This window comes from Flavobacterium sp. TSSA_36, from assembly GCF_051547165.1.
Classification (GTDB): domain Bacteria; phylum Bacteroidota; class Bacteroidia; order Flavobacteriales; family Flavobacteriaceae; genus Flavobacterium.
Window position 1 is genome coordinate 288,356 of record NZ_JBPTTP010000003.1, and the last position, 57,671, is coordinate 346,026.

Here is a 57,671-nt window from a genome sequence, read left to right on the forward strand (position 1 = left end):
ATCAAATTCTTTTGATGATCATAGACAATTTTGAAATCATCTAAAACTTCCTTAAAAGGCTCTAATACTGTTGCGGTTAAAACGTAATAAGCATCATTTTCCGAATAAGAACGTATTAAGAAACTATATTTATCTTTTGTCTTAGGATTTAAAATTGGTGCCAAATATTTGAAAGAATAATAATTCTCCATGATATTATTCAAATTATACCCTAGTAAATCCATACTAACTTCTGCATCAATTGCTCCAAAAGATCTATTTTGCTCCACTAAAATGGTTGATTTTACCTTTTTTTGATCGTTAGTCAATTGAAAGTTAAGCAAACCATCTGTATAATAAGCATTTACATTATTCAACTTGAAAAATTCTCGACTATAGACTTTTAATCGGGCAGGGATATTAAAAGTTTTAATAGAATTGGCTACTAAATTTTTCAATATTTTCTGTGGATGCTGTCTGGTTACAATTAATTCATCTAATTTATTCAAATTACTTTTTAAATAAACTATGTTCTTATTAGGCTTCAAAGCCCCTGGTTTCATAGTCAATTCAACATAAGAAGGATGTGTAAATTGAATAGCTGTTCCTCCATTAATGATGTAACTCACCTGTCCCTCTTTGTTACTTAACAAAATTTGTTTTGTTTTCATAATCAAAACCGATACATCTTCAATAGGTAAATTAGTATCAACATCTTTAACAATTAGTGTCTTCTCAACTTTTTGAGCTAGCATAGAAATACTCAAAAGTAACAGACAAAGGAGTAGATTTTTTTTCATAAGCTTTCAATTAAAACGCAATACAATTTTGATAAAAATACAAAATAACACTAATGAATTGAAATTCATATAAAAATAAATCTGTTTTTATGTTAAAACCTAAAACACACCTAAAATTCATTATCAATACCAAACAAAAAGACCTGAGAAAATCTCAGGTCTTTTACCACTATGCTTTAAAAAACTATTCGTTATGTAAAAACGACTGTCTATTCAATAATGTTTCCTCTGATTCAACATGATTATCATCGGGAATACAACAATCCACAGGGCATACAGCTGCACATTGTGGTTCATCATGAAACCCTTTACACTCTGTACATTTGCCAGGAACTATATAATATACTTCATCTGAAATTGGAGTTTGAGCAGCATCTGCGTCTATAGAAGTGCCATCTGGCAAAATAATATTGCCTTTTAATTTAGTACCGTCTTTATATCGCCAATCGTCTGCGCCTTCATAAATTGCAGTATTAGGACATTCTGGTTCGCAAGCCCCACAGTTAATGCATTCGTCTGTAATAATAATTGCCATCTTTAACTAAATTTTAAAATTAAAATTTAAACGTAGTCGATTTTGTATTTGATTTTCATAATAAAAAAACAACTATTGTCTTTAGCTTCTAAAAAGCTTATTTTTGTGCAAAATTACAATCAAAAGATTTCATACACAAGCAATATGACATTAGAAACAAAAAAAAGTAAATTTATTGAATTAGGAAAATTCTTAAGTCAATTTTCTTCAGTAGAAAATCCTTCAAGATATGAAATTTTGGGTAATGATTTATTTTTTGACGAATGTCTTAATTTGATTGCTCTCTCTCAGTCGCATAATGGTTGGTACACACCAGAACAAGTATGTTTTGCTTTTCAATCTTGGTCTAAAGCGTTAACTCAAGAAAAGCTTGACCAATGGCTTTCTGCTTATGACTTCACAGACAGACAGCCTAAAACCGTAGCCTTGATTCTTGCTGGAAACATTCCTTTGGTAGGTTTTCATGATTTTTTATCGGTTTTGATTTCGGGCCATCGTGTCATGGTAAAAACCTCATCTAACGATCAACACTTACTCCCTTTTATAGCTAAATACCTAATTCATATTGCTCCTGAATTCAAAGACAAAATCACCTTTGTTGAAGGAAAACTAGAAGGTTTTGATGCAGTTATTGCAACCGGAAGCAACAATACCGCTCGTTATTTCGAATTTTACTTTAAAGACAAACCTTCGATAATTCGAAAAAACAGAAATTCTGTGGCTATACTATCCGGCAAAGAAACTGCACAACAATTAGAAGCCTTAGGAGAAGATATTTTTCGTTATTTCGGATTAGGCTGTCGCAATGTTTCTAAACTTTTTGTACCAAAAGACTACTCCTTTGTCCCCTTTTTTGAAGCAATATTCAAGTACAAAGAAGTAATTGAATACGAAAAATATGCCAACAATTATGACTATAATAAAGCGGTCTTCTTGATGAGCAATTTCAAGCTTTTGGACAATGGTTTTTTAACACTCAAGGAAGATTCAGGTTTTGGATCACCCATATCCAGTGTTTTCTATGAATATTATGAAAAAATTGAAGCGGTATTACAACGATTGGATGATGAAAATGAACATATTCAATGTATCGTTTCAAATTTTCCAAAGCACTACAGTATCCCATTTGGACATACTCAAAGTCCTGAATTATGGGATTATGCAGATAACGTAGATACAATTTCATTTTTACTAAATATAAACTAGAAAACGACTCAATTATTTCGAATAATTCACCATAATTTTAGAAATGAATGTCGAAATTTGCACTTTTAAATTTTAGGACACTACACAACCATGAAAAAACACAACTACAGCGCAGGACCAAGTATTTTAACCCCCGAAGTTTTTGAAAAATCAGCACAAGCGATTTTAAATTTCAACAACTCAGGATTATCCATTTTAGAAATTTCCCACCGCAGTAAAGACTTTGTTGCTGTAATGGAGGAAGCCAGAGCACTTGCATTAGACTTATTAGGTTTAACAGGCAAAGGTTACCAAGCTTTATTCTTGGCTGGAGGAGCTAGTTTAGAGTTTATTATGGCGCCTTATAACTTGATGAAAGAAGGTGGAAAAGCCGCCTATCTAGATTCCGGAACTTGGGCTAGTGCTGCCATTAAAGAAGCTAAAAATTTTGGAGAAACTGAAATTGTAGCTTCCTCTAAAGAACAAAATTACAATCATATTCCAAAAGGATATACAGTGCCTGAAGATGCCGATTATTTTCACTGTACGAGTAACAACACCATTTTTGGAACCCAAATGAAAGAATTTCCAAAATTGAATATTCCAGTTGTATGTGATATGAGTTCGGATATTTTTTCTCGTGTTTTAGATTTTACTCAATTTGATATTATCTATGCTGGGGCACAAAAAAATATGGGACCTGCAGGAACAACTTTGGTTATTATCAAAGAAGAAATTTTAGGCAAAAACGGTCGTGTGATTCCAAGCATGTTGGATTACGCTAAACATATCAAAGCAGAGAGTATGTACAATACTCCACCAGTTTTCCCAATATACACTTCCCTATTGACTTTACAATGGTTGAAAAACTTAGGAGGAGTGGCTGCCATCGAAAAAATCAATAACGAAAAAGCTGCTTTATTATACAATGAAATCGACAGAAATCCATTGTTTAGAGGAACTGCTGCTGTAGAAGACCGTTCGAATATGAACGTTACTTTCTTATTGAACGACGAAAATCACAGTGCAAAATTTGACGAAATGTGGAAAGCTGCTAACATTTCAGGGCTTCCAGGGCACCGTTCTGTTGGTGGTTATAGAGCGTCTATCTATAATGCGATGCCAATAGAAAGTGTTCAAGTTTTGGTGAATGTTATGAAAGCTTTGGAAGCAGCGGTTTAATCGCTTACACCAAATTTTCTTGAAAGCACAACTCCCCTAGCCCCGATAGTAGTGGATATCCTTTTCTATTTTTCTTTAAAAATAGAAAAGATTACTTCACTAAACTTTTATTTACATAGGAGTTCAGTGAATTTCATTTGCAACGGATAGCGGGATTAGCTCCTAAAAAAATAAAAATATAGTATATTGATTCTTTGGCACAAACAAGGAATTAGAGAAACAAAATGAAAACAAAATGAAAATATTAGCCAATGACGGAATTTCAAAAAGTGGAATTCTAGCTTTAGAAAAAGGTGGTTTTGAAGTAATCACTACAAAAGTGGCGCAAGAACAAGTGGCCAATTTTATTAATGAAAACAACGTGAGCGTTATCTTGGTAAGAAGCGCTACCAAAGTGCGCAAAGACATTATCGATGCTTGTCCTGGTATCAAAATTATTGGTCGTGGTGGTGTTGGTATGGACAATATTGATGTGGACTACGCTAAAAGCAAAGGGATTCACGTAATCAACACGCCTGCTTCTTCCTCAGAATCGGTAGCAGAATTAGTTTTTGGACATTTATTTACTGGGGTTCGTTTTTTACACGACTCGAACAGAAATATGCCTCTTGAAGGAGACTCAAATTTTGATGGTTTGAAAAAAGCCTACGCTAATGGTACGGAACTAAGAGGAAAAACTTTAGGAATTGTAGGTATTGGACGTATTGGTCAAGCTACAGCAAAAATGGCTTTGGGATTAGGTATGAAAGTTATCGCTGCCGATAGTTTTATTCCTCAAGTAGACATTAAAGTGGAGTTTTTTGATGGACAATCAATAACAACTACCATTGTTTCTCAATCTTTAGAATCGTTGTTTCAAGAAGCAGACTTTATTACTTTGCACGTACCAGCACAAGACGGCTACATTATTGGCGAGGAGCAATTGGCTACTATGAAAGACGGCGTAGGAATTGTAAACTGTGCGCGTGGTGGCGTAATTGACGAAGTTGCTTTAGTAAAAGCTTTAGACAGTGGAAAAGTAGCTTTTGCAGGTTTAGATGTTTTTGAAAGCGAGCCAAAACCAGAAATGGCGATTTTGATGCATTCTAAAATCTCGTTGACACCTCATATTGGTGCAGCGACAGGTGAAGCGCAAGACAGAATTGGTACAGAATTAGCTTCACAAATTATTGCTTTGTTAGGATAATTTAAAGCTTTCAAAATACTAAAAGGGTAATTTATAAACAAACGTTATAAATTACCCTTTTTTAATTAAATTTGAGAATACTTTAAATCTAAAATCCTATGTTTGAGCAATTAACACAATTAGTGCAGCAATTTGGAGAGGATACTGTTGTAAAAAACAGTGCTATTCCAAATGAGCATAACGAAGCCGTTATGCAGGAGACAGGCAACTCCATATTGTCAAGTTTACAACAAATGGCTTCTGGAGGAGGCATTGAACAATTAGCAGGTTTGCTTAAAGGCAATACTACACTTGATGGTTCGAATCCTGCAGTACAACAAATTACAGAACAAGTAACGGGTAATTTGAGTGAAAAATTTGGTTTAAGCAGCGAAACGGCTTCAAGTGTTGCTGGTGGAATGATTCCGCAAATTTTAGGCGGATTGATGGGTAAAGCCAATGATCCTAACGATAGTTTTCAAATTTCTGATATTATTGGAGCTATTTCGGGAAATAGTGAGCAAGCAAGCGGTATTATGGATACCATTTCTAAATACGGAACGCAATTTGGTTTAGATCAAAATGCTGATGGCAAAGTAGATATTAGTGACGCTATGAATCTAGCAAAAGGCAGTGGAGGAATTGGAGGAATATTAGGTAAATTATTTGGAAAATAAAAGAAAAAACAACCTATTCCTAACGTCATTTCAACAGTGAGATGACGTTTTTTTTTATGATAGAATTTAGAAATTTAATTGGCAAAATTTGTAAATTTCAATTTCATTTCTAAACCATGAAGAATATACTTATTAGTATTGTAATTATAGCAATTGTTAGTGCTTGTGCTACTCCAAAGACGAAAGTTGCACTGGTTCCAACGGTAAAATCTATAGAAAATGATACCGTAAGAATTGCCAATGATTCTCTGGAATACGAAGTAATCATTATTGACCCTGGTTTTACTAATTGGTTAAATTCTATGGCGTTACCGCGAGGGTATTATTCTCAAACCTATCTTGAGAACAAAAACAGATTCTATATTATAGAATGGAATAGTAGGGCGCAACAGCCCAACCGATTTAATCCTAATTTATACGAAATGATTATCAATTATGAACCACAAATTAATTATGGTTATGAAGTCAATTATTTAATTTACAATTACATGATTTACTTTCAAAATCGCTATCACCAACGATTATTTGGCAATGTTCCGCCACGATAGTTTAGTATATTTGTATTATTGACATTTTAGAATGAAAAAATTAAAAGAACGTTGGGGAATAGAAAGTAACTTTCAACTGACCATAATATTTATTGTTTTTGCCATTACCGGTTCAGCTTCTGCATGGCTTTCAAAACCATTTTGCCTTTGGTTATGCATTTCCAAAGAAGATTTTGGATTTTGGTTCACTCCACTCCGACTCCTACTTATTTTTCCAATTTATCAAGTGCTTTTGGTTTGCATAGGATTTTTATTTGGTCAATTTCGATTCTTTTGGACTTTCGAAAAGAAAATGCTCCGAAGTATGGGACTCGGTTTTCTATTTAAAACATAAAAAAAGCCTCATTACTGAAGCTTTTTTTGTTGGTATTAATTAAGAATTTTTCTGTTTCTTGATGAGATAAGTGTATATCCAAGTCAAAGTAAACGTAGGAATAACATCCGAGAAAGGAAAGGCTTCTTCTATAAATGTAATCGCTCCGGCTACTTTCCCAACACTTCCTTTGTACATCCAGGTCATCAAAAAACCCGCTAAAGGTGCCCAAATGACATCTGAGAATTCACCTATCATTGGTATGGAAAAAGAAAGCATTCCGATAGCATCAAACAAAATACTCAAGAATAAATGTCTTCTTTTTTGAGAAGCTTCGGTGCTAATTTCTGCTTGGTTTGTCATTTTTTAATTTTTGAAAAAGTCCAAACAAAAGTAGTGCCTTTTATTCTTGCTTGATCATATTGAAAAAATCATTTCTATTTTCTTTTTCATTAAAAATCCCTCCATATTGAATGGTAGAGGTAAAACTAGTTTCATCCTTAATTCCGCGACTCGATACACAAAGATGTTTGGCTTCCATGACAATGATGACATTATCGGTTTCCAAAACGGTTTTTAGTTCATTAAAAATCTGCATAATTAAACGTTCTTGCACTTGTGGTCGTCTTGAATAATAGTCAACGATTCGGTTCAATTTTGACAAACCAATCACTTTTCCGCTTGAGACATAACCAATGTGTGCTTTACCTACAATTGGCAAGAAATGATGTTCGCAAGTAGAGTTGAAATTGATATTTGCTTCAACCAACATTTTGTCATAATGATAACTGTTGTCAAAAACAGAAATTTTAGGTTTGTTTTTAGGATCTAAACCACTGAAAATTTCTTGGATGTACATTTTGGCCACACGAAATGGCGTTCCGCTTAAACTATCATCTGTCATATCCAACCCCATTTCTTCCATAATGGCATGAAAATAATGTTCAATGCGCTGCATCTTTTCGGCATCCGATTTTACAAATGCATCAGCTCTAAGAGGCGTGTCTGCGCTAGTGGCTTGGTGATTATCACCTAAAATTTCAATTAATTCTCTGTCTAATACTGTGTTCATCTTTAGGTGTTATTTATTTTAGTAATGTAGTAAACGATTCAGAAAGCTTGTTCATTTTTGGAGTAATTACGTAATGACAATACGATTGTTCCTTATTGCGTTGGTAATAGTTTTGATGGTATGTCTCGGCTGGATAAAACGTAGTCACAGGCGAAAGTCTTGTAACAATCGGCGCGTCATAGATTTTTGCTATCTCTAGTTGATGCATGTATGCTAACGCACTTTTTCTTTGTTCTTCAGAATGATAAAAAATTTCACTTCGGTATTGGGTTCCTTTATCAGCCCCTTGACGGTTTAAGGTGGTAGGATCATGTGTTGCAAAAAATACTTCAAGCAATGTGCTATAAGAAATTTGCTCAGCGTCAAAACTAATTTGTACGGCTTCAGCATGTCCAGTTGATCCGGTACAAATATCCTGATATGTAGGATTCAGGAGTGTCCCACCCAAATACCCTGACATTACACTTTTCACCCCTTTTAACTCCAAAAAAATAGCTTCTGTACACCAGAAACACCCACCAGCAAATGTTGCAAAATTGTCACTCATTCTTTGTAATTTATTTTTTGTTGAACAAAAGTACAAAAATATTAAACAAAATAACTTCTTTAACGTAAGATTAATAATTGTTTTTTCTAAAATAAGTGTAAATCCTGAACAGAAAAATTAAAATCTTTGTTTCTTTGTAAAAACAAATTGGAATGATACTAGCAAAAAACATATCTAAATCTTACGACCAACTAGCAGTATTAAAAGGTGTTGATTTACATATAGCCAAAGGAGAAATAATTTCAATTGTAGGGGCATCAGGGGCGGGAAAAACCACATTACTGCAGATTTTAGGCACATTGGACAGACCCGACAACAACGAAAATTCAAGTTTATACATCAATGGTGAAGATGTTTTACAAATGAACGATAAAGACTTATCTCGTTTTAGAAACTTAAACTTAGGATTCATTTTTCAATTTCATCAATTGTTGCCTGAGTTTTCGGCTTTAGAGAATGTATGCATTCCCGCATTTATTGCAAAAAAAACAAAAACAGCCACTGAAATTGAAGCCAAAAAAATATTAGAATATCTAGGCTTATCCCATAGAATTCATCACAAACCAAACGAGCTTTCTGGTGGAGAACAACAGCGAGTGGCCGTTGCAAGAGCGCTCATTAATAAACCCGACATTATTTTTGCGGATGAACCTTCCGGAAATTTAGACACCAATTCAGCCGAGAATCTACATCAATTATTTTTTAAACTTAGAGATGAATTTGGGCAAACCTTTGTGATTGTTACTCACAATGAAGATTTGGCAGCTATGGCCGATCGAAAATTAGTTATGGTAGATGGTCAGATAAAACTATAATGATACTTATATTACTAAGTTGGATTTACATTAGCTTTAGTACAATTACTATTGGTTTTTACACTAATAGAATAGTTCGATTAAAGAACAATAACTTAATAATCTACTCCATTTTAGGCCTATTTTCTACCACAATATTCACAACAATATGGGCTATATTTGGAAGAATACATTTTGAATTTCATATTGTATACTTTTTGATTAACCAATATCTATTTTTCAAATACAAAGAAAACATTCAATCAGATTTTTTGAACTTTCGAAATGAATTAACCTCACTTCAACTTCATTTAAAAATAATTGCAAGCGCCATTACTGTTCTAATTATTGCTCAATGTGCCTCGATTCCATATATCATTGATAACGAATCCTACTATATTCAAACCATCAAATGGATTAATGAATATGGACTTGTTAAAGGCTTAGGAAACTTACATTTTTTTTTAGCTCAAACTAGTGGCTGGCACATTCTTCAAAGTGCTTTTAATTTTTCATTTATTTATCAGAATTTCAATGATATCAGTGGTTATTGTTTATTACTAGGAAACATTTTTTCTATTTTAAAATTAAACGAATACAACAAAACCAATGATATAAACGCACTAATAATTGGACTTTTACCAATAGCTAACCTATTTTTTTTTCAATTTATTAGCTCACCTTCCCCTGACATTCCAATCTATGTAATCTCATTTCTAATTTTTCATTATTTTAATCAATATAATAGAAATCTAAAAATTGAGCATTTTAATTTAATACTAATATTGGTGCTTTTTTCAATATTTATAAAAACAACTGCTATTGTTTTAGTAGCATTCCCGATATTATTATTTTTCAAAAACTTTAAAGAATTAATGCCTAAATTACAAATCTCAATATTAATTTCCTCCCTTATTCTTTTCATTTTTATTTTAAAAAACAGTATCATTAGTGGTTACCCATTCTTTCCGATATTACATTTTGATTTCTTAAAAACAGATTATCAAGTACCAAAAATAATTGCTGATTTGTATTATCAAGAAACCAAACTTTGTGGCTATTTTATTACAATTGATGAATACCAAAATTTGTCATACTTTGAATTATTTTTAAGGTGGTTATCTTTACCCAAATTACATGGTATTTTCAACAAATGGAGTATAATTCTAGTAATTTCAACACCTTTATTGATTTACAAATTTTGCAATAAAAAAGAATTTTGGATTCTATATAGCATTATGTGTTTTCAATTGTTATTGTTATTGTTTACTTCCCCTCAATATAGATTCTTTTTCAATTTTTTATTATTGTTTACTTTTTATAAAATGGCTATTCTTATTCATAGAGTAAAACATCTCCCTTTCTTATTGTATTGCTCAACTTTGATTTGTGGCCTTGTACTACTTATGCCAATTAATTTAAGTGCTTTTAACCAAAACAAATTCACGTTATCATTAAGTAATTTTTCACTAAAAAACATCATATTTCCTTACAAAAATTCTAAATTCAATACCGAGTTTGAACCCATTCACGATGGAAACCTATTGTATTTTTCACCTATTGAAAATGACTTTTTTTGGGGATCAGGGGACGGAAAACTTCCATGTGTAAATAAAAATCAAGTCGAATATTTTTATCATTATTATAAAGTAAAACCTCAAATGCGGACTACAAAATTAAAAGATGGTTTCTACTCCAAAACATTTTCAAAATAGTAATCATGACACCATCCGAACTCAAAGACTTTCTAGACGAAAAAGTACTACAATACAACACTTTAGATTTCATCGAAAGTGATCCTGTTCAAATTCCGCATTTGTTTACACAAAAAGAAGACATTGAAATTGCAGGATTTTTGAGTGCTACTATCGCTTGGGGTAATCGAAAAATGATCATCAAAAACAGTTTTAAAATGATGGAATTGATGGGAAATTCACCCTATGATTTTGTACTCTCTCATCAAGAAATCGATTTGAATAGATTAGAAAATTTTGTACATCGCACGTTTAATAGTTACGATTTTCAAGCATTTATAAAGGGATTACAACACATTTACAGGCATCATGGCGGATTAGAATCTGTATTTGCAAAACATCAAGAAGCCACAAGTGTCCAGAAAAGCATTCATGAATTCAAAAAGGTTTTCTTTGAAACTACACCTCTATCTCGATCTCAAAAGCACATTTCGGATCCGTTGAATAATTCGGCGGCTAAAAGAATCAACATGTACTTGCGTTGGATGTGTCGTCAAGATAATAAAGGAGTCGATTTAGGTATTTGGAAAAGCATTTCTCCTTCAAAATTATCTTGCCCTTTGGATGTTCATTCCGGGAATGTGGCGCGTAAATTAGGTCTTTTGAGCAGAAAACAAAACGATGCCAAAGCCTTGAATGAATTAGATACAAAGCTAAGAGCATTAGACCCAGTTGATCCTGTAAAATATGATTTTGCGCTATTTGGACTAGGCGTTTTTGAAGGATTTTAAAAACATAATCCATTAAAAAACAAAAAGTTATTCCTATTTTTTTTACATTTGAATATCTAATTTTTTATTTATGGATACTTTTTTATTTTTTATAAAAAATTACGCTCTCCCTGTCTTATTCATTGCTATTTTATTAGTCAGTTTACTATTAATCATCAAAAGATTTTATAATCAATGGCGATACCATCTAAAAAAAAAATATCGTTCCATTATTCAACAATTCTTGATAGAAATTGTGATGAATGATTATGACAAAATAACCGTAAAATCGAAATTAAAAACATTTAGGAAAGCAATTCCCTTTTCACGAAATTGGTGCAAAATTATTGTTATCAATGAAATGATTCGCTTAAAAAAGAATGTCAAAGGCGACAAAACCATCATTATTTCGTTATTGTACAAAAGCTTAAAACTGAACGAACATTCCGCTAAACTCATCAATGATTTTAGGCCCTATAAAAAGTGTATCGGATTTTATCATTTCAAAATGATGAAATATGTTAAAGGGAAACATCAAATCATTCCTTACCTAAGTAATAAAAATGATTTAATAAGATCAAATGCAAACATCAGTTATTTTGCCCTGATAGATCTAAGCAGCGAAAAACTAGCATTTATCCCAGATAGAATTTCAAAACTCAATCAAATAAAAATAATGGATATTTTTTTTGAAATAAAAAAGGATTATCCTACCAACCTTGATTTTTTATTATATGGAGACAGGAGTTCCTTAATTGAATTGGGCTTAAAAATAGTGACCTATTTTAATAACCGTAATGAATCAGAAAGAATCATACAACTATTGAATTATCCTGTTGAATCGGCAAGAATTGAGGCGCTGATAGCAATTAGCAAACTATTTATACAAGAAGCAGAAATACCCGTTTTAGAAAAAATAGGGATGTATTCCAAAAAGGCCCAAATTAAATGTTACGAATGTTTGGCAGAGATTGGGTCTGAAATCACCACAAAACACATCAAATCATGCTTTCAAAATATTTCGGATACCGATATTCAATTAGCAGCAATGTTTTGTTTATTAAAAATCGCCCCCAATCTAGCAGAGGAATTAGCTACTAAAACTCCTGACTACTCAAAAATGTTACAACACGTAAAAACACTATGGATATAATTAAAAATATTGTTGATATTATTTTATCAATTTATGAGATTTTTATTGCAATATTCTCGTTTTCCTATGTTGTTTTCTACTTGGGTTTAGCTATTTTATCCTATGTAGCTATCGTAAGACATATCAATAACAAAAAATTTTTAGAAGACGACATCATTGCCCGTTCTAATTATATGCCTGGAGTTTCAGTAATTGCTCCTGCCTTTAATGAAGGAGTGAATATCGTATATAATGTAAAATCTTTATTATCACTAACCTATCCTAATTATGAAATTATTATCATAAATGATGGGAGTACTGACGATACCCTTGAAAAACTCATCAAAGAATTTGAATTAGAAAAAATTGACTTTTATTATCAAGAAAAAATAAAAACACAACCTGTAAAAGGGCACTACAAGTCGAAAAACCCAGTGTATTCAAAATTAGTAATTGTCGACAAAGAAAATGGCAAAAGCAAAGCTGACGCTTCCAATGCTGGGATCAACTCGGCACAACATCCTTTGTTTTTATGTACAGATGTTGATTGCATTTTAAAGAGAGATACGCTGCTAAAATTAACCAAGCCGTTTATTGAAAATGAAACCAGAGTAATAGCCACAGGAGCTGGCATTCGGATATCAAATTCTTGTGAGATTAAAGATGGCTTGTTGGTAAAAGTCCATTTTCCTAAAAAATGGTTTCCTAGATTTCAAGAATTAGAATATGTGCGTTCCTTTATTTTTGGAAGAATGGCTTGGAGTCAAATTAATGGTTTGTTATTAGTTTCCGGAGGATTAGGCATGTTTGATAAAGAAATTGTAATTGCCGCTGGTGGCTATTGGCATAAATCACTTGGAGAAGACATGGAATTAATCACCAGAATGAGAAAATACATGCATCATAAAAACGAACCCTTTCTGATTCAATATATTCCTGAGTCGTTATGCTGGACAGAGGTTCCAGAGACCAGAACCATATTCATCAGACAACGAGTGAGATGGGCAAGAGGTTTAGTCCAAACTTTGTATTTACATAGAAAAATGTTCTACAATAAACAATATGGCAGAACTGCCTTTGTAACTTTACCTTTCTTTTTTGCCTTTGAATTTTTAGTTCCTATCATAGAGTTTTTTGGAATTATTGTATTAATTTTTAGTTACGCATGGGGACTCATCAATTTTGATTTTCTAATCATAATGAGTGCTTTTGTATATTTAGTCTATTTATTCATTACTTTGGTTTGCATCTTAATTGACGAGACCCTTTATAGAAGTTATGCTAATTACAAAGAGTTACTCATCTTAATCAGCATGGCGATACTAGAACCATTTGCTTACCACCCCTTAACAATCTATACTTCACTCAAGGGATATTGGGATTTTTTCAATCAAAATGAACAAAAATGGGGTGTTATGGTTCGAAAAGGCTATGAACAACCCAAACAAACTTAAAAAAATGAGAGCATTCAACCATTATATTTTTAAATTCTTATCCCTCAGTATCTTTTTGGGAGTAGCCACGCTTCATGCTCAAAAAATTAATACCGATAGTTTGCTAGTATCCATTATTAAGGACATGAGAACTTCCAACAATTATTCACAAAATATAGAAAAATGCCTACTCGGAAAAAAAATAGCTCCTGAATACTTAGATTTTCAAGTACTGCTTGGCAAAAATTATGAATTTACAAATCAAAACGACAGCGCTAGATATTATTACCAAAAGGTTTTAGATGAAAATCCAAAATACGAAGAGGTTTTTTTATATTTAATCAACCTAAATATCAGTGAACAAAAATATGAAGAGGCACTTGTTACCACTGAAAAAGCCCTTGTTTTTTATCCCAAAAAAATAATCTATTTTCAAAAAAAATCCGAAATTTATGAGCTTCGTAAAGAATTAGAAAATCAAAAAAAAAGCTTACAAAAAACACTTGAAGTCTTTCCAAATGATTCTCAAACTAGAATACAACTTGAACAAATAAACGAAAATCAAAAAAACAACAGAATTGGAATTAATTACAATTATACCACAATAGGTCGAAAAGACGTTGGTCCCTGGCATATGGTTCATCTAGAATACATAAATTACCAAAAATGGGGCTCTTTAAACGGAAGAATTAGTTATGCTGAACGATTTGCAGCCAATAATTTTGTAGCTAAAGGCGTTCAATATGAAATAGAATCCTACTACAAAATCGGTAAAAGAAATTATACTTATTGGGATGTAACTCTTAGCAATGATATGGTGTTTCCCAAATACAAACTTGGGGGTTCCATTTACTTAAACTCAAAAAAAGGATGGGAAACCGATTTAGGATTTCGATACATACAAACCCAAAACCTTGACATTCTCACCTTAGTTACCGGTGTAAGTAAGCACACGGGAGACTATTGGTTATCGGTAAAAGCGTATCTTAATAATAACAAAAAAAATTATAATCCTGTATTATCCATTAACAATCGTTATTATTTTAATTCTAAATATGATTATTTGACCCTTAATTTAGGTTTTGGTACTTCTCCCGATGAGAGAAACACCATTTCACAGATACAAAACAGACTTAATCTAAATTCCTTTAGGATAGGGACTGGATACTATAAGTTTTTATACAAGAAATTCATAACTGGAATTCAAATGAATTATAATTTACAAGAATACATTCCCAATGAATTTCAAAATGAATACGAATTGTCATTACTTTGTCACTATAAATTTTAGCTATGAATTTGAAAGCACTACTTCTATTATTCATAATGAATGGATTTGCATTCCTTACTTCTTCTATGGCACAATCTAAAACTATCCAAATTGGGAACCAACCACATAAAGTTGCCCTTGTGTATACCTGCGACGAATCAAAAATTGCAGCAGAGATTCTTTATTCTTATTTAGAAAAATCACTGCCAAACACTTTTGAATTAAAAAACACAAAAAACGCTAGTAACGAACCGCAAATTATACTAGAAATACAAAAAAAGAACAAAGAATTAAAGGCGCAAGAATTTCTTTTAAAAAGCAATCAACACCATATTTATCTTATCGCTAAGCAATTGAAATCCCTTAAATATGCCGCGTATTCACTCTTAGAGCAATGGGAATTCAGAAAATTCACCAGTACTGTAGCATACATCCCAAAACCCGAATCTTTTTCATTTCCCCAAAATTTTTCTCAAAAATATTCACCTGATTTTGAATACAGATATTTACTCTACCCTGATTGTTATGATGCCTCCTTCAGAGAATGGCATAAACTTGATTGGCACGAAAATGATTTTGGCCTTTGGGGACATACTTTTGACCGATTAGTTCCTCCTAAGGATTTTTTCAAAAAAGACCCCAAACTTTTTGCATTGTACAATGGAAAAAGAAGAGCAGAATCGCTATGTATGACGAATGATACTGTTGTAAAATTAGTATCCGATTTCTTAAAAAAAGAAATTGCCCAAAAACCGGATAGTCGCTTTTTTTCTATAAGCCAAAACGATGATGTTATCTATTGCGAATGCCACCAATGTAAACAAATAGCCCAGAAATATGGAGGCCCCCAAGGCGCTTTATATTATTTTTTAAATGCAGTTGCACAACAATTCCCCAAAACACAAATTTGTACTTTAGCCTATTTACACACCTACAATCCTCCAACGAATCTAGTCATAGCACCTAATATTACAACGCTTTTTTGCCCCATCGAAATGAATCGCGGCATCCCAATATCCCTTGAAAACAGTAACAAATCCATTGCAAACAGCTTAAATCGATGGGAAAATACGAACAAAAATTTACTGGTATGGGATTATACAGTACAATTTTCTAATTATTTGTCACCCTTTCCTAATCTGAGCTATTTTGAAGATAATTATAAAACATTTAAAAAAAATAAGGTCAAAGGCGTGTTTGCACAAGGGTACGCAGATGTTCCTGGAGATTTTACCGAATTAAGACAATACTTATTAGCAAAACTACTTTGGAATACCCAGATTAACATAAAAGCCACTACAGCCGACTTTTTAAGAGGGTATTATGGTAAAGCGGCTTCGAGCATTCAACGTTATTTGACCCTTTTATCTGAAAATCAAAAAAAATCAAAAGCGTATCTAGATATTTATTCCGGACCTGTTCAAAATCGAAATTCATATTTAACTCCTGAAGCGATGGATCAATACGATAGCATTATTGAAGAAGCTCTGAATGCGGTTGCAGATGATGCTATACTTAAAGTAAGGGTTCAAAAATTGAGACTTTCTCTGGAATATGTCTATTTTGAACAATCAAAATTTTATGGAGCAGACACACATGGACTTTTTACTACTGATGAAAATGGCCAAAAAATAGTAAAGAAAGGACTAACTGAAAGAGTTTTAGAATTTAGCCAACAATGCAACAAAATGGGCATTTATGAACTTAGTGAAGGTGGAATTTCTCCCGATAATTATTATAAAGATTGGTTAGCCATCAGTAAAAATACTATCCAACATTTGGGCGAAAAAATGCAAATTAAAGTGCTCTCCCCTCCTTCCAAAGAATATTCTGCCAAGGGCGCAAAAGGATTAATTGATGGTATCAAAGGCTATCACGATTTTAACATCAACTGGATGGGATGGTATGGTAGTAATCCTGAAATAGAGATCAATACAAATGGAATAGCTTTCAATTCCCTAAAAATAAATTTCTTAGAAGATCAAAGACATTGGATTTTTCCTCCAGAAGCTTTGACGATTTATGGTTTACAAAACAACAAATGGAAAGTAATAACAACTAAAAATGGGGAAGATTTAACTGAAAATTTTGATATTACAACAAAAACTTGGGAGATAAACAATCCTAACTTTAGTAAATTTGAAAAAATTAAAATGATCATTAAAAATCAAGATACTGTGCCCTATTGGCGTTATCGCAAAAACAAAAAACCAATGATAATGCTGGATGAAATCGAATTTTTTTTCAATTAAACCTCTTTTATAATGAAAACAATTCCAAATCTATTAATTATAGAAAACGACTCCATGACCCTAGATATCTTGTCTATCATCATGGAGAAAGAAAATTATAAGATGACCATTGCTCATGATGGAAATGAAGCAATTACTAGAGTACAAGAAGCATCCTTTGATTTGATTATTATTGCCATACTTATTCCACCAAGATCAGGGTTAGAAATTATCAATTATTTAAACAAAAACTATCCTTCTATCCCTATTGTAGCGCTTTCTTCCTTAGCCGATGAAGAAAAAACAGTGGAAGAAGCCTTTCAATTAGGAGTCTCAGATTTTATTGCTAAACCCTTCAATCCAAATGAACTGCTACTTCGAATAAAACGTTTGTTAAAGAAATAATAGAAAATTAGCTAACCAAAATAGAAAGATCAAGTGTTTCATCAAGTTGTACTGAGAGGACTTCATTTACAACCACTTAATCAAACAATTGATTTTCAGGAAAATACAAGAGCAAAAAAAAGTGTACCTTTGCACAAAATTTAAGCAAATGAGTACTTTCGAACAATTCAATCTCCCTAAATCTGTACAAAAAGCAATAGACGATCTAGGTTTCACCTCACCTACTCCCATTCAGGAAAAAACCTTTTCGGTAATTATGTCAGGAAGAGATATGATGGGAATTGCCCAAACAGGTACAGGAAAAACATTTGCTTACCTTATCCCGTTATTAAAGCTATACAAATTTACCAACACCAATACTCCCAAAATTGTCATTCTTGTTCCTACCCGAGAATTGGTAGTTCAAGTGGTGGAAGAAGTTGAAAAGTTAACCCAATACATGTCGGTCAAAACACTAGGAATTTACGGAGGAGTCAACATCAATACCCAGAAAAAAGCCGTGTATGAAGGAGTTGACATTTTAGTTGGAACTCCAGGTAGAACCATGGATTTGGCGTTAGACGCTGTCGTTCGTTTCGATGAAACCCAAAAATTAGTCATTGACGAATTCGACGAAATGCTCAACTTAGGTTTCAGAACACAGTTAACCGCTCTACTAGCCATGATGAAAACCAAGCGTCAGAACATTCTATTCTCGGCCACCATGACCGATGAAGTAGATGCGGTACTCAATGACTATTTTGATTTTCCGGAAGAAGTAACGCTTGCCGCTTCGGGAACACCATTGGAAAACATTGAACAAATCACTTATAATGTGCCTAACTTCAATACCAAAATCAACCTTTTATCCCATCTCTTGAAAAAGAATGTGGACATGAGCCGAGTTTTAGTTTTTGTAAACAACAAAAAAATATCGGACATGCTATTTAATCGAATTGAGGAAGAATTTGAGGGACAATTTGGAATCATACATTCCAACAAATCTCAAAATTATCGATTAAGTACCATGGCAGAATTCCAAGCAGGAAACTTGAGAGGATTGATTACCACCGATATTATGGCCCGAGGATTAGACATTTCAAACATCACCCATGTTATCAACTTCGAAATGCCCGAAATGCCTGAATTGTATATGCATCGTATTGGTAGAACCGGTAGAGCGGATGCCACAGGAACGGCCCTTAGTTTTGTAACACCTCGTGAAGAAGAATACAAAATAGAAGTCGAAGTCTTAATGAATATGGAGTTACCAATAGCTGATTTTCCTGAAGAAGTCGAAATTTCAACCAAATTAATCGAACCCGAAAAAGACCGACAACCCATTAAATTTTTAATGAAAAAGGTGAAATTAGAAGGGGATGGCGCTTTTCATGAAAAAAGCAAAAAGAACAAAAAAATCAATCTAGGAGGACCCGGTGTAACCAAGAAAAAAACACACGGTTCTGTCAATCGAAACATGCTAAAAACTAGAAACAAAAAACGTAAAGATTCTAACAAATAAGAAAAAAAAATAAGCCACAAATTCACAAACTTTAAATTCGTGAATTTGTGGCTTTTGTAATTTAGCAACACTGACTACAAACGCTTTTCAAACAGCAAATGTACAGGCTCACATACCGAAATTCTTTTTTCAGAATCCGTCAAACTCCCCGTTTCTTTATCCCGTTTAAAAATCACCACTTCATTACTGGATTGATTCGCCACCAATAACAGATTGCCTGTTGGATCAATCACAAAACTTCTAGGACCTTTACCCAAAGTACTCACCGTTTCTCTAAATTCCAATTTCCCGTTTTTCAAGACTTTGAAAATCGAAATAGTATTCGCCTCTCCCCTATTAGTTGCATACAAAAACTTACCATCAGGAGATAATGCAATCGCGGCAGCCCTAAAATCACCCGTATAATCTCTCGGCATCACCGAAGTATCGGCAATCAATGTCATCACCCCTTTAGTAAAACTATAAGTCAATAGTCCGCCGTCTAATTCATTCAATACATACACATATTTGCCCTCCTTATCAAAAGTCAAATGACGAGGCCCTCCACCCGGCTTTACACTCACACTACTGTTATAAGTCAGCAAATCTTTACTCGCATCCGCATTATAATTGTAAACATAAATTTTGTCCGCACCTAAATCAACCGCCAAAACATATTTATGATCCCCAGAAAAAGCCACCATATGCAGGTGTGATGCTTCCTGACGCTCCACATTAGGTCCACTTCCAGAAAGTTGCACCACCTGTTTCGCCTCGGTCAAACTACCATCCGCATTTTTAAAAAAAACAGTAATACTTCCTCCTGAATAATTTGCCGTAATCACATTCTTATCATCCGTAATCAAATAACACGGATCCGCTCCCTTAGTAGCTTGCTTGTTCAATACAACCATTCTTCCCGCTAACCCGTCATAGTTAAAAGCAGTAACCGTACTATTCACACCCGACTCATTCACCACATAAAGATGCTTATTATCCGATGAAAGTGCTAAATAACTAGGATTCTCAATATTCACAGTAAATCCATGCAACAGCGAATTGCCTGAGTTCACCTCCAATTTGTAATTAAAAACCCCTTTCTTCTCACACCTATTAGTGTAAGTACCAATCAGTAAATGATATAAATTCTGTTGCGCTTGCAACGTGGTGAAAAACGACAAAAAAAGCAATAGCCCTAGTTTAACTTTCATAATAACGATATATTTTTAAAGAGCGAAAATAGGCATTATTTAATTCACTCAAAATAAATAATCCCAATTTGAAAAAACCCCATATCACTCCCCATTTATAGGTACAAATTCGTATTTTTGAAAGATTAATAAGAGTGTGCTTTTTATAAGGAGCGGCAAAGAAAACGCCTTTTTGCCAGCATCGTCCCGCTCTCCGTTATATCTTTTTTTTAGTGGCTAGGTAAAAAAACCTAGCCACTAAAAAAAAGGATGCCACTGCGATCGGGGCTAAAAGCAAGCAAAGAGCCCTCTTGGAAACATCCAAAAAACAACGTAAACCTAAAATAAACCCAACATAGAATGCACTTCAAAAACCCCGAAATTCTATACTTTTTATTTCTTTTAGTACTACCCATTTTGGTACATTTATTCCAACTCCGAAGATTTAAAACAGAATATTTCACCAATGTTCGCTTCTTAAAAAAATTAACCATTGAATCCCGAAAAAGTTCAAAAATAAAAAAACGGGTACTATTAGCCACCCGTTTATTATTACTATCAGCCCTAATTCTCGCCTTCGCACAACCCTTTTTTGAAGCCAAAGACCATAAAAATACCACCAACGAATTGTACCTCATTCTAGACAATTCCTTCAGCATGCAAGCCAAAGGACCTCGTGGCGAATTGCTCAAAAGAGCCGTTCAAGAACTACTAACCGAAACCCCTCAAAACACTACTTTTTCATTATTAACTAACGAACAAACCTTTTGGAACACTGATATCAAAACCCTACAAAGCGACTTACAAAACCTCAATTATTCCCCGCTCCCATTTGATCTAGAAGCACAATTAGCTAAAATCAACAGCCACAAATCCGCTTTCAAAAAAAACATCGTCATCATTTCTGATGCACTAGGAATCCCTAAAAAAAGTACCCAAAAAACACAGCCCGACGACCTAGCTTATCTCATTACACCCAAAGCACAACAAAAAAACAATGCTTCCATTGACAGCGTCTTCATCAAGCAAACCTTGGATAAGTTCTATGAAATAACCGTACTTATCAATGGTTTTGGAGAAGAACTAAAGCCCACACCCATAGCTTTATATCATCAAAATAAGCTGATTGCCAAAACCATGATCCCTTTTAAAACCAAAAAAGAAACAATAAACTTCACCATTCCAAAACAAGCGTTTGATGGTTTCGCCAAAATAGAAGACAATAGTCTAACCTACGACAATGACTACTATTTCAGCATCACCGAAAATGAAAAAACAGCCATTCTAAGCCTCGGAGATCCCCAAAAAAGCAATTTTTTATCCCGAATATTTACACCTGAAGAATTTAATTTCACCACTTCAGATTTGCGCACACTCGACTACAATCTTCTAGATAAACAAGCCACAATTATACTCAATGAAATCAACGAAATTCCGCAAGCCTTACAAACTACTTTGCAAAATTTCGTCATTAAAGGAGGCAATTTAATCCTAATTCCTTCGGAAGATTCAGATACAGAAACACTAAATTCATTGCTAAAAAACATTGGAAACCTTCAAATAATAGCTACAGAAAACACCCCAAAACAAATTACTAAAATCCATTTTGATCACCCCCTTTTTAGTGGCGTTTTTGAAAGCAAAATCACTAATTTTCAATATCCAAAAACCGAACAATCCTTCACTATTAAAAGTAATTCCCCCAACATACTTTCCTTCGAAGATCAAACGCCTTTTCTAACCGCAGTTGCAAAATCAGCAGGTACAGTTTTCCTTTTTACCGCCCCTTTAAACCTAAAAAACAGTAATTTCCAACAATCACCGTTGATAGTACCCGTGTTCTACAAAATGGGAATACACCACAAAAACACCTTATTACATGCTGCTACTATTGGAAATAACAGTCCGTTTTGGGTCAATACAACATTGACCAAAGAATCCATACTAACACTCAAAGGAAAGAACGAAGAATTCATCCCCATTCAACAAATCCAAGATAACAAAGTCAAATTAACCTTTGCTGATCTTCCAAAAAATTCAGGCAACTATACCATTTTTAACAAAGAAAAAGCACTCGGGACTATGGCGTTCAATTATCCCCGAACCGAAAGTGATTTAAGCCAAATCAACACCTATATGACTACTGATTTTGAAACCCTAGACAGTATCAAAAACGTATTCAACACTTTACAAACCAACCGAACAGACCATCAACTTTGGAAATGGTTTCTTATCTTTGCGCTGGCCTTTTTCCTAGCCGAAATGGCCATTATCCGATTTGTAAAATAATAAAGTTCAAAAAAACTTATCTCCTAAACCCATGAAAATTCTCCTTAGAGCTGCCACAATCATCGATGCTAAAAGCCCTTTTCACAACCAAACCATGGATGTTTTTATCCAAGATGGTGTCATACAAAAAATAGCATCCTCTCTTCAAAATGACGGCGCTCAAGAAATCCAGTGCCCACAATTGCACCTATCTTCAGGATGGTTCGATAGTAGCGTGTCATTGGGAGAACCTGGTTTTGAAGACAGAGAAACGATTAGCAATGGATTGAGCGTTGCCGCAAAAAGTGGCTTTACAGCGATTGCTTTACAACCTAATTCAAATCCTGTAATTGACAATCAAGCCCAAGTGAATTTTGTAGTTAACAAGGCTAAAACTTCCCTAACTGACCTTTACCCTATTGGTGCTCTAACCGTAGGGAGCGAAGGAAAAGACATGGCTGAACTCTTTGACATGAAAAAAGCAGGTGCCATTGCCTTTGGCGATTACAACAAAAGTTTAGACAACGCTAACTTGCTTAAAATCGCTTTACAATATACCCAAGATTTTGACGGACTCGTTATTACTTTTGCCCAAGACGAAAAAATTAAAGGGAATGGAGTAGCCAATGAAGGCGTAGCCTCTACCCGACTGGGTTTAAAAGGAATCCCCGCACTGGCAGAAGAGTTACATATTGCCAGAAACTTATTTTTATTAGAATATACAGGAGGCAAATTGCACATCCCAACACTATCTACCTCAAAATCAGTAGCCTTAATAAAAGAAGCAAAAAACAAAGGATTAGCCGTAAGCTGTAGCGTTAGTGTACATCATTTGGTGCTCAACGAAGACCAACTCGATAGTTTTGATACCCGCTACAAAGTGAGTCCGCCACTTAGAAGCGAAGTCGATAGAAAAGCTTTACTAGAAGGAATTCTCGACGGGACAATCGACATGATTACTTCTGACCATAATCCTATCGATATAGAGCATAAAAAAATGGAATTTGATGGTGCTAAAAACGGCACTATTGGATTAGAAAGTGCGTTTGGAGCTTTATCTACTGTTTTGCCAACAGCCGTAATTATTGAAAAATTAACCGCTGGAAAAACAACGTTTGGTATTCCATCTTACACCATTAACGAAGGGGAACCCGCTAATTTAACTCTTTTTACTCCCTTTGGAGAAAGTATTTTTACCAAAGAAAACATACTTTCAAAATCAAAAAACACTGCTTTTTTGGGTCAAAAACTACAAGGAAAAGTGTATGGTTGTATCAACCAGAACCAACTAATTTTAAATTAAAACCCTTCAAAAATGAATACAACTAACGAGGGAAAAAACACTGCCATAGTGAGCTACATTACAATCATTGGTGCAGTCATAGCGATTTTTATGAACTCCGAAAAGAAAGATGTTTTTGCAGCATTTCACATTCGTCAAGCATTAGGCATTTTCCTTTCTTTCTTTTTAATTGGCTATTTTATTGGCTATTTTGATAGTTGGATGATTTCGTCTGCCTTTTATGTTTTCTATTTTATCCTTTGGATTTTTGGTTTTACCGGAGCTTTACAAGGAGAAAAAAAACTAATTCCACTGTTAGGCGAACAGTTTCAAAAGATTTTTAAAAACATTGAATAATCACACTACATGAATGTATCTTTAGAATACCAAATAAGAGAACCAAAAATTATTTTAGATCAAAATCCCGTTTTGATTTTATTACACGGATACGGTAGCAATGAAGCTGATTTGTTTTCATTTGCGCCTGAATTACCGGATCATTACTATATTATTTCGGCTAGAGCGCCTTATGATTTGCAATACGGCAGTTATGCCTGGTACGCCATTAATTTTGATGCCGATCAAAACAAATTTTCTGATAATGATCAAGCACGAACATCTCGTGACCAGATTGCCCACTTTATCGATGAACTACTTCAAAAATATCCTATCAACAAAGAAGAAGTAAGTCTAATAGGTTTTAGCCAAGGTGCCATTTTGAGTTATGCTGTGGCTTTATCGTTTCCTGAAAAAATAAAACAAATCGTAGCAATGAGCGGCTACTTGAACCCTGAAATTTTAGCAGAAGACTACTTAAAAAACAACCTTAATTCCTTACGCATTTTTGCTTCTCATGGCACCGTAGATCAGGTAATCCCAGTAGAATGGGCTAGAAAAACGGCTCCTTTTATGGAAAAACTAGGGGTAGCCATAACCTATAAAGAATATCCTATCGGTCATGGTGTTTCGCCACAAAATTTTTATGATTTCAAAAATTGGTTGCAATAAATCCAATGTTGTAAAAGAAGGACTATTCTGAAGTATTTGGGTAAAAAATTACCACTTGGGTTTCACTAATTGTCACGAATTTAAAAAAAGCGGAAAAACTTTGACGGCAGCTTGCTAACTTTTTTTACCGCTGATTCGCTGATTTGCAAAGATTAAAAAAGTGTTAGATAGAATTCCACTCTATTTAAAAACAAAATAGCACCCATAACTTTGGTGCTCAAAGAATTGTAAAATCAAAAAGAGCCTGTTTTTCGTGCCAGTTAGTGCAATTTATAATTACTTATTTTATCAATTACAAAACCCACAGCCTTTTGGAATACCCTAAAAAAAGGCGCTCAATTTTCATCGGAAAGTTGCTTTTTCATAACGGTTTCCACAAAAGAGACTCCCAAATAATCAATTGCCAATGCTGATACTACCTGCCATCCATATTTTAGATAAAAATCTACCCCAACAGGAGATGAAGCCAAAAAAAGCACTGACAGTCGACTAGCTTTAGCTTCCTCTTCGATGTATCTTAGTAACTTTGAACCAATTCCCTTATTGGCAAAATCAACATGAGTATAAAATCCAACAATATAGTCGTGATCTAAAGCAATTGTCCCCACAATATTTCCATTTTGTTTGGCACAAAACACCTTCTGATTTTGGATTTTTTCTTGCAAAGTTTCAATTGAATAATACTGTTCAAAAACACCCCATTGCTGTTCAGAATAATGGGGTTTTAAAAAATACTTAGCATTGTTTAAAATCAATGCACTCAGTGCCACAGCATCAGTAATCTCTGCTTTATGAATAGAAAAAGGCACATTCATTTTAGTTGATTTTTTAAAATTAGACAATTACTTTTGATATAATAACGACTGATTGACCTCAAAAGTAATGCTTTCGTCAGGGTTAATAAAATACTTCAAAATTACCTCTCCCCAATATTCACCATCACTAAAATCTGCAATAATCCAACGATGATTTAAAATTTTGACTTTATTAATAACAAATTTATTAGGCCCAATGGGGTCTTGACCAGTATAGGGATTCCCCTTTGGATTCGAATTGTAATCCAGTAATTTTTCTGTAACAACAGGAATTAGTTTTTCAATTAAAATCGTTTTATTAGGATTAGTTAGTTCAAAATAATTTTGGGCATTCTCATTTTTTTCTAATGAAAAATAAGCAGCCTCGTCTAATTTCAACGTGACTTTTTTGATACTATCTCTAAGTTTGGTGGTTACTTTTGTAAATTTTTCTTGTTCGAATTTTACTTCTTTATTCAAAAAGACATAGGTATAAATATTGAAGAGTATCGCTAAAATAAAACCGTAAAGTAGGAGTGATTTTTTCATTTTTTAAAACAGAATTAAAGGGTAATCATTAAGTTATCATATGCCAAAAACACATTTTCAGGCAGTTGGTTTTGGACCTCTTCGTGAAAACCTAACAGGTGACTAATATGGGTTAAATAGGTTTTTTTGGGCTGTACCAAAGCAATAAAGTCGAGCGCTTCTTGCAAATTAAAATGAGTAGAATGCGGTTCAATACGCAAAGCATTTAGTACCAAAACCTCTAAATTTTTCAATTTTTCGGTTTCTTCAAACGCTACTGTTTTCACATCTGTCAGGTAGGCAAAATCATCGATTCGAAATCCAAAAACTTGCAAATCGCCGTGCAAAACATCTATCGGAATCACCTGCTTACCGCCTAATTCAAAAACTTTATTATTTTGGATTTCAAAAGTTTTTACTGAGGGGGCTCCAGGGTAACGATTTTCGGTTTCAAACACATAGTCAAATCGTTTTTTCAAATTTTGAATAACCCTTTGATGGGCATAAATAGGCATTTCACCTTGCTTAAAATTAAATGGTCGAATATCATCCAAACCCGCGGTGTGGTCAGCATGTTCATGAGTAAACAAAATTCCATCCACTTTTTGACAATCTGACGCTAGCATTTGTTGCCTAAAATCAGGTCCACAATCAATTACATAAGAATATTCTCCCCATGAAACCCAAAGAGACACCCGAAGTCGTTTATCCTTAGGGTCAGCACTTTTACAAACAGGATGGGTACTCCCGATGATAGGAATGCCTTGAGAGGTACCGGTACCTAAAAAATATATATTCAAAGCTTGTTAATTTTTTTACAAAAATAGAATTATTTATCATTCATTTCGAAATCGAATTAGTTAACTTTGTATCAAAATTCTACTTTTCTATACAACCAATGGAAACAAAAAAAATCAAACTTAAAGGAGACAAAATTATTGAGCAAATTCCATCAATAAAGGATAAATCGCTTCGAATTAATTTAAATGAAAACATCTACGGCACTTTTGCTGAAATTGGTGCAGGTCAAGAAACAGTAAGGCATTTTTTTAGAGCAGGTGGTTCTTCGGGAACTATTGCAAAAGCCATGTCAGCTTATGATAAAGATTTTAGTGACGCCGTATATGGTATCGAAGAAGATGGCAGATATGTTACAGAAAGTCGTCTAAAAAAAATGCTCACTTTTGAGGGAGAATTGATAGAGGAACGCCTCAGCAGAGTCAAACACCCTAATAAATTGTTTTTTAGTTATGCCAATACAGTAGCTACAATAGACTTCGCAAAACAATTTAAAGGTCACGGATGGGTAGGAATTCGGTATCAATTAGACCCAAAGGAAGCTTATAATGAAATCATACTTCATATCCGTTTTAAAGAAACGGATTCGCGTTTACAACAAGAAACTTTAGGAATTTTGGGGGTTAACTTGATTTACGGTGCTTTTTACAAATATAATGATCCCAAAAAATTATTACGCTATTTGTACGACCACTTAGATAAAGACCAATTAGAAATTGACACGATCAATTTTTCAGGTCCCCGATTTGCTGAAGTAGACAATCGATTAATGAGTTTACAATTAGTAAAAAATGGCATGACCGATGCCGTAATGTTCAACCCAGAAGGAAAAAACATTTTACCCGCCGCCATACTTTATAAAAAAAACATTTTAGCTTTTAGAGGTAGTTTCCGTCCTGTTACCAAAGTAAACATGGATATGTATGAGAAATCTATTGAAATGTTTTTGGAAGAAAATAAAGTAGAAAAAGAAAATACGCAAGTTATTTTTGAAATCACACTTTCCAACTTACGCTCAGACGGTGAAATTGACGAGAAGGATTTCATGGATAGAGCTGAATTATTGTGCTCTTTAGGACAAACTGTTATGATTTCTAACTTCCAAGAGTATTATAAAGTAGTGGAATACTTTGCTAATTACACCAAAGCCCGAATGGGATTAGCCATGGGAGTAAATAACCTAGTAGATATTTTTGATGAAAAATATTACCGCCATTTAAGCGGTGGAATTTTGGAAGCTTTCGGTAAATTATTTTACCGTGACATGAAAGTATTCTTATACCCTATGATTGGTGAAGAAGGAGAAATCATCACGTCAACTAATCTAAAAGTTCACCCAAGAATGAAAGAGCTCTATAAATTTTTCAAATTCAACGGAAAAGTAGAAGACATTACGAATTATGACCCTGAAATTCTTACCGTTTTTTCTAGAGAAGTACTTAAAATGATTATCCAAGGAAAACCAGGATGGGAAACTATGCTACCGAAGGGAGTTTCAGAAATTATTAAAGAAAAAGGACTATTTGGTTATGATTCCACCAAAGTTTTACAAGCCTAAAATTGTTAAAAGAGCCAAGTATAAAAAACTTGGCTCTTTTTTTATCTTTACCCCATAATACAAACAATGATCGACATCAGCTTGTCGTTCAAACACATCATCCAAATCCTTCCTACACATTTTCTAGTCTTTAACACCAAAGAACCACATAGTCTCAAAGAATTACTTTTTTTTCTTTTCCGTTTTTACCTACCACTTTTATCCGTTAAATTTTTTACTTTTTTCTTACGATTACTCAATCAAACTCCTTATTAAAGTAACATTCAAACCTAGACTTTGCGCTATACTTTGTACTGACAGGAAATTATTCAATAAAAACTAGCCCTCACGGACTATTTTGAAAAAAATATAAATCAATGAGTTAGTACTTTTGAATCTAAAAATGGGAGAATTAAACGTAGCGTATCTTGAACTCTTAAAAAAAAAACATTAGTAAAAAAAATTCTTGGTTTTGAAGAAGAAATAAATTCACTGAACTCCGCTTAAAATATAACAAAGCAGCAGTAATTTAGTTAAAGTGAATTTCTAATGCAAAATGTGAGCTACAGTTAGAAAAAAATAGGTCCAATACGTTTTCCTATCCATTAGATACAAAAAAAAGAAAAAATGAAAAATAAAAAAATCAAATTACTGATTTTCAGTACTTAAATTTTATTTTTATAAAAAAAATCAAAAAATAATATGCATGCATAGTATTTTTTATATATATTTGAAATCGATATAGTAAACTATGAAAGACAAAACAATTGATTATGTTTTAAGGGCAACATGGCAAGCCGTTTCAAGAATGTACAATGAAGAAGCGGCCAAATATGATGCTACCATGGCAACAGGATTTGCCTTATTGAGTATTGACAAAGATGATGGAACACCATCAACTTCCTTGGGACCTAGAATGGGAATGGAAGCCACGAGTTTGACTAGAACACTCAAATCAATGGAAGAAAGAGGATTGATTTACAGAAAAAAAAATCCAGAAGATGGCCGAGGAGTTTTACTATATCTTACTCCTTTTGGAAAAGAAAAAAGGGAGCTTTCCAAAAATACCGTACTCCGCTTTAATGAAACCGTTAAAGAACACGTATCGGAAGAAAAATTATTGCATTTCATGGAAGTAGCCGAGATCATTAATGAATTAATTCTTGAAAAAAGAATCTTTAATTCTGAAGGTCTTGAAATCAATGAAGAACAAAGTTTTACTAATCAAAACGGAGCTTTTTAATTATTCAAGAAAAGCACTTATTCGAATTAATCAAAAAAAAAATAAAATAGTAACTAAGTATGAAACGCACAATTAAAAAAGTCGCAGTAATTGGATCTGGAATCATGGGATCTGGAATTGCTTGCCATTTTGCCAACATTGGTGTTGAAGTCTTACTTTTGGATATTGTTCCAAGAGAATTGACGGATGCAGAAGCCAAAAAAGGATTAACTCTCGAGAGTAAAATCGTGAGAAACCGATTGGTAAATGATAGTTTAGCTACCGCTTTAAAATCAAAACCCTCTCCTATTTACAATCAAAAATTCGCAAACCGTATTAGTACTGGAAACACTACCGATGACATGGCAAAAATTGCAGGTGTAGATTGGATTATCGAGGTGGTTGTAGAGCGTTTAGACATCAAGAAATTGGTTTTCGAACAAATTGAAAAATTCAGAAAACCAGGTACTTTGGTAACCTCAAATACTTCTGGTATTCCGATTCACTTCATGAGCGAAGGCCGTAGCGAAGATTTCCAAAAACACTTCTGCGGAACTCACTTTTTTAACCCTGCGCGTTACTTAAAATTATTCGAAATCATTCCTGGCCCACAAACTTCAACTGAAGTATTGGATTTCTTGACAGGATATGGTGAAAAATTCTTAGGAAAAACTTCGGTTGTAGCCAAAGATACTCCAGCTTTTATCGGAAATAGAATTGGAATCTACGGAATACAAAGTTTGTTTCACTTAGTGAAAGAATTAGGATTAACCATTGAAGAAGTGGATAAATTGACGGGACCAGTTATTGGTCGTCCAAAATCGGCTACCTTCAGAACTGTAGATGTTGTTGGTCTTGATACCTTAGTACATGTAGCCAACGGAATCTACGAAAACTGCCCAACTGATGAGCAACACGAGTTGTTCAAATTACCAGATTTCGTCAACAAAATGATGGAAAACAAATGGTTGGGAAGTAAAACAGGTCAAGGTTTTTACAAAAAAGAAGGCAAAGAAATTTTATCTTTAGACTTAGACACTTTGGAATACCGTCCTTCTAAAAGAGCTTCTTTTGCTACTTTGGAATTGACAAAAACAATTGACAAACCCATCAATAGATTTAAAGTTTTAGTAAAAGGAAAAGACAAAGCAGGAGAATTCTACAGAAAAAGTTTCGCTGGAATGTTTGCTTATGTTTCGAACAGAATTCCTGAAATCTCAGACGAATTATACAAAATTGACGACGCTATGAAAGCTGGTTTTGGATGGGAAAATGGACCATTCGAAATTTGGGATGCCATAGGTGTTGAAAAAGGAATTGAAATTATGCAAGCTGAAGGTCTAGCACCTGCGGCTTGGGTTACCGAAATGATTGCTGCTGGAAATACAAGTTTTTATACTGTAAAAGAGGGTGCTACGTATTTCTACAATGTTCCAACCAAATCACAAACAAAAGTTCCCGGTCAGGATGCATTCATCATCTTGAACAACATTCGCGAAACCAAAAAAGTATGGAGCAACAGTGGCGCCATTATTCAAGATTTGGGAGATGGTATCTTAAACCTAGAATTCCAATCTAAGATGAATACTATTGGTGGCGATGTATTGCAAGGAATCAACAAAGCCATCGATCTAGCCGAAAAAGAATACCAAGGTTTAGTAATTGGAAATCAAGCGGCAAACTTTTCTGTTGGAGCCAATATTGGAATGATTTTCATGATGGCTGTAGAGCAAGAATACGACGAATTGAACATGGCTATCAAAATGTTCCAAGATACTATGATGCGTGTACGTTACTCTGGAATTCCAGTAGTAGTTGCGCCACACGGAATGACTTTTGGTGGTGGTTGCGAAATGAGCTTACATGCTGACAAAGTGGTTGCCGCTGCAGAAACCTATATGGGATTGGTTGAATTTGGTGTTGGTGTACTTCCTGGCGGTGGCGGATCTAAAGAAATGGCTTTGAGAGCTTCTGATTTATTCCGTAAAAACGATGTAGAATTGAATGTGCTGCAAGAATATTTCATGACCATCGCTATGGCAAAAGTATCAACTTCAGCTTACGAAGCATTTGACACTGGACTATTGCAACACGGCAAAGATATTGTGGTAGTAAACAAAGACCGTCAAATTGCAGAAGCTAAGAAACATGCCTTATTAATGGCCGAAGCCGGTTATACGCAACCAATTCGAAGAACAGATGTAAAAGTTTTAGGAAAACAAGCGTTAGGAATGTTCTTAGTTGGAACCAATCAAATGGTTGCTGGTAAATATATATCGGACCACGATCTAAAAATTGCAAACAAACTTGCGTATGTTATGGCTGGTGGTGATTTATCTGAAGCTACATTGGTGTCTGAACAATATTTATTAGACATTGAACGCGAAGCATTTTTATCACTTTGTACTGAGAGAAAAACGCTAGAAAGAATTCAGTTCATGTTAACAAAAGGGAAACCACTTCGTAATTAGAAAATAGAAAAAAGAGAATAGAATATAGATGTAAGACAAAAGTCAATTTTCTATTCTCTATGTTCTCTACTCTTAAAAATAAAAATATGAAAACAGCATATATAGTAAAAGCTTATCGTACAGCCGTAGGAAAAGCACCAAAGGGAGTTTTTAGATTCAAACGCCCTGATGAATTAGCAGCAGAAACCATTCAGTATATGATGAATGAGTTGCCTGATTTTGACAAAACCCGTATTGATGACGTAATGGTTGGAAATGCTATGCCAGAAGCTGAGCAAGGTCTAAATGTCGGACGTTTGATTTCTTTAATGGGATTAAAAGTGAATGATGTACCAGGTGTAACCGTAAACAGATACTGTGCTTCAGGTCTAGAGACTATCGGGATGGCAACTGCCAAAATCCAATCTGGAATGGCGCATTGCATCATTGCAGGTGGAGCTGAAAGTATGAGTTATATTCCAATGGGAGGTTACAAACCAACTCCAGATTACAAAGTGGCCGCAGCGGGTCACGAAGATTACTACTGGGGAATGGGATTGACTTCTGAAGCGGTAGCAAAACAATTCAACATTTCTCGTGAAGATCAAGATGAGTTTGCTTTTCAATCGCACAATAAAGCCTTAAAAGCCCAAGCAGAAGGAAAATTTGACAACCAAATTGTACCTATAACAGTTGAACAAACTTTTATCAATGAAAATGGTAAAAAAGAAACCAAATCGTATGTAGTAACTAAAGATGAAGGCCCAAGAGTTGGTACTTCATTGGAAGGACTAGCAGGCCTTAGAGCAGTTTTTGCAGCAGATGGAAGTGTAACAGCAGGTAACTCCTCTCAGATGAGTGATGGTGCTGCTTTCGTTTTGGTAATGAGCGAAGAAATGGTGAAAGAATTAAACATTCAGCCGATTGCCCGTTTAGTAAACTTTGCTTCTGCAGGTGTAGAACCAAGAATTATGGGAATTGGTCCAGTAAAAGCGATTCCAAAAGCCTTAAAACAAGCAGGATTGACGCTAAATGATATCGATTTGATTGAGCTAAATGAGGCTTTTGCTTCTCAAGCTTTAGCAGTAACTAGAGAATTAGACTTAAATCCTGAAATCATCAACGTAAACGGTGGAGCTATTGCTTTAGGTCACCCTCTAGGTTGTACAGGTGCTAAACTTTCGGTTCAATTATTCGACGAAATGAAACGCAGAGGCAACAAATACGGAATTGTTTCTATGTGCGTAGGCACAGGACAAGGAAGTGCGGGGATTTTTGAGTTGGTGTAAAAGAGAAAAAAGAGCAAAGAGGTAAGAATAAAGAAGCAAGACACAAAAGCAAAGAAAAAAGAATTTATGAGGCACAACTTTAAGAATTTGAAAATTTGGATTTTAGCTATGGAGATTACAAATGATATTTACAAGCTAACTTTTACTTTTCCAAAATCAGAAACTTACAGTTTATCTAGTCAAATGAATCGTTGCTCAGTCTCAATGCCTTCAAATATTGCAGAAGGTTCAAATAGAGGAAATAAACATTTTCAACATTATTTGAATATTAGTTTAGGTTCATCATTTGAATTACAGACACAGTTATTGATAGCTTGTCAAAATGACTATTTATCAAAAGAAAAAACAGAAGAAATAGAAAATAAAATAATTGAATTTCAAAAGATGACAACAGGTTTCATAAGTAAGTTAGACAACAATCTTTCTTCTTGATTCTTTCATCTTTCATCTAAAAAAAAAATCATGAGCAATAAAACAAGAGGTGGTCAATTCATCGTAAAAGAAACAAAATGTGAAGATATTTTCACGCCAGAAGATTTTAATGAAGAGCAGTTAATGATGCGTGACTCTGTAAAAGAGTTCGTTGACAAAGAATTATGGGCGCACAAAGCTCGTTTTGAGAAAAAAGATTACGCGTACACCGAGGAAACTATGCGTAAAGCGGGTGAATTAGGTTTGTTAGGCGTCGCTGTTCCAGAAGCTTACGGTGGTTTAGGAATGGGATTCGTATCGACTATGTTGGTTTGTGACTATATCTCTGGAGCTACTGGTTCATTTTCAACTGCATTTGGTGCCCATACGGGTATTGGAACTATGCCAATTACATTGTACGGAACAGAAGAACAAAAATTAAAGTATGTTCCAAAGTTGGCTTCAGGTGAATGGTTTGGTGCGTATTGTTTGACAGAACCAGGAGCTGGATCGGATGCCAACTCTGGAAAAACAAAAGCAGTTTTATCTGAAGATGGAAAATATTATTCTATCACAGGACAAAAAATGTGGATTTCTAACGCAGGATTTTGTTCGCTTTTCATTGTTTTCGCTAGAATTGGCGATGACAAAAACATTACTGGTTTCATCGTAGAAAACGACCCTTCAAATGGAATTTCTATGAATGAAGAGGAGCATAAATTAGGAATTCGTTCTTCATCTACACGTCAAGTTTTCTTTAATGAAACTAAAGTTCCTGTTGAGAACATGTTATCTGAAAGAGGAAATGGATTCAAAATTGCAATGAACGCCTTGAACGTAGGTCGTATTAAATTGGCAGCGGCTTGTTTGGATGCACAAAGAAGAGTAATTACGGAGTCCGTAAAATATTCTAACGAAAGAATTCAATTCAATACTTCAATTTCACAATTTGGTGCTATCCGAGCAAAATTAGCTGAAATGGCTACTTCATGCTATGCTGGAGAAAGTGCATCCTACCGTGCGGCTAAAAATATCGAAGACAGAATTGCTGAACGCGAAGAAGCAGGATCAACGCACCAAGAAGCAGAATTAAAAGGAGTGGAAGAATACGCTATCGAGTGTTCTATCTTGAAGGTAGCGGTTTCTGAAGATGTACAAAACTGTTCTGATGAAGGAATCCAAATTTTTGGTGGAATGGGATTCTCTGAAGATACTCCAATGGAAAGTGCTTGGAGAGATGCTCGTATCGCTCGTATCTACGAAGGAACGAACGAAATCAATCGTATGCTATCAGTAGGTATGTTGATTAAAAAAGCTATGAAAGGACACGTAGATTTGTTAGGACCAGCCTCTGAAGTACAAGCCGAATTAATGGGAATTCCATCTTTCGAAACACCTGATTATTCTGAATTATTTGCCGAAGAAAAAGAAATGATTGGCAAATTGAAAAAAGCGTTCTTAATGGTAGCTGGTGGAGCCGTTCAAAAATATGGTCCAGACTTAGAAGCGCACCAACAATTATTAATGGCAGCCTCTGATATCTTAATCGAAATTTACATGGCAGAAAGCACTATCTTACGTACTGAAAAATTAGCTAAAACTAATGGACAAGACAACGTAAAAGAACAAATTGCTATGGCTCAATTGTATTTATACAAAGCTGTTGATATCATTACACAAAAAGGAAAAGAAGGTATTGCTTCTTTTGCAGAAGGCGATGAACAACGCATGATGTTAATGGGATTACGTCGTTATACTAAATATACCAATATGCCAAATGTGGTGAGTTTGAGAGAACAAATTGCGGCTAAACTGGTTAACGAAAACGTATATTGCTTCTAATATTTTTAGTTTTTATTTGTTCAAAAAAGTCGGCTTGGTGGTACAAGTCGGCTTTTTTATTGTTAAAAAAAAAAAAACGCACATTCGCAAATTACCCGGTATAAAAATGGAAACAATTTGAGGTACTTTTTCTATACTTTTTTCTTGGATAACGTGCGACACGAAAGATAAAAGCTAATCAAAGTCAAGCAAGAAGCCAGGAAAAAAGGAGCACCTGGTACGTAAAATGGACTGTCTTCAGCCGTAGCAAAAGCAAACAAATTAGTCATTAATAAAGGTCCAAAAACACCACACAAACTCATCAAACTAGTCATGGCGCCTTGTAATTCTCCTTGTTCATTCGAAGGCACTTGGCTAGAAATAACACCCTGAATACTAGGTCCGGCGATTCCACCCAAACAATACGGAATCAGAAAGGCGAACATCATCCAACTTTCTGAAGCTAATCCAAAAAGCAATAATCCAAGCGCTGAAAATGACATTCCTAAGTAAATGGATTTGACTTGACCTAAACGCGGAATGATTTTTCGAATTAAAAATCCTTGAACAAAAGCAACTAACAAGCCTACAACTGCAAGCGAATATCCCACCATTGCAGCATTCCATCGAAATTTGTACATGGTATAATAGGACCAATTGGACTGCACCGCATGCGAAGCAATAAAAGTAAGGACTAACGAAATCACTAAACCTGACACTACGGGATACTTCTTCAAGTTTTGCAACGAACTAATTGGGTTGGCACGCTTCCAATCAAAAGCTCTACGATTGTCCTTAGACAGTGATTCAGGTAAAACAAAATAACCATAAATCACATTCAAAAGAGTAAGTCCAGCAGCAATTAAAAAAGGAACATTCGTCCCCCATTGGCTACTAACACCCCCAATTACGGGGCCGATTATAAACCCTAACCCAAATGCGGCGCCAATCAATCCGAAATTTTGCGCCCTTTTCTCTGGCGAACTAATATCTGCAATGTACGCTGTTGCGGTACTAAAACTTGCACCCATAATTCCTGCAATAATTCTCCCGACAAAAAGCCAAGCAATAGAGGGAGCGAAGGCATGAAAAACATAATCCAATCCTAATCCAAAAAGCGATACAAGTAAAATGGGGCGTCTTCCAAAACGATCACTGAGACCTCCCAAGATTGGAGAAAATACAAACTGCATCAACGCATAAGAAAAAAGCAACCACCCTCCATATCTAGAGGCCTCATTTACACCAAGACCTGTAAGATTTTCGATGAGCTTGGGTACAATAGGAATAATAATTCCCAAACCTATGACGTCAACTAAAACAGTTATAAAAATAAAAAATAAAGCCTTGTTGGATTGTTTTACCATGAAATTTGTTTGTGTTTTTAAAGTGAAAAATGCCATTTTCTAAACGGCGAAATAATTCTAGACTAATGCCATAGTAGCCATGAAGTACTAAAAACCAGGCCTTATGTTATTAATATTTTTAAAATTGCGAGTCACAAAATCGAAAGCAGCTGTCATGATAGCTCCCATCGATTTGGCATTTTTAAAATTAATATCATGGGTATAATTAAACAATTCTAGCTTCAATTGATTCACATGCTCTATTGGTGCCACGGGATCATTAGTCATAATTTGCACTAATCGTTTGATTCTGTTTTCATAAGATTTAATTCGTTTGGCCATGGCAGACCGTTCTTCATATTTGTATTGTTCAATAGAACTTTCTTGCAATTTATCCTTCACTAACATGACCATAGGATAATTTTCTTTGAAAAACTGAGGGCGATATACTTTAAAATTCCCCTCGTAAGTTTGTTGATCAAAATCGATAGCTCTAATTCTATAAACCACCTGATCAAAATCATGGGTAGGAACAATCACATAATTATAAGCTCTCATATCCCCAAGCAAACGAATCATACAGCGCTCGTTAAATTTCACAAACTCTTTAGCTATCTGGGATTTGGCGGTTTCAGAACATTTTCCTAGGCGCTCTTTCATAAAAACATCTCCCGGAATTCCCATAATATGTTCTTCCACCAATGTATCGCCATACACTAAAAAATTGATCTTATCAGGCGATAAAATATGCTCAAATTCTAAACCGTATACTCTCGAAGCATCCGCTTTTTTAATATAAAAATGAGTATAATTATCATTCAAAATGTTTCTAACTTTCACTCGAAACGGTTTTGAATTTCCGAAAGTACAATAATCAATAGAGTCAATATTAAGGTATTTAATGACATTCGTATTCCCATCCGAATGCAATAAAGAATAGATTTTCATTAGCGTTAAATCGATTTCAGCTCTTTCGAATTCATTATAATAAACACGAATCCATAAGGTGTCATTATTTTTTTTATCGAATACATTAATGGCTCCAGAAAATCGCAATAAATCATCATAAAAAATAGGCACTTTTGAAATGCGCTCAAATCTTTCTAAATATTCCATTAATGGCTTGTTGATAGGATAAGACGGTTTTTTAAAAATCATTAATGGCTCGCTCATAAGATTGTATTTTCTACAAATTTAAGTAATTTCGGTTGTTCCTAATACTAAAACCCATTTGTCTAAAGGTAACTTATTCTTTTTTTATGGAGAATCTACCTCGTTTGCACTTCTTAATTACAAAAAACAATATGACTGTCCGTAACTCATACCAACAGTCTAAATAATGACAATATACTTTGCGTCTCTGCGCCTTTGCGTGAAATTGGGCTCGCAAAGTCGCGAAGACGCAAAGATCAGAAAGGATTATATTTGTGAAAAACATTCAACAACTAATTTATTCTGTGAAATGGTACTAGTCAAGGATAGTCATAAAAAACAAAATTAAAGTGTAACAAAATTCGCACTGACTCGTCCTATAATCATCTAAAAACAAAAAACTTGGAAACGATACTATCGATTAAAAACCTCAACAAACGCTACGGCAACATTCAAGCGTTAAAAAACGTTTCTTTTGAAATAAAAAAAGGAAATGTATATGGAATATTAGGTCCTAATGGTAGCGGAAAATCGACCACCCTAGGCATTACGCTAAATGTTGTGAATGCTTCTTCTGGAGAATACCAATGGTTTGATGGAAAAACAGAAACTCATGAAGCGTTAAAAAAAGTAGGAGCGATCATCGAAAGACCTAATTTTTATCCCTACATGACGGCGGTCGAAAATTTGAAATTAGTTTGCAAAATTAAAAACATCAACTACTCAAAAATTGAAGAAAAGCTTGAATTAGTAGGTCTTATCGAAAGAAAAAACAGCAAATTCAATACTTTTTCATTAGGAATGAAACAACGATTAGCCATTGCTTCTGCCCTACTCAACGATCCCGAAATTCTGATTTTGGATGAACCCACGAATGGTTTAGATCCGCAAGGAATTCATCAAATAAGAGCTATCATCAAAAAAATTGCCGCTTTAGGCACCACAATTTTACTAGCCTCGCATCTTTTGGACGAAGTAGAAAAAGTGTGCTCACATGTAGTGGTTTTACGCAAAGGTGAAATTTTATATGCCGGTTCGGTTGATGGCATGGCAGCAAATGAAGGTTTTTTCGAATTAAATGCTGAGGATAACCTTGCCTTAATTGAAGCCTTAAACAAACATTCAGCCATAGAGAAAATGGTAACCGAAGATTCGAAAGTCATTGTGTATTTAAATCAGGACCTAAGCGCCTCAGCATTGAATCGTTATTTGTTTGAAAATGGGATTAGCTTGAATCATCTTGTAAAACGAAAAAACAGTTTGGAAGAACAATTTCTTGAATTGACTAAAAAATAACAGCTCTTATTCGCGCTCAAAACTTTTCACTATGAAACGACTACTCACTATAGAATTGCAAAAAATCTGGTTGAACAAAGCCAGTAGAATCCTAACGCTCACTTATTTTATACTGCTTACAAGCATTGCTTTAATCGCTTCTATCAAATTTGATTTAGGGATTTTTAAATTTCACTTAGCTGAAATGGGGATTTTCAACTTCCCTTATATTTGGCATTTCAACACCTATATTGCAGCTATTTTGAAATTTTTCTTAGCAATTGTCATTGTATCCATGATGGCTAACGAATATAGTTATGGAACATTAAAACAGAATCTCATTGATGGGATGAGCAAAAAAGAATTTATCCTTTCCAAATTCCTAACAGTAATCGTCTTTGCTTTAGCATCAACAGTCTTTGTTTTTGTAATGAGTCTCATTTTGGGGTTGTGCTTTTCTTCTTACACAGAAATAGGAATTATCTTCTCAGATTTGGAATACCTTGTAGCTTTTTTTGTAAAATTGATAGGATTTTTTTCACTCTGCTTATTTTTGGGGATTTTAGTAAAGCGTTCTGCTTTTGCCCTTGGATTTTTATTAGTACTTTCTTTTGTAGAAGCTTTTATTCGAGGGTATTTGAACTTTCAAGCTTTTCCTGATAGCCCAACGGCGGGATACATTACTCAATTTTTTCCTTTGGAATCCATGTCTAACTTAATCGTTGAACCTTTTTCACGATTATCAGTAGTTAAAAATATTGGAACAAAAATTGGAGTTGAGAATACCAAAGACTATGGCGTAGATTTTTGGGCAATGCTGATTGTTGCTGTTTGGATACTCGTTCTAAATTACTGCTCGTATAAAATATTGAAAAAACGCGATTTATAGTATATTTGCGTTACTATGAAAATCAATTATCTTCTGGCTTGTTTGTTTATTTTGGGCTGTTTTTTAAAAACGAAAGCGCAATATATCAAGGTAGATGATACTTTTTCTACTCAATATCTTATTGAAAACGTATTAGTGAACAGTACTTGTGCGCAAGTTTCAAATTGTAATGAATCCGGAAATACATTTTCAGTCGGACAAAAAAGCCTAGGATATTTTGACGGAAATGCCAGCTCATTTCCATTAAAAAAAGGTATATTTCTGAGTACTTGGAACAGTAAAAACTCTGAAGGACCATTTACTAACAATCAAAATAATAGTGGTTCAAGTGCATGGAAAGGGGATGCCGATTTAGATGCTGCTTTAGGAATTTCAAGTATTAATGCATCGGTAATAGAATTTGATTTTATTCCCTTAACCGATACATTTAGTTTCAACTATTTGTTTGCTTCCAATGAATATCAATCCTATTTTCCCTGTCAATTTTCGGATGGATTTGCATTTCTCATAAAAGAAAAAGCAAGCAATTTACCATATCAAAATTTGGCAGTTTTGCCTGCAACCAACACACCCGTTACTTCTACGATTGTTCATCCTAAAATTGACCCTGTTCCTACCAGCAATGATGTAAAACCTGGTTGCCCAGCACAAAACGAAAGCTATTTTGGAGGGTACAACACTTTCAACAGTCCTATCAATTATGCTGGACAAACTAAAATCATGACGGCACAATCAAAAGTTATTGCGGGAAAAATATATCATATCAAATTGGTTATCGCTGATGACCGACTCGTTGATTATGACTCGGCTGTTTTTATTGAAGCGGGAAGTTTTACTTCTAAGATAGAGCTAGGTCCTGATCGGCTTTTGAGTAGTAATAATCCAGTTTGTTTTGGAGAAACATTGGTTTTAAACACTAATTTACCTGCTTCAAACATCCACAAATGGTATAAAAATGGCATCGAAATTCTAGGAGAAAACCAACCTACTTATACTGTCACAGCAGCTGGTGTCTATAAAGTCGCTGTTTCATTTTCAAACTCCTGTGTTTTATCCGAGGAAATAAAGATAGAATACACGCCAGATTTGATATTGAATAACAGCTCGCTAGTACAATGTGATATTGATACAGATGGTTTAACCACTTTTGATTTGAATATCACTGATGCCAATCTAAAAAGTAATGATTCGAACATTACAACGACAACGTGGCATCTTAGCTTTTCAGAGGCTCAGAATTCGACGAATGGGATAACTAGTTTAACGAACTTCAATAATACGAGTCCAAATCAAGTGCTTTATGTGAAGGCTAGCTCCAAATATGGTTGTTCTAAAATTGCCACAGTTACGTTGAGTACGACTAATACAATTATTCCGAGTCCGAGTTCGATTGCTGTTTGTGATGAAGATGCTCTTCAAGATGGATTATATGAATTTGATTTAGCAGCATTAGTAACGCCTCAATTGTTGAATGGTTTGCCCACAAGTTTAGCAGTAGATTATTACCGTTCATTCGCTGATGCTTTGGAAGAAAAAAATAAAATAAGTCCTCTCTTTAAAAACACTCAAGCTTTTCAACAAACAATTTTTGCTCGAATTAAAAACGGAGTGGATTGCTACGGCATAACCCAAATTAACTTGGTGGTGAACGTTTTTAATCCCGTTAATTTTAATGAAGAATCCCTCTTTTTATGTTCGGGTAGTACTCAAAATTTGAGTGTAGAGCCGGGTTTTTCAAGTTATTTATGGAATACTGGTGCTCTTGTTTCGGCTATCAATGTTAAAGAGGTAGGTAAGTATACGGTAACAGTAACAAATGATAAGGGGTGTAAAAAGACCAAAACTTTTATCGTAAAAGGTTCCGAAAAAGCAACGTATCAAGGAACTACAATCAAAGATTTTGATGGAAAAAACAATAGCATTACTTTAAACTATTCCGGAATAGGAAACTATGAATTTTCATTAGACGGCATTACTTATCAAGATGAAGCGGTCTTTAGGGCTGTTCCGCCAGGTATTTACACTGCCCTTATTCGGGATAAAAACGGCTGTGGCACTAGCACTTCAGATTTGATTTATGTATTGGATTATCCTCGTTTTTTCACTCCAAATGGAGATGGCATCAATGAAACATGGAAAATCAAAAATTTAGATCTACTTCCCAAATCAAAATTAACCCTATTTGACCGCTATGGAAAATTATTAAAAGAGCTTACTACTACTGAAGGCTGGAACGGAACATTTATGGGGGTCGCTTTGCCTTCGGATGATTATTGGTTCCTTCTTATTTTTCAGAATGGAAAAGTGATTAAAGGGCATTTTAGCTTAAAGCGATAATTTCTTCTCTATTTTATTAAAAAAGTGTTTTTCGTGTAAAAATCACAAAAAAGTAGTAACGAGTTTGCATAAAAACTTATAAATAATTCTTTTTTGTACACTTTTTTAATCCACTTATTAAACCTATTTTTGGTTTTAAAATCTAAAGATCAACTATGTTAGCATATGTCTATAATAGATGTATTAGCTTACAAAACCAAAAAAAACTATTGCAAGTGCTCCAATAAAAAGTAGCTCTTTTTAATCCGACAGAGTATTCGAATGAACCTATGAAAAAAATTATACCCCTTTTACTATTACTTTTGATCGCCAAAACCCATGCACAATTTAGTAAAACCCATTATATAGCTCCTTTGACAGCACAAACAGGTGTTGCAGAAGATCAATATATTTATATTTCTACACCAAACACTAAGGATGTTCTATTTAAAATCATAGAAAATGGAGGTAACGTAATTACGGGTGTGGTGAATAATTTGAATCCTTATCGATATTATATAGGGAGAGGTGATTTTTCTCAATTATTTACGCCAAAAAATGTAATTGGCAAGGTAATAAATAAAGGGTATGTCATTGAATCAGAGGATTTAGTATATGCCAATATTCGAATGAACGCAGGAAAAAACGGCAATGGAGGGTATAATCACGCAGGTGGATTAGTTTCGAAAGGGAATAGTGCTTTGGGGAAAACCTTTCGTTTAGGCGCAATGTTGAATCCACTTTTTGATAGTAGTTTGTTGAATTTTGCCTCGATTATGGCCACTGAAAATGGAACCAAAGTTACTATTTCAAACCTTCCTATTGGAACTGTTTTTACGGACGGAACGGTGGTGAGTGGCTCCATAAACGTTGTTTTAAATAAAAATGAAAGCTATGTCATCGCTTTAGAAAATTCTAATACAACAAGCAATCCCTCTAATAGTGCTAAATTGATTGGGGCGCTAGTGGAAACAGATAAAGCAGTGGTGGTCAATGCGGGTTCCATTTGTGGAAGTAATAGTTCCGTGGTTAATGCTGGCGGTAGTCCCACAGGGCGTGACGTAGGATTTGATCAAATTGTACCCATAGATCGAGTAGGTACGGAATATATTTTTGCTAAAGGACTCGGAACAGATGAATTGGAAAAGGTTTTATTAGTAGCCCATACAGACCAAACCAAAGTGTTTCTAAACGGGGGAACTGCGCCATTGACCACCTTGAATAAAGGAGAGTATATCACAATCGATGGAAGTAATTTTATCAATGGAAGTATGTATGTTACTACTTCTGAAAAGGTTTTTGCCTATCAAAGTATAGGAGGGTTAGCGCCTGGATTTAATCCTAATGGTTCACCTAATAATCCTCCTGCCAATCAAAACCTGTTTTTTGTACCGCCATTAAATTGTGCTACACCAAACGTTGTGGATAATATTCCGAATATTCAAGAAATTGGCGCTATTACTTATACGGGGGTGCTCAATATTGTCACTGAAACAGGTGCTGTTGTATTGGTTAACAATACTCCTATTGCAGCGATTCCAGAAGATATAACCGGAAAATCAACATTTGTAAAATACACATTATCTGGATTATCTGGGAATATTGCGGTAAAGTCCACAAAACAGGTGTATGTATCGTATTATGCAACCAATGGAAACGCTACCTATGGTGGTTATTACTCTGGATTTGATTTAAAACCAGAAATTGTTTCTGACAAAATAACCATTGGAACCTCATCTTGTATCCCCAATGTAGTATTAAAGATTAGTACCTTGTCTGCCTATGACACATTCCAATGGTATAAAGATGATGTAGCCATTCCATCTGCGACTACCAATACTTATACCCCTACAACACCGGGTTATTATCAAGTTAGAGGAAGTATTTCTGGTTGTTTGAGTGATGTTTTTTCAGATAAAATCCCGGTTAGTGATTGTGCCAAAGACGATGATAATGATGGTACAAACAACAACATTGATATTGATTGGGACAATGACGGCCTAGTAAACACTACCGAAAGCAGTATAATATTACTCAACCAAAACAACACCTTAGCATCAAGTGATTATGACGGAACTATAACAGGTACAGGAACGATTTCGGGCTATCCTTTTTATGGATTTGTTTCCGAAGTACCTCCTGTTAAAAATACTCCAAATAACTATACTTTGACCTTTAAAAAACCTGAAACTATTACTTTTCAATACATAATAGATGGGACTTCCCAAACTACGCCTGTTGCAGATTTAGCTAATGGTGAGGGTGATTTCGTAGTTAGTGCTCCCACAAATCAGACGTTGACTGTTACCAATCCAATTGATGATGTCTTAATTGACACCAATTTTGATGGTATTTATGAAAGTGGCGTCAAAGAATTTACCTCTTTCGAAATTCGTTTTCGATTTAAAAGCACCACACCTATTCCCCAAGGTGGCGCACGCTTCAAAATTCAAGGATACAAGATTACAGCCTTAACTTTTAAGCATTATAATCTTTCAGAAACAACAAGCAATCGTGCGGCATTTATGCTAAGTCAAAACATAGAAACGGACTCTGATGCAGATGGCATTCCAAATGTCTTAGATTTAGATAGTGATAATGACGGAATTCCTGACAGTATTGAAGCTCAAGGAAAAGGGTTTAGATCTTTTTCTAGTGTAGATACAAACAAAGACGGTTTGGATGACGCCTTTGAACCTGGATTACAATCCATTAACTCTGATGCTGACGCAACTATTAATTTTACGGGCTATGACAACCTAGACCTTGATAGCGACAATGATGGTATCTATGACCTAGTAGAAGCAGGCCACAATGCCTCCGATGCCAACAAAGACGGTAGAGTAGACGGAAATGTAGGTTTGAATGGTTTACTAGACAACCTAGAAACCACACCGGATAGCGGAAAATTGAAGTATACGATAGCCGATACCGATGCGGATGGGAACTTTAACTATTTTGAATTAGATAGCGATGATGATGGTTGCAAAGACGTCATTGAAGCTGGTTTCCAAGATACTGATGCTGATGGATTATTAGGAAATGGTCCTGTTACCGTAAATGACAAAGGGATTGTTACCTCAGGTGCTGGATATACTACTCCGAATGCAAATTACACCATTGCCGCCCCAATTGCAATTACAACGCAACCCAGCAATAAATCACAATGTCTGCTACAAAGTACTACTTTTGAAGTGGTCTCTAATGCAGACAGTTTCCAATGGGAATTGAGCACTGATGGCACAACTTGGTCTACATTAACCAATAACGCAAACTATGCTGGGGTTACAACCAAAACACTACAAGTCAATACCATTTCAGCCAGCATGAATGGCTACAGCTATCGCCTTCAGTTAAACAGAGTAGGAAACGCTTGCGGATTATCTTCTACAGTGGCAACATTAACCACATTAGCACTCCCTTCAGTAGTTACAAGTGTAACGCTTAAACAGTGTGATGACGACTATGATGGAATTACTGCCATTAACTTAACCGAAAAAAATAGTTTCATTAGTGCAAACTATTTAAATGAAACTTTTACCTATTTCAAAACTGCTGCTGGAGCTACAAACAATGATGCGGCAACAAAAATTGCTGACCCAACCAAATATTCCAGTGGTATAGGAAGCGTTTGGACAAGAGTAGAAAATGCCAATGGATGCTTTAGTACCAGTGAAATCAAATTAATCGTTTCGGCTACACAAATTCCAGCTACCTTTCAACATAAATTCACAGTTTGCGATGATTATGTAGATGCTTCAAAAGACGACAGAGACGGAATCGCCACCTTTAATTTCAGTAGCGTAACTACTGATATTCAAGCAATATTACCTTCCCCATCAACAGCTTACACTATAAAATATTTTCCTACGCTAGCGGATGCTCTAGCCGAAACTAATGAAATAACGAATACCACTTCCTATAGAAATACCATAGCAAATCAACACCCTATTTATGTAAGAGTGGATTCTACTCTTGATAATGCTTGCTTTGGTTTAGGAAATTATGTAACGTTGACCGTTGAAAAATTACCAGTTGCGAATCCAATTGCAGATTATAAAGAATGTGATGAAATTAGTAATGATGGTATTTTTACATTCAATACGGCAACTTTACAAGCCGATGTATTAAAAGGACAAACCAATGTAACGGTAACCTATTTTGACCAAAGCAACAATCCGTTGTCTAGTCCGTTTCCTTCCAATTTTTCGACTAAATCACAAACCATAAAAGCTCGTGTGACCAACACCATTACCAACACAAACAATGGTATTCCTTGTTACGATGAAACAACCATCAAATTTATCGTCGACGTTCATCCCGTGGCCAATACAGTAAGCATTCCTGCTGCTTGCGATGATGTTAACCCTAGTGATACGGATGGACTAAACACTTTTGATACCAGCACTATAGAAAACCAATTATTACAAGGACAAACTGGTATGGTGGTTCGTTATTTTGATAAAAACAATAATCCATTACCTAGTCCGCTACCTAATCCATTTACAACCGCTTCGCAAAATGTTAGAGCAACGGTGGAAAACCCAAAAAACTCCACTTGTATTGAGGAAACGATACTTTCATTTATTGTAAATCCATTGCCAAAAATTGATTTAAATACTAATGGAAGTGAAAATCAACTAGTATGCTCTAATTTACCAACTTTCAGCGTTCAACTCAATGGAGGTATTACTGACGGAAGTCCAATTACAAATTATACCTATGTATGGAAAAAAGACGGTACGATTATAAATGGACAAACCAACTATACACTAGAGGTAAATAGCGAAGGACTATATACCGTTGATGTAGTTACTGCTCAAGGCTGCAGTAGAACAAGAACTATTCAAGTCACCGCCTCAGATATCGCAAAAATCGAATCGGTTGAAGTTGTAGATATAAACGATATCAATTCCATTACTATTACTGTTTCTGGAGCCGGAGATTATGAATATAGTTTTAATGATCCAACAGGTCCGTTTATTTCTTCCAATGTGTTCGAAAATATTCCTTCTGGTATTCATACTATTTACGTCAATGACAAAAATGGATGTGGGATTGTGAGTAAAGAAGTCGCTGTTGTTGGCGCACCCAAATATTTTACTCCAAATGGAGACGGATTCAATGATTATTGGAATGTTAAAGGAACCAATACTACCGTCAACTCAAAATCTGTGATTCGGATTTTTGATCGCTACGGAAAATTATTGAAACAAATTTTCCCAAACAATAATGGTTGGGATGGAACCTTCAATGGTCAACCGCTACCATCAGACGACTATTGGTACATCGCCGTTTTAGAAGACGGTCGAGAAATCAAAGGACATTTTGCCCTTAAACGTTAATATTTGTATCGCAATCGATTTTTTTTAAAAAAATTATAAACTACCATCGTTTGCGTAAAGAAATTTTCCAAAATAAAAGTTAAGGGCTCTATTGAGTATTTATTTTATCGGTAAATTTAGGAATGTTGTATTTTTATCTATTAAAAATAGAGAATACCGCAAAAAAACATTCCTAATTTAATCCGACATAATGAAAAAACTAGCGCTACTTTTTATTCTAATTACCACAACACTTCAAGCCCAAATACAAAAAATTGAGCCATCCAATTGGTGGGTGGGAATGAAACTCCATCAAATCACTTTATTGGTCTACGGAAACAATATTCAAGATTTAGAACCTACCACTAAGTACGAAGGTGTAAATATCATAAAAACAGAAAAAGTTGAGAATCCAAACTATCTTTTTGTGACAATAAACATTGCTCCCGATACTAAAGTGGGAAAAGCTAAGATTGACTTTAAGAAAAAGGGGAAAACTATCATTACTAAAGATTTTACTTTATTAGCAAGAGAAAACAACAGCGCAAACAGAGAAAGCTTCTCTAACAAAGATGCTATACTCTTAATCATGCCGGATCGATTTGCCAATGGAAATCCCAAAAACGATAATCTGCCTAGTAGTTTAGAAAAAGCCAATCGCGCTGACGAAAGCGGAAGACATGGTGGTGACATTCAAGGAATTATTAACAACCTAGATTACATTCAATCGCTTGGGTACACTCAAATTTGGAATACGCCGCTTGCAGAAAACAATATGCCAAAGTATTCTTATCACGGCTATGCAGCCACTGATTTTTATAAAATTGATCCTCGCTACGGGACTAATGAAGATTTTAAAAGACTGGTACAAGAAGCCAAAAAAAGAAATATAGGCTTGATTTGGGATGTTGTTTTAAACCATTGTGGTTCTGAATATTACTTCATCAAAGATATGCCGATGAAGGATTGGGTTAATTTTCCAGATACAAAAACAAGAACCAATCACCTGAAATCAACGCTTTTAGATCCTTACGCCTCTGAACAAGATAAAAAAGGCTATACCGATGGTTGGTTTGATGGACATATGCCTGATTTAAATCAAAAAAATCCTTTGATGGCGAGTTTCTTGATTCAAAATACTATTTGGTGGGTAGAATATGCTGGGCTTACTGGATTTAGAGAAGATACCTTTTCGTATGCTGACAAAGATTTCTTGTCCAAATGGACCAAAACCATTCTAGAAGAGTATCCCAACTTTAATATAGTGGGAGAAGAAATGACGCACGTCACAGAAATCGCTGCCTATTGGCAAAAAGACAAAAAAAATGTAGACGGATACCAATGTTACTTGCCTTCCTTAATGGATTTTGCTCTAACAGACAATTTGGTAAAAGCCTTGAACACTAAAAATGATTGGGAATCAACCTGGAAAGAAGTATACAGAGGGATGGGTCAAGATTACCAATTTCCGAACCCCAATAATTTGTTGATTTTTCCAGACAATCACGATATGGATCGTATTTATACTAGAGTACAACACAATCTGGAGCATTGGAAATTAGCCATGACGTTATATGCAACTATGCGAGGAATTCCGCAAATGTATTATGGCACTGAATTATTGTACAGACAAGAAAAACCGGGTAATGATGGATTCAGAAGGGTCGATTTTTATGGCGGTTGGGAAGGAGATTCCAAAAATGCGGTTACCGGAAAAGGATTAACTAGTGAAGAAGTAGCGGCTCAAAAATTCTTTACCCATCTTTTCAATTGGAGAAAAACAGCCACAGCAATACATAATGGAAAATTCAAACATTATGCTCCTGAAAAAAATGACGCTTACGTCTATTTTCGATACAACGATACACAAAAAATAATGGTGATTTTGAATAAAAACGATAAAAAAATCACATTGGATATGAAAACCTATCAAGATATGATTCCTTCCAATTTCAGTGCAAAAGATGCGCTAAGTGGTAAAGAAATAAATATAAATGGAACGCTAGAAGTAGCCCCAAAAACGGCTTTGATTCTAGAAATTAAATAAAGTAAAACGAGTTTTTAATTGAATTCAGATTTAGCTGGAGACAATCTATATCTTATGAAAACCGAATTCAATTATTAAACCTTTGATTTCCTGCAAGAAACACTAAACATAAACAAATGAAAATCAAATTAATCCTACTCTTTTCTATCACTTTTATGCAATACTCAGTGGCACAAGTGCAAGTGACTTCTGGAAAAGTGTTACGTTTTGAAAATTTCAAATCAAAACTAATTGATGCCCGAAACATTGATGTTTGGCTACCCGATGGCTATTCAGACAAAGAAAAATACGCTGTTCTCTATATGCACGACGGTCAAGCATTATACGATGCACAAAGCACCTGGAATAAGCAAGCTTGGGAAATAGATGAAGTGGCAGGGAAATTAATTGCCGAGGGAAAAACTCAAAAATTTATCGTCGTAGGTATTTGGAACAACGGGCCAAAACGTCACCCAGAATATTTCCCTCAAAAGCCTTATGCAAGTTTGACTCAAATTCAAAGAGATACCGTCACAGCTCAATTACAAAAAGCTGGCAGGACCAAAGATACCTTCAACCCTTATTCAGATTTGTATTTGAAATTTTTGGTGACCGAATTAAAACCGTTCATAGACCGAAAATTCGCTACTAAAAAAGATCAAAAAAATACTTTCGTTGCAGGTTCGAGTATGGGTGGCCTCATTTCGATCTACGCAATTTGTGAATATCCAAAAGTTTTTGGAGGTGCCGCTTGCTTATCAACGCATTGGCCGGGTGTATTTTCTGTTGAAAACAATCCAATTCCAAATGCGTTTGTTCAGTATTTAAAAAACAATTTACCAAGTCCAAAAAATCATAAAATCTATTTTGATTATGGCGACCAAACCTTGGATGCAATGTACAAACCGCTACAAGAAAAAGTAGATGTTGTGATGAAAGCCAAAGGTTTTACCAACAAAAACTGGGAAACCAAATTCTTCCCCGGAGAAAATCATTCCGAGATAGCTTGGGCGAAGCGATTGGATATTCCCTTATTATTTCTATTAAAAAAATAAATGTATCATGATAAAAATTACGGGTCTTTTAACTCTTATTGGTAGCATAAGTTTCGCCCAAACAACTTCACTAACCGTTACTGTTACAGGCATAAACAACAATGCTGGAAAACTCACTGCAGAAGTTTACAACTCAAAAGGAACGTTTTTAAAAAGTGCTTTTAAAACCACTTCTTCCAGCATCAAATCCAATACGGCAACAGTAGTTTTTAATGATTTACCCAAATCCGATTATACGCTGATGGTATATCATGACGAAAATAGCAACGGAAAATTGGATAAAAATTTCATCGGAATGCCAAAAGAAGCCGTCGCTTGCTCGAACAATGCTAAAGGATTTATGGGGCCACCAAAATTTGAAGATGCAAAGTTTTCTCTTGTGGCTAATTCAAAAATTACGATTAAAATGAATGATAAATTATAATTTCTAATGGTATCTATATTGTGTTAGGGATATAGACCCGCATTTTCAGGCGGAGAACACCATAAAAAAATCCCAAACTCCATAACTTTGGAATTTGGGATTTTTACTATTTAGATTTAAAAAAGATTAGATTTTGTATCTCTTTCTATCTGTTTCTGTCAAATATATTTTTCTCAAACGAATAGATTTTGGAGTAACCTCTACATATTCATCTTTTTGAATGTATTCTAAAGCTTCTTCTAAAGAGAAAATGATTGGAGGAATAATTCTCGCTTTTTCATCATTACCAGAAGAACGAACGTTAGATTGTTTTTTCTCTTTAGTTACGTTCACACACATATCATCCCCACGAGAGTTTTCACCAATTACTTGACCTTCGTAGATTTCAGCATTGGGTTCCACGAAAAACTTACCACGATCTTGCAATTTATCGATAGAATAAGGAATAGCTTTTCCTTTTTCCATAGAGATCAATGACCCTTTATTACGTCCAGCAATTTCACCTTTGTATGGCTCATAACCGATAAAACGGTGTGCCATAATAGCTTCACCAGCAGTAGCAGTTAATAATTGGTTACGCAATCCAATAATTCCACGAGATGGAATATTAAATTTAATAATCATACGCTCTCCTTTAGTTTCCATAGAAAGCATTTCACCTTTACGTAAAGTTACAAATTCAACAGCTCTCCCTGAAAGATTTTCAGGTAAGTCGATTGTTAACTCTTCAATTGGCTCACATTTTACACCGTCAACTTCTTTGATGATTACTTGTGGTTGTCCGATTTGTAACTCATACCCTTCTCTTCTCATGGTTTCGATAAGAACAGATAAGTGCAATACACCACGACCAAAAACCATAAATTTATCAGCTGAATCAGTTTCACCTAATTTCATGGCTAAGTTTTTCTCTAACTCTTTGGTCAAACGCTCTCTAATATGACGAGAAGTTACAAATTTACCTTCTTTTCCAAAGAAAGGAGAATCATTAATAGTAAACAACATACTCATAGTAGGCTCGTCAATAGCAATAGAAGCCAAACCTTCAGGATTATCAAAATCAGAGATTGTATCACCAATTTCAAATCCTTCAACACCAACAATGGCACAAATATCACCAGCAATCACTTGCTCCACTTTTTTACGTCCAAGACCTTCAAAAGTATGTAATTCTTTAATTCTAGATTTAGTTACAGTACCATCTCTTTTTACTAATGAAATTGGCATGCCTTCTTTCAAAATACCTCTTTCTAAACGACCAATAGCAATACGACCCGTAAAAGCTGAAAAGTCAAGAGAAGTAATCAACATTTGTGGATTTCCTTCGGATACTTTTGGAGCTGGAACATTCTCAATTACCATATCCAACAATGGCTCGATGTTTTCTGTTTGATTTTTCCAATCATCAGACATCCAGTTGTTCTTAGCAGAACCATAAACCGTTGGAAAATCTAATTGCCATTCTTGTGCACCTAATTCAAACATTAAGTCAAAAACTTTTTCATGTACTTCTTCAGGAGTACAGTTTTCTTTATCTACTTTATTGATAACTACACAAGGCTTAAGGCCTAAGTCAATCGCTTTTTGTAGTACAAAACGAGTTTGTGGCATTGGACCTTCAAAAGCATCCACTAATAAACATACACCGTCGGCCATGTTCAATACACGTTCTACTTCTCCCCCAAAATCGGCGTGACCAGGAGTATCGATAATATTGATTTTTGTTCCTTTATATTGAACTGAAACGTTTTTGGAAGTAATAGTAATACCTCTCTCACGCTCTAAATCGTTGTTATCAAGAATTAAATCACCTGTATTTTCGTTATCACGAAATAATTGACAGTGATACATAATTTTATCAACCAAAGTGGTCTTACCGTGATCGACGTGGGCAATAATTGCAATGTTTCTAATAGATTCCATCTGTTATTTTTTGTGGTTGCAAATGTACACTTTATTTTCATATAAAAAACGTTTCAAAGACGGTTTACTAAAAGTTTGAACATCAGCTGTTTCGGTAATTTCTGGTTATATTTTTACTCGAGTCCTTGAGATTATTTCTAAACTAGAATTAAATTACATATATTTGATTAATGAAAGGTAAAACAAATAAAATAATTAGTGTTTTCATACTCTTCTCGATGTTTATGGCAATAATTTGGCATAAACTGTCTAACCACCTAACTTTTATCAATCCGCAAATTGATAATTTTCTAAAAGATCTTTCTTTTATCCTATTCACCGGTTTTTTGTTTCGGTACATTTTGTCTAAAAATGACAAAAGAAACCATAAAATCCTAGAGAAAATAAAATCTAACAATAACGAAATCAGAGCCTCTAACGAGCGTTACAACATTGTATCCAAAGCCACTAGTGATACTATCTGGGATTGGAACATCCAAAAAGACAGTATAGTTTGGAACAAAGGAATAGAAACCGTATTTGGCTACACTCAAGAACAAGTTGGCAACACCTCTTCTTGGTGGTTTGAAAAAATTCACCCCGAAGACAGTATCAAAATGTCTGTAAAACTATACTCTTTCATAGAGCAAAAATCAGAAAACTGGCAAGATCAATACCGCTTTAGATGTGCTGATAATACCTATAAATACGTTTTAGATAGAGGTTTTCTGCTAAAAGACAAAGAAGGAAGAGCCCTCCGAATGATTGGAGCCATTCAGGATATTACCAAACAAAAAGAAGAAGAACAAAACTTAAAATTACTAGAAACTGTGGTAACTCAAACCAAAGACGCAGTTGTAATTACAAAATCCGAATCAGACACCACTTCATTACCCAACATTATTTATGTGAATGACTCATTTTGTACCATGACAGGATACAAATCAAAAAATCTATTACACAAACCCTTCAATCCTTTCAATACCGAATATTTTGATAGTAATGAGTTTGAAAAATTCAAAACCGCAATAGCCGAAAAAAGAGAATGCCAAATAGAAACTCTTACCTGCAAAAAAGACAAAGAAGAATATTGGGTTCGCTTTTCAATGATTCCAGTATATAATGCCGACCATGAACTATCACATTGGATTTCAATACAAAAAGATGTTACCGAAGAGAGAAGACAGGAAAAAGAAAAAGAACAACTCATTAGAGAATTAACTCAAAACAACAAAGATTTAAAGCAATTCTCATACATAACATCTCACAATTTACGTGCTCCATTATCTAATTTGATAGGCTTATTAAATCTAGTAGAAGACATCCCTATTTACGATGAAGAATTACAAGAAATAATTGATGGATTTAAAAAATCAACCCATTTACTAAACGAAACCATTAACGATCTTGTGAAAATTATTGTTATTAAAGATCAAATATCAATAAAAAAAGAAAATGTATACTTAGAAAATTTAGTAGATCAAATAGCCAATCAACTGCAATTTCAAATAGAGAAAGTCCAACCAAACATCCAACTAGATTTTAAAACACAAGAGTACATTTTTACCAATAAGTCCTATTTAGAAAGCATCATTCTAAACTTATTAACGAACTCTATAAAATATAAATCAGATCAAAGACCACTTAAAATTTCTATTTCAAGTAAAACAGATCAAAAAAATCCAGTAATTTATTTCAAAGACAATGGCATCGGAATAGATTTAAAACAAAACTCCGATCTTGTCTTTGGTTTATACCAAAGATTTCATGATTATCCTGACAGTAAAGGCCTTGGGCTTTACTTGGTAAAATCACAGATTGAATCTTTAGGCGGCAGCATAGCCATAGATAGTGAAGTAAACAAAGGAACCCAATTCACATTAACTTTTTAAAAACATTTTATGTTTAACACTATTCTCTGCATTGACGACGATCCAATTTCTTTGATGATTAGTAAAAAAATCATTTCAAAGATAGCATTCGCTAAAGAAGTGGTGACTGCCCTAAACGGAGAAGAGGCATTAAACTTTTACAAATCAGCTAAAGATAACCCTGACCAGAATCCGAAGATTGATTTGATTTTTTTAGACCTTAATATGCCAGTGATGGGAGGATGGAAATTTTTAGAAATATTTACAACAGACGAATATAACAAATTCAACAAAAACACTAGGGTAATCATCATATCTTCTACTGTAGATCCTCAAGACCTAGCAAAAGCAAAGATATTCCCCATTGTTACTGACTTTCTACCAAAACCAATAACCATAGGCATGCTAGAATATCTTAATGAAAAATTAAAGTAAACAAAAAAACCCCTTTTAAAAAAGGGGTTTTACATCTATATAAAATTGTAAATAATTACAATTTAGAAACGTGCTTAGTTAACTTAGATTTTAAGTTAGAAGCTTTATTATCATGGATAATATTTTTCTTAGCTAACTTATCAATCATAGAAATAACAGCAGACAATTTAGCCGTAGCATCAACTTTATCTGTAGCAATTCTTAGTGCTTTAATAGCATTACGAGTAGTTTTGTGTTGGTATCTATTTAACACTCTTTTCTTTTCGTTACTTCTGATTCTCTTTAGAGCTGACTTATGATTTGCCATCGTAATTATTTTTTATCTTTAAATTAGTTTTTTTGTAGTCCGTAGGGGAATCGAACCCCTGTTACCAGGATGAAAACCTGGCGTCCTAACCCCTAGACGAACGGACCAATATTCTTCTAAGTTTGGGTTCCTATTCTTTTTAACTTGTAGTCCGTGGGGGAATCGAACCCCCCTTACCAGGATGAAAACCTGGCGTCCTAACCGATAGACGAACGGACCAATCTCCTGATTTGAGTTCAGGAAAACTATATTGAAAACAAAATTTGTAGTCCGTGGGGGAATCGAACCCCCCTTACCAGGATGAAAACCTGGCGTCCTAACCGATAGACGAACGGACCCTGCTTCTGTATTGCGGATGCAAAAATACAACTATTTTTGAGAAGCACAATAGCTGATGCAAAAAAAATTATTTTTTTTTAATATGCCTTGGCAAACAACACTCTCCCAACCGAAGGATCACCAGTAAGCACGCAGCTTCCCGCCTCCTCTACTCTATCCAAAGGAATACATCTTATGGTTGCTTTTGTCAATTCTTTTATCTTTTCTTCAGTAGCTGCAGTACCATCCCAATGCGCTGAAATGAAACCACCTTTTCCTTCCAAAACAGACTTAAATTCCTCAAAACTATTCACTTCTGTACTATGACTTTCTCTATAAGATAGCGCATTATTAAATAAATCCGTTTGAATTTGCGAAAGTAAAGTAGCAATATAATTTTCAATTCCATCTGCCGCAACTACCTCTTTTGACAAATTATCTCGTCGAGCCACTTCAAAAGTTCCATTTTCCAAATCTTTTGGACCCACTGCAATTCGAACCGGAACACCTTTTAATTCCCACTCAGCAAATTTAAATCCTGGTTTTTGAGTAATTCTATCATCATACTTAACACTAATATCAAGTTTGCGTAGAGTAGTCGAAACAGTTGCAACAGCAGCTGAAATCGCTTGCAATTGTTCATCTGACTTATATATAGGCACAATTACAACTTGAATTGGCGCCAAATTAGGAGGTAAAACCAATCCTTTGTCATCAGAGTGCGTCATAACTAAAGCTCCCATCAATCGGGTTGAAACTCCCCAAGAAGTTCCCCAAACATATTCTTGCTTGCCTTCCGCATTGGCAAACTTAACATCAAAAGCTTTGGCGAAATTTTGACCTAAAAAATGTGATGTACCAGCTTGCAAGGCTTTACCATCTTGCATCAAAGCTTCAATACAATAGGTTTCTTCAGCGCCAGCAAATCGTTCTGTTTCTGTTTTTAATCCTTTTACAACGGGTATAGCCATAAAATTCTGAACGAAATCAGCATACACATTCATCATTTTCTCTGATTCTTCAATAGCTTCTTCCTTTGTAGCGTGAGCGGTATGCCCTTCTTGCCACAAAAACTCAGCAGTTCTTAAAAACAAACGCGTTCTCATTTCCCATCGTACTACATTCGCCCATTGATTAATCAACAATGGTAAATCACGGTAGGATTGGACCCAACCTTTGTATGTAGACCAAATGATAGCTTCACTAGTTGGACGAACAATT

48 protein-coding genes and 3 tRNA genes (2 of these 51 running past the window's edge) are annotated in these 57,671 nt (G+C 34.7%); 34 read left to right on the plus strand and 17 right to left on the minus strand.

Features of this window, described 5'->3' with window-relative positions; all coding sequences use genetic code 11:
- On the minus strand, window positions 1-779 hold the 5' portion of the coding sequence (locus ACSVH7_RS07905; protein ID WP_438066175.1) for a hypothetical protein. The gene continues 391 nt to the left of window position 1, outside the view; only the first 779 of its 1,170 coding nucleotides appear in the window; the start codon lies at window positions 777-779; its stop codon lies beyond the left edge, outside the window.
- A gap of 184 nt (window positions 780-963) precedes the next feature.
- Entirely contained in the window at window positions 964-1,314 is a 351-nt protein-coding gene (locus tag ACSVH7_RS07910; RefSeq protein ID WP_438066176.1) for a 4Fe-4S dicluster domain-containing protein, read from the minus strand.
- Window positions 1,315-1,458: 144 nt separating this feature from the next.
- Between ACSVH7_RS07910 and ACSVH7_RS07915 the strand changes: the two genes are divergently transcribed.
- From ACSVH7_RS07915 to ACSVH7_RS07940, 6 genes are all read left to right on the plus strand, one after another.
- The gene (locus ACSVH7_RS07915) at window positions 1,459-2,520 is read left to right on the plus strand and encodes an acyl-CoA reductase (protein ID WP_438066177.1); all 1,062 of its coding nucleotides are present in this window, start codon (window positions 1,459-1,461) and stop codon (window positions 2,518-2,520) included.
- Window positions 2,521-2,610: 90 nt separating this feature from the next.
- The gene (gene serC / locus ACSVH7_RS07920) at window positions 2,611-3,681 is read left to right on the plus strand and encodes a 3-phosphoserine/phosphohydroxythreonine transaminase (RefSeq protein WP_438066178.1); all 1,071 of its coding nucleotides are present in this window, start codon (window positions 2,611-2,613) and stop codon (window positions 3,679-3,681) included.
- A gap of 235 nt (window positions 3,682-3,916) precedes the next feature.
- A complete protein-coding gene (locus ACSVH7_RS07925) occupies window positions 3,917-4,867 on the plus strand; it encodes a D-2-hydroxyacid dehydrogenase (RefSeq protein ID WP_438066179.1) in 951 nt (316 codons plus the stop codon).
- 98 nt (window positions 4,868-4,965) lie between these two features.
- On the plus strand, window positions 4,966-5,523 hold the full coding sequence (locus tag ACSVH7_RS07930) for a DUF937 domain-containing protein (RefSeq protein WP_438066180.1): 558 nt from the start codon (window positions 4,966-4,968) through the stop codon (window positions 5,521-5,523).
- A 116-nt stretch (window positions 5,524-5,639) separates the two neighbouring features.
- Window positions 5,640-6,071 carry a DUF6146 family protein gene (locus ACSVH7_RS07935; RefSeq protein ID WP_438066181.1) on the plus strand — a complete coding sequence of 144 codons (432 nt, stop codon included), beginning with the start codon at window positions 5,640-5,642 and terminating at the stop codon, window positions 6,069-6,071.
- Between the two features lie 31 nt (window positions 6,072-6,102).
- On the plus strand, window positions 6,103-6,405 hold the full coding sequence (locus ACSVH7_RS07940; RefSeq protein WP_438066182.1) for a DUF6787 family protein: 303 nt from the start codon (window positions 6,103-6,105) through the stop codon (window positions 6,403-6,405).
- Window positions 6,406-6,444: 39 nt separating this feature from the next.
- On the opposite strand, the gene ACSVH7_RS07945 is transcribed toward ACSVH7_RS07940, so the two are convergent.
- Genes ACSVH7_RS07945 through msrA form a run of 3 tightly spaced genes read right to left on the minus strand, consistent with a single transcriptional unit; the run spans window position 6,445 to window position 8,003 of the window.
- Complete coding sequence (locus ACSVH7_RS07945; RefSeq protein ID WP_438066183.1) at window positions 6,445-6,747, minus strand: hypothetical protein; 303 nt, start codon at window positions 6,745-6,747, stop codon at window positions 6,445-6,447.
- Window positions 6,748-6,787: 40 nt separating this feature from the next.
- Window positions 6,788-7,456 carry a GTP cyclohydrolase I FolE gene (gene folE, locus ACSVH7_RS07950; RefSeq protein ID WP_438066184.1) on the minus strand — a complete coding sequence of 223 codons (669 nt, stop codon included), beginning with the start codon at window positions 7,454-7,456 and terminating at the stop codon, window positions 6,788-6,790.
- A gap of 13 nt (window positions 7,457-7,469) precedes the next feature.
- Window positions 7,470-8,003: a peptide-methionine (S)-S-oxide reductase MsrA gene (gene msrA / locus ACSVH7_RS07955; protein WP_438066185.1), complete on the minus strand. Its 534-nt coding sequence runs from the start codon at window positions 8,001-8,003 to the stop codon at window positions 7,470-7,472.
- Between the two features lie 152 nt (window positions 8,004-8,155).
- Between msrA and ACSVH7_RS07960 the strand changes: the two genes are divergently transcribed.
- The 9 genes from ACSVH7_RS07960 (at window position 8,156) to ACSVH7_RS08000 (ending at window position 19,233) form a co-directional block, all read left to right on the plus strand.
- Entirely contained in the window at window positions 8,156-8,818 is a 663-nt protein-coding gene (locus ACSVH7_RS07960; RefSeq protein WP_438066186.1) for an ABC transporter ATP-binding protein, read from the plus strand.
- Window positions 8,818-10,512, plus strand: a complete 1,695-nt coding sequence (locus ACSVH7_RS07965; RefSeq protein ID WP_438066187.1) for an LIC_10190 family membrane protein — start codon at window positions 8,818-8,820, stop codon at window positions 10,510-10,512. Before ACSVH7_RS07960 ends, ACSVH7_RS07965 begins: the two co-directional genes overlap by 1 nt.
- 5 nt (window positions 10,513-10,517) lie before the next feature.
- A complete protein-coding gene (locus tag ACSVH7_RS07970) occupies window positions 10,518-11,282 on the plus strand; it encodes a TIGR02757 family protein (protein WP_438066188.1) in 765 nt (254 codons plus the stop codon).
- 70 nt (window positions 11,283-11,352) lie between these two features.
- Window positions 11,353-12,414 (plus strand): hypothetical protein, encoded by a 1,062-nt coding sequence (locus ACSVH7_RS07975; protein WP_438066189.1) that lies wholly within the window; start codon window positions 11,353-11,355, stop codon window positions 12,412-12,414.
- Window positions 12,405-13,847: a glycosyltransferase family 2 protein gene (locus ACSVH7_RS07980; RefSeq protein ID WP_438066190.1), complete on the plus strand. Its 1,443-nt coding sequence runs from the start codon at window positions 12,405-12,407 to the stop codon at window positions 13,845-13,847. Before ACSVH7_RS07975 ends, ACSVH7_RS07980 begins: the two co-directional genes overlap by 10 nt.
- Before the next feature lie 4 nt (window positions 13,848-13,851).
- Window positions 13,852-15,117, plus strand: a complete 1,266-nt coding sequence (locus tag ACSVH7_RS07985; RefSeq protein ID WP_438066191.1) for a YaiO family outer membrane beta-barrel protein — start codon at window positions 13,852-13,854, stop codon at window positions 15,115-15,117.
- A 2-nt stretch (window positions 15,118-15,119) separates the two neighbouring features.
- Window positions 15,120-17,348, plus strand: coding sequence for a DUF4838 domain-containing protein (locus ACSVH7_RS07990; RefSeq protein ID WP_438066192.1), 2,229 nt, complete (start codon window positions 15,120-15,122; stop codon window positions 17,346-17,348).
- 12 nt (window positions 17,349-17,360) lie between these two features.
- A complete protein-coding gene (locus tag ACSVH7_RS07995; protein WP_438066193.1) occupies window positions 17,361-17,732 on the plus strand; it encodes a response regulator in 372 nt (123 codons plus the stop codon).
- Between the two features lie 148 nt (window positions 17,733-17,880).
- Entirely contained in the window at window positions 17,881-19,233 is a 1,353-nt protein-coding gene (locus ACSVH7_RS08000; protein ID WP_438066194.1) for a DEAD/DEAH box helicase, read from the plus strand.
- A 74-nt stretch (window positions 19,234-19,307) separates the two neighbouring features.
- Here ACSVH7_RS08000 and ACSVH7_RS08005 read toward each other — a convergent pair whose 3' ends face one another.
- On the minus strand, window positions 19,308-20,423 hold the full coding sequence (locus tag ACSVH7_RS08005; RefSeq protein ID WP_438066195.1) for a lactonase family protein: 1,116 nt from the start codon (window positions 20,421-20,423) through the stop codon (window positions 19,308-19,310).
- 339 nt (window positions 20,424-20,762) lie between these two features.
- On the opposite strand from ACSVH7_RS08005, the gene ACSVH7_RS08010 reads away from it, so the two are divergent.
- Genes ACSVH7_RS08010 through ACSVH7_RS08025 form a run of 4 tightly spaced genes read left to right on the plus strand, consistent with a single transcriptional unit; the run spans window position 20,763 to window position 24,960 of the window.
- A complete protein-coding gene (locus tag ACSVH7_RS08010) occupies window positions 20,763-22,691 on the plus strand; it encodes a BatA domain-containing protein (protein WP_438066196.1) in 1,929 nt (642 codons plus the stop codon).
- Window positions 22,692-22,722: 31 nt separating this feature from the next.
- Entirely contained in the window at window positions 22,723-23,973 is a 1,251-nt protein-coding gene (locus ACSVH7_RS08015) for a dihydroorotase (protein ID WP_438066197.1), read from the plus strand.
- A gap of 12 nt (window positions 23,974-23,985) precedes the next feature.
- Complete coding sequence (locus ACSVH7_RS08020) at window positions 23,986-24,309, plus strand: DUF4870 domain-containing protein (protein ID WP_438066198.1); 324 nt, start codon at window positions 23,986-23,988, stop codon at window positions 24,307-24,309.
- Window positions 24,310-24,318: 9 nt separating this feature from the next.
- Entirely contained in the window at window positions 24,319-24,960 is a 642-nt protein-coding gene (locus ACSVH7_RS08025; protein ID WP_438066199.1) for an alpha/beta hydrolase, read from the plus strand.
- A gap of 335 nt (window positions 24,961-25,295) precedes the next feature.
- Here ACSVH7_RS08025 and ACSVH7_RS08030 read toward each other — a convergent pair whose 3' ends face one another.
- Genes ACSVH7_RS08030 through ACSVH7_RS08040 form a run of 3 tightly spaced genes read right to left on the minus strand, consistent with a single transcriptional unit; the run spans window position 25,296 to window position 27,082 of the window.
- Window positions 25,296-25,775, minus strand: coding sequence for a GNAT family N-acetyltransferase (locus ACSVH7_RS08030; RefSeq protein WP_438066200.1), 480 nt, complete (start codon window positions 25,773-25,775; stop codon window positions 25,296-25,298).
- Window positions 25,776-25,802: 27 nt separating this feature from the next.
- Window positions 25,803-26,303 (minus strand): hypothetical protein, encoded by a 501-nt coding sequence (locus ACSVH7_RS08035; protein WP_438066201.1) that lies wholly within the window; start codon window positions 26,301-26,303, stop codon window positions 25,803-25,805.
- A 14-nt stretch (window positions 26,304-26,317) separates the two neighbouring features.
- Window positions 26,318-27,082 (minus strand): MBL fold metallo-hydrolase, encoded by a 765-nt coding sequence (locus ACSVH7_RS08040; protein WP_438066202.1) that lies wholly within the window; start codon window positions 27,080-27,082, stop codon window positions 26,318-26,320.
- A 98-nt stretch (window positions 27,083-27,180) separates the two neighbouring features.
- Here ACSVH7_RS08040 and ACSVH7_RS08045 point away from each other — a divergent pair, with 98 nt between their 5' ends.
- The 6 genes from ACSVH7_RS08045 to ACSVH7_RS08070 all read left to right on the plus strand — a co-directional run bounded on the left by ACSVH7_RS08045 (window position 27,181) and on the right by ACSVH7_RS08070 (window position 35,831).
- Window positions 27,181-28,638 (plus strand): TonB-dependent receptor, encoded by a 1,458-nt coding sequence (locus tag ACSVH7_RS08045; protein WP_438066203.1) that lies wholly within the window; start codon window positions 27,181-27,183, stop codon window positions 28,636-28,638.
- 730 nt (window positions 28,639-29,368) lie between these two features.
- Window positions 29,369-29,860: a MarR family winged helix-turn-helix transcriptional regulator gene (locus ACSVH7_RS08050; protein WP_438066204.1), complete on the plus strand. Its 492-nt coding sequence runs from the start codon at window positions 29,369-29,371 to the stop codon at window positions 29,858-29,860.
- A 59-nt stretch (window positions 29,861-29,919) separates the two neighbouring features.
- The gene (locus ACSVH7_RS08055) at window positions 29,920-32,310 is read left to right on the plus strand and encodes a 3-hydroxyacyl-CoA dehydrogenase NAD-binding domain-containing protein (protein WP_438066205.1); all 2,391 of its coding nucleotides are present in this window, start codon (window positions 29,920-29,922) and stop codon (window positions 32,308-32,310) included.
- Window positions 32,311-32,396: 86 nt separating this feature from the next.
- Window positions 32,397-33,578 carry an acetyl-CoA C-acyltransferase gene (locus tag ACSVH7_RS08060; protein ID WP_438066206.1) on the plus strand — a complete coding sequence of 394 codons (1,182 nt, stop codon included), beginning with the start codon at window positions 32,397-32,399 and terminating at the stop codon, window positions 33,576-33,578.
- 66 nt (window positions 33,579-33,644) lie between these two features.
- On the plus strand, window positions 33,645-34,010 hold the full coding sequence (locus ACSVH7_RS08065) for a four helix bundle protein (RefSeq protein WP_144254713.1): 366 nt from the start codon (window positions 33,645-33,647) through the stop codon (window positions 34,008-34,010).
- A gap of 30 nt (window positions 34,011-34,040) precedes the next feature.
- A complete protein-coding gene (locus ACSVH7_RS08070; RefSeq protein WP_438066207.1) occupies window positions 34,041-35,831 on the plus strand; it encodes an acyl-CoA dehydrogenase family protein in 1,791 nt (596 codons plus the stop codon).
- A gap of 131 nt (window positions 35,832-35,962) precedes the next feature.
- Here the strand turns inward: ACSVH7_RS08070 and ACSVH7_RS08075 are convergent, their stop codons facing one another.
- Both ACSVH7_RS08075 and ACSVH7_RS08080 read right to left on the minus strand, forming a co-directional pair.
- A complete protein-coding gene (locus tag ACSVH7_RS08075; protein ID WP_438066208.1) occupies window positions 35,963-37,177 on the minus strand; it encodes a TCR/Tet family MFS transporter in 1,215 nt (404 codons plus the stop codon).
- 87 nt (window positions 37,178-37,264) lie between these two features.
- Complete coding sequence (locus ACSVH7_RS08080; protein WP_438066209.1) at window positions 37,265-38,329, minus strand: hypothetical protein; 1,065 nt, start codon at window positions 38,327-38,329, stop codon at window positions 37,265-37,267.
- A gap of 381 nt (window positions 38,330-38,710) precedes the next feature.
- On the opposite strand from ACSVH7_RS08080, the gene ACSVH7_RS08085 reads away from it, so the two are divergent.
- The 7 genes from ACSVH7_RS08085 to ACSVH7_RS08115 all read left to right on the plus strand — a co-directional run bounded on the left by ACSVH7_RS08085 (window position 38,711) and on the right by ACSVH7_RS08115 (window position 51,617).
- Window positions 38,711-39,604, plus strand: coding sequence for an ABC transporter ATP-binding protein (locus ACSVH7_RS08085; protein ID WP_438066210.1), 894 nt, complete (start codon window positions 38,711-38,713; stop codon window positions 39,602-39,604).
- Window positions 39,605-39,635: 31 nt separating this feature from the next.
- Window positions 39,636-40,472: an ABC transporter permease gene (locus ACSVH7_RS08090; protein WP_438066211.1), complete on the plus strand. Its 837-nt coding sequence runs from the start codon at window positions 39,636-39,638 to the stop codon at window positions 40,470-40,472.
- Between the two features lie 15 nt (window positions 40,473-40,487).
- Complete coding sequence (locus ACSVH7_RS08095) at window positions 40,488-42,809, plus strand: choice-of-anchor L domain-containing protein (protein ID WP_438066212.1); 2,322 nt, start codon at window positions 40,488-40,490, stop codon at window positions 42,807-42,809.
- Between the two features lie 269 nt (window positions 42,810-43,078).
- On the plus strand, window positions 43,079-48,133 hold the full coding sequence (locus tag ACSVH7_RS08100) for a T9SS type B sorting domain-containing protein (RefSeq protein ID WP_438066213.1): 5,055 nt from the start codon (window positions 43,079-43,081) through the stop codon (window positions 48,131-48,133).
- A 190-nt stretch (window positions 48,134-48,323) separates the two neighbouring features.
- A complete protein-coding gene (locus ACSVH7_RS08105; protein WP_438066214.1) occupies window positions 48,324-50,159 on the plus strand; it encodes a glycoside hydrolase family 13 protein in 1,836 nt (611 codons plus the stop codon).
- Between the two features lie 116 nt (window positions 50,160-50,275).
- Window positions 50,276-51,193, plus strand: a complete 918-nt coding sequence (locus ACSVH7_RS08110) for an alpha/beta hydrolase (protein ID WP_438066215.1) — start codon at window positions 50,276-50,278, stop codon at window positions 51,191-51,193.
- A gap of 7 nt (window positions 51,194-51,200) precedes the next feature.
- Complete coding sequence (locus tag ACSVH7_RS08115; protein WP_438066216.1) at window positions 51,201-51,617, plus strand: DUF2141 domain-containing protein; 417 nt, start codon at window positions 51,201-51,203, stop codon at window positions 51,615-51,617.
- Between the two features lie 126 nt (window positions 51,618-51,743).
- Here the strand turns inward: ACSVH7_RS08115 and typA are convergent, their stop codons facing one another.
- On the minus strand, window positions 51,744-53,540 hold the full coding sequence (gene typA, locus ACSVH7_RS08120) for a translational GTPase TypA (protein ID WP_438066217.1): 1,797 nt from the start codon (window positions 53,538-53,540) through the stop codon (window positions 51,744-51,746).
- 170 nt (window positions 53,541-53,710) lie between these two features.
- On the opposite strand from typA, the gene ACSVH7_RS08125 reads away from it, so the two are divergent.
- Together ACSVH7_RS08125 and ACSVH7_RS08130 are read left to right on the plus strand one after the other, a co-directional pair.
- Window positions 53,711-55,411, plus strand: a complete 1,701-nt coding sequence (locus ACSVH7_RS08125) for a PAS domain-containing sensor histidine kinase (protein WP_438066218.1) — start codon at window positions 53,711-53,713, stop codon at window positions 55,409-55,411.
- Between the two features lie 9 nt (window positions 55,412-55,420).
- Window positions 55,421-55,825 carry a response regulator gene (locus ACSVH7_RS08130; protein ID WP_438066219.1) on the plus strand — a complete coding sequence of 135 codons (405 nt, stop codon included), beginning with the start codon at window positions 55,421-55,423 and terminating at the stop codon, window positions 55,823-55,825.
- A gap of 55 nt (window positions 55,826-55,880) precedes the next feature.
- Here ACSVH7_RS08130 and rpsT read toward each other — a convergent pair whose 3' ends face one another.
- The 5 genes from rpsT to proS all read right to left on the minus strand — a co-directional run.
- Window positions 55,881-56,132, minus strand: a complete 252-nt coding sequence (rpsT, locus tag ACSVH7_RS08135) for a 30S ribosomal protein S20 (RefSeq protein ID WP_438066220.1) — start codon at window positions 56,130-56,132, stop codon at window positions 55,881-55,883.
- Window positions 56,133-56,167: 35 nt separating this feature from the next.
- Window positions 56,168-56,239 (minus strand) — tRNA-Glu (locus ACSVH7_RS08140).
- Between the two features lie 40 nt (window positions 56,240-56,279).
- Window positions 56,280-56,351 (minus strand) — tRNA-Glu (locus ACSVH7_RS08145).
- 47 nt (window positions 56,352-56,398) lie between these two features.
- Window positions 56,399-56,470 (minus strand) — tRNA-Glu (locus ACSVH7_RS08150).
- Window positions 56,471-56,548: 78 nt separating this feature from the next.
- Window positions 56,549-57,671, minus strand: the 3' portion of a protein-coding gene (proS, locus tag ACSVH7_RS08155) for a proline--tRNA ligase (protein WP_438066221.1). The gene runs 356 nt beyond the window's last position; only the last 1,123 of its 1,479 coding nucleotides appear in the window; its start codon lies off the right edge, out of view; the stop codon is at window positions 56,549-56,551.

Coding starts and splice junctions, on each gene's coding strand:
- ACSVH7_RS07940 (WP_438066182.1), top strand. CDS start 6,103: ATGAAAAAATTAAAAGAACGTTGGGGAATAGAAAGTAACTTTCAACTG.
- ACSVH7_RS08010 (WP_438066196.1), top strand. CDS start 20,763: ATGCACTTCAAAAACCCCGAAATTCTATACTTTTTATTTCTTTTAGTA.
- ACSVH7_RS08110 (WP_438066215.1), top strand. CDS start 50,276: ATGAAAATCAAATTAATCCTACTCTTTTCTATCACTTTTATGCAATAC.
- folE (WP_438066184.1), bottom strand. CDS start 7,456: ATGAACACAGTATTAGACAGAGAATTAATTGAAATTTTAGGTGATAAT.
- ACSVH7_RS08035 (WP_438066201.1), bottom strand. CDS start 26,303: ATGAAAAAATCACTCCTACTTTACGGTTTTATTTTAGCGATACTCTTC.
- ACSVH7_RS08090 (WP_438066211.1), top strand. CDS start 39,636: ATGAAACGACTACTCACTATAGAATTGCAAAAAATCTGGTTGAACAAA.
- ACSVH7_RS08105 (WP_438066214.1), top strand. CDS start 48,324: ATGAAAAAACTAGCGCTACTTTTTATTCTAATTACCACAACACTTCAA.
- ACSVH7_RS07935 (WP_438066181.1), top strand. CDS start 5,640: ATGAAGAATATACTTATTAGTATTGTAATTATAGCAATTGTTAGTGCT.
- typA (WP_438066217.1), bottom strand. CDS start 53,540: ATGGAATCTATTAGAAACATTGCAATTATTGCCCACGTCGATCACGGT.
- ACSVH7_RS08005 (WP_438066195.1), bottom strand. CDS start 20,423: ATGAAAGTTAAACTAGGGCTATTGCTTTTTTTGTCGTTTTTCACCACG.
- ACSVH7_RS08130 (WP_438066219.1), top strand. CDS start 55,421: ATGTTTAACACTATTCTCTGCATTGACGACGATCCAATTTCTTTGATG.
- ACSVH7_RS08070 (WP_438066207.1), top strand. CDS start 34,041: ATGAGCAATAAAACAAGAGGTGGTCAATTCATCGTAAAAGAAACAAAA.
- serC (WP_438066178.1), top strand. CDS start 2,611: ATGAAAAAACACAACTACAGCGCAGGACCAAGTATTTTAACCCCCGAA.
- ACSVH7_RS08050 (WP_438066204.1), top strand. CDS start 29,369: ATGAAAGACAAAACAATTGATTATGTTTTAAGGGCAACATGGCAAGCC.
- ACSVH7_RS08075 (WP_438066208.1), bottom strand. CDS start 37,177: ATGGTAAAACAATCCAACAAGGCTTTATTTTTTATTTTTATAACTGTT.
- ACSVH7_RS08125 (WP_438066218.1), top strand. CDS start 53,711: ATGAAAGGTAAAACAAATAAAATAATTAGTGTTTTCATACTCTTCTCG.
- ACSVH7_RS08080 (WP_438066209.1), bottom strand. CDS start 38,329: ATGAGCGAGCCATTAATGATTTTTAAAAAACCGTCTTATCCTATCAAC.
- ACSVH7_RS07910 (WP_438066176.1), bottom strand. CDS start 1,314: ATGGCAATTATTATTACAGACGAATGCATTAACTGTGGGGCTTGCGAA.
- ACSVH7_RS08020 (WP_438066198.1), top strand. CDS start 23,986: ATGAATACAACTAACGAGGGAAAAAACACTGCCATAGTGAGCTACATT.
- ACSVH7_RS08000 (WP_438066194.1), top strand. CDS start 17,881: ATGAGTACTTTCGAACAATTCAATCTCCCTAAATCTGTACAAAAAGCA.
- ACSVH7_RS08030 (WP_438066200.1), bottom strand. CDS start 25,775: ATGAATGTGCCTTTTTCTATTCATAAAGCAGAGATTACTGATGCTGTG.
- ACSVH7_RS07975 (WP_438066189.1), top strand. CDS start 11,353: ATGGATACTTTTTTATTTTTTATAAAAAATTACGCTCTCCCTGTCTTA.
- ACSVH7_RS08115 (WP_438066216.1), top strand. CDS start 51,201: ATGATAAAAATTACGGGTCTTTTAACTCTTATTGGTAGCATAAGTTTC.
- ACSVH7_RS08015 (WP_438066197.1), top strand. CDS start 22,723: ATGAAAATTCTCCTTAGAGCTGCCACAATCATCGATGCTAAAAGCCCT.
- ACSVH7_RS08045 (WP_438066203.1), top strand. CDS start 27,181: ATGGAAACAAAAAAAATCAAACTTAAAGGAGACAAAATTATTGAGCAA.
- ACSVH7_RS07925 (WP_438066179.1), top strand. CDS start 3,917: ATGAAAATATTAGCCAATGACGGAATTTCAAAAAGTGGAATTCTAGCT.
- msrA (WP_438066185.1), bottom strand. CDS start 8,003: ATGAGTGACAATTTTGCAACATTTGCTGGTGGGTGTTTCTGGTGTACA.
- ACSVH7_RS08060 (WP_438066206.1), top strand. CDS start 32,397: ATGAAAACAGCATATATAGTAAAAGCTTATCGTACAGCCGTAGGAAAA.
- ACSVH7_RS07985 (WP_438066191.1), top strand. CDS start 13,852: ATGAGAGCATTCAACCATTATATTTTTAAATTCTTATCCCTCAGTATC.
- ACSVH7_RS07915 (WP_438066177.1), top strand. CDS start 1,459: ATGACATTAGAAACAAAAAAAAGTAAATTTATTGAATTAGGAAAATTC.
- ACSVH7_RS07995 (WP_438066193.1), top strand. CDS start 17,361: ATGAAAACAATTCCAAATCTATTAATTATAGAAAACGACTCCATGACC.
- ACSVH7_RS07980 (WP_438066190.1), top strand. CDS start 12,405: ATGGATATAATTAAAAATATTGTTGATATTATTTTATCAATTTATGAG.
- rpsT (WP_438066220.1), bottom strand. CDS start 56,132: ATGGCAAATCATAAGTCAGCTCTAAAGAGAATCAGAAGTAACGAAAAG.
- ACSVH7_RS08100 (WP_438066213.1), top strand. CDS start 43,079: ATGAAAAAAATTATACCCCTTTTACTATTACTTTTGATCGCCAAAACC.
- ACSVH7_RS07960 (WP_438066186.1), top strand. CDS start 8,156: ATGATACTAGCAAAAAACATATCTAAATCTTACGACCAACTAGCAGTA.
- ACSVH7_RS07930 (WP_438066180.1), top strand. CDS start 4,966: ATGTTTGAGCAATTAACACAATTAGTGCAGCAATTTGGAGAGGATACT.
- ACSVH7_RS07970 (WP_438066188.1), top strand. CDS start 10,518: ATGACACCATCCGAACTCAAAGACTTTCTAGACGAAAAAGTACTACAA.
- ACSVH7_RS08095 (WP_438066212.1), top strand. CDS start 40,488: ATGAAAATCAATTATCTTCTGGCTTGTTTGTTTATTTTGGGCTGTTTT.
- ACSVH7_RS08055 (WP_438066205.1), top strand. CDS start 29,920: ATGAAACGCACAATTAAAAAAGTCGCAGTAATTGGATCTGGAATCATG.
- ACSVH7_RS07945 (WP_438066183.1), bottom strand. CDS start 6,747: ATGACAAACCAAGCAGAAATTAGCACCGAAGCTTCTCAAAAAAGAAGA.
- ACSVH7_RS08025 (WP_438066199.1), top strand. CDS start 24,319: ATGAATGTATCTTTAGAATACCAAATAAGAGAACCAAAAATTATTTTA.
- ACSVH7_RS07990 (WP_438066192.1), top strand. CDS start 15,120: ATGAATTTGAAAGCACTACTTCTATTATTCATAATGAATGGATTTGCA.
- ACSVH7_RS08065 (WP_144254713.1), top strand. CDS start 33,645: ATGAGGCACAACTTTAAGAATTTGAAAATTTGGATTTTAGCTATGGAG.
- ACSVH7_RS07965 (WP_438066187.1), top strand. CDS start 8,818: ATGATACTTATATTACTAAGTTGGATTTACATTAGCTTTAGTACAATT.